This is a genomic window from Desulforamulus profundi (assembly GCF_002607855.1).
On record NZ_AWQQ01000017.1, the window covers coordinates 114,567 to 171,225 of the forward strand.

The following is a 56,659-nucleotide window of genomic DNA, read 5'->3' on the forward strand; positions in this document are numbered from 1 at the left end:
ATATGGGGAAAAACCCGTTCAGCTTGGATTCCAAAGAACCCACAGCCGACTTTAAGGAATTCCTCATGGGCGAAGTGCGTTATTCCTCGCTCAAGCAACAATTCCCTGACCAGGCCGAAGCGCTGTTTGACAAAACGGCCCAAGATGCGGCTGAAAGGTTAACGGTTCGCAAAATTATATGGGGAAGCACTGTCCGAAGCGGCTGCCGCTAAAGAATAATAAAAAAACTACCGATATCAGTTGAAGTGGCAACCATGCTTGTAAAAGCGTGGGTGCCGTTCTTGTTACAGGTAGATTCTATAATACAATTATTTTGGGGGTTTGGGTATGATCGGATCAAGTCTGGATATGGTACTATTTATTACAACTTTATCCTTCTTTCTATTTGGTACTTTCGCTGCTGTCGTTGTAAGCCAAAATCCGCGAACAGCCAATCTGATTTCTCACGTATCTTCCTTCCTGGGAGGAATGACAGGAGCTGTTACCGCATTACGCGTATTACTTGAGCAGCAAACTATTTCTTTATCGGCCTGGCATATTGTCTCCGATATTTCGTTATCTTTTCGAATCGACACCTTATCCGCGTTTTTTCTGCTAATTATCTGTGTGTTAGCGTCGGCCGTATCCATTTATTCCATTGGTTACGTCACCGAATACTATCATAAAAAAATGTTGGTTTACTTGGAGGCGGCCTCAATTTGTTTTTGCTTTCCATGGTAGGAGTTGTAACGGTAGATAACGGGTTTGCCTTCTTGGTCGCTTGGGAGCTTATGTCCCTTGTCTCCTTTTTTCTCGTGATGTACGAGCATGAACGATCGGAAGTTCGCCGGGCGGGATATGTTTATGTCGTAATGACTCATATCGGAACAGTTTTTATTATTCTTTCGTTTTTAGCTCTGTTTTTATTTACGGGAAGTTTCAGTTTTGTTACCTTTCAGAATATGGCTTCCCAGATTCCTAACTGGCTTAGGAATCTTATATTTCTCATGGCCTTTTTAGGATTTGGCACAAAGGCAGGCATTGTGCCGCTGCATATTTGGCTTCCCAGAGCTCATCCAGCAGCGCCAAGCCATATTTCGGCTCTCATGTCAGCTGTTATGATTAAAACGGCTGCGTATGGATTATTGCGGGTAAGTTTTGACTTTTTAGGCGGCGGGCCTGTTTGGTGGGGGGCAATTGTACTAGCAGCCGGAGTACTATCTGCTTTTATTGGGATTTTGTATGGCTTGGCCGAAAATGATATAAAACGGTTCCTTGCTTACAGTAGCGCCGAAAATATGGGTATTATCTTTATGGGAATCGGGGCGTCTATCATTTTTAGTGCATACCAGCAGCCGTTTCTTGCAGCATTAGCTTTGACAGCGGCTCTGTACCACACTTTGAATCACGCCATGTTTAAAGGGACCTTATTTATGGGGGCTGGCGCTGTTCTCTTTGCAACCCACACCAGGAATATCAATGAATTGGGCGGATTAATCAAACGCATGCCGGTGACGGCCGTGCTATTTCTGGTTGGGGGGCTAGCACTATCTGCTTTACCGCCGTTTAACGGTTTTATCAGTGAATGGGCTACTTTTCAATCGCTGTTGCATCTTTCCTTTGACATCCAAAGTCCTTGGTGGAAAATTGCTGGCGGCCTTTCGGCGGCGGCTCTCGGATTGACTGGAGCTTTTGCAGCAGGTGGGGTTGTTAAACACTTTGGAACCGCATTTCTGGCGATGCCCCGCAGCGAACATGCAGAGCATGCGGAGGAAGTTCCCGTAGCCATGCGCATCGGGATGGCGATATTGGCGTTATTCTCTTTAGTCTTGGGTATTTGGCCGGGATTTGTTCTTACGATTACTAAAAATATAAATGAAAAGGTTTTTCATACACACCTGGCAGGTAATGCAATTTGGTATGTGCCGTTTGCCGGGCATTCAACGGAAACTTTATTTCCAGGTGTAATGCTGCTTGCCTTGCTGGGTGTATTGACTCTTAGTATTGTTTTGTTGCGTTTTTGGGTCGGAACGAGTAAAGTTCAGATCGATGAGACATGGAATTGTGGTACACCGCTACAATCTTCTATGGAATACACCGGCACATCTTTTTCCCATCCTGTCTTGATGATTTTGCAGCGATTAACCGGTACTCATAGAAAAGTGGAAGTGTATGAACAGTATACATATTATCCTCGGAAAATTAGTCATCGTTTGCAGAATTATCATTCCATAGAGGATGCGGTATATAAGCCTGTCATTGCATTTACAGTCAAATTGTCACAGGGAATTAGGATGATACAGAATGGAAATCTGCAAAGTTACCTGGCATATATGGTCATTACACTCATCGTGGCACTACTTTGGATTAGGCAGGTGTAAGTTTACATGATAGAACAAATGATTCAGACAGTAGGGTGGACATTGTTGCAGGCGGCTATTTTGATGCTGCTTGCTCCTTTTATCCAGGGATTAATCAAAAAATTGAAGGCCGGGTTACAAAGCCGTATTGGGCCGCGTATCTTTCAGTCTTACTATGATATTATAAAAAGCTTAAAAAAGGATGCCGTTATTTCTGAGCAAGTATCCTGGTTGACGAAAGTGACTCCGTATATTACGTTTACTTCGGTTATAACAGCCGGCCTGCTTGTTCCAACCTTTATCGCCAATGCGCCATTGAGCTTTGCCGGAGATGTAATCATGGTTGTTTATCTGTTGGGATTAGCTCGGTTCTTTACGGCGCTTACGGCGCTTGATGCCGGCAGTTCGTTCGGCGGCATGGGGTCCAGCAGGGAGATGGCGCTTGGAGCCATCATAGAGCCTGCTCTGCTGTTGGCTTTATTTACGGTATGTCTCTCCAGCGGTACAACGAAACTAGGACAAATCGTACAGATCATTGCCGAAAAACAATGGAATTTGATTGATCCGTCTTACGGGTTGGCCTTGTTGGCTATGTTAACTGTAGTAATAGCAGAAATAGGTCGAATTCCGGTTGATAATCCTGATACCCACTTAGAATTGACGATGATTCATGAGGGGATGCTGCTTGAGTATTCCGGAAGATATCTGGGGTTGATGATGTGGGCGGCACAAATAAAACAGTTAGTAATGTTAAATCTCTTCATCAGTACGTTTTTTCCTTGGGGAATCGCATTTAATTGGAGTGGGAAGGGGTTGACTGCAGCAATTTTTATTTATTTACTAAAATTGGTTGCTTTGGGGATTGTGTTGGCCTTTATCGAGACGGCGTATGCCAAAATCCGGCTTTTTAAGGTGCCGAAGTTATTGGCTTCTTCTATGGCGCTGTCAGTATTGGCCGTTATTATGCGGGTTGTCATGTAAAAGGAGTAGCATAAATGGATCTATTAATTGGTTTGGGATTACTCATTAGCACCATCATGTTGTTTCAAATCCGAAAAATCAGTGATTCGATCGGTATCTTGGCGCTTCAATCCGTGTTGCTTTCACTTACAGCAGGTGTAATGTGGTTTAAAACAGGTATTTCGCATTTATTGGTTGCCGCTATTTTTACGCTGCTGGTGAAAGCGCTGCTGATACCCTATATTCTTTATTACACCATCAGAAAAATTGACATTAAACGAGAAGTGGAACGGTTTACTACTCAATATACTTCCTTGCTAATTGCGCTGGTGTTGTCGGCTATGGGGTATTATATAGCCTCCGATCTAAATTTGCCGAGTAAAGAGTATGGGGAAACGTATCTACCAGTTTCCGTAATTTTAATTTTTCTAGGTACTTTCATTATGATTGACCATAAAAAGCTATGATGCAGGGTGTTGGATTAATCACCATTGAAAATGGAATTTTTCTCATCGCAGAATCCATTGCTTATGGAATGCCGCTTGTGGTTGAGTTTGGAATATTTTTTGATTTGCTGGTGAGTGTGATTGTGATTGGCATACTACTATTTCGCATCCATTCCACTTTTGATAGCTTAAACACGGAAAATATGCAAAAATTGAAGGGATGACATAAATGGATTGGCTTTGGATACTCTTGTTAACTCCTATCATTACGGGGCTCATCGCGTGGCGGATAAAAACACAAGTATGTGCATGGTTTCAGGTAGTGGGCGCAGTCTTAACGCTAACGGCTGGTCTGGCCGTTGCCTACCAAGTAATGACCGGAAGTTCGATAACTGCCTGGGATGAATTTATTTATATCGATGCCCTAGGCGCGTTTAATATAGGGTTGATTGTTTTTGTCGGATTTACGGCATCACTGTATTCGGTCGGCTATATGAAGTATGAACTGTCGGAAGGGATGATTACCGAACGGCAATTTCACCATTATTTTTTATTATTTCACCTGTTTCTATTTACGATGGTAGCGGTGAGTGTTGTAAACAGCATTGGCTTAATGTGGGTAGGAATTGAGATAACTACCATCGTTTCCGCGTTATTGGTTGGTATGTATCAAAAAGAAACGGCCCTAGAGGCCGCTTGGAAGTATTTGATTATGGGCAGCGTTGGAATTTCCTTCGCTCTGATAGGGATTATTTTCATCTATCTTTCAGGAGTTCATGTATCTGGAGAAAGCCCGTCTGCCCTCAATTGGACAGTATTAAGGCAGGTGTCTCAAGATTTAAATCCCAAATGGATGCTAACTGCATTTGTTTTTGTGCTAATTGGCTTTGGCACAAAAGCGGGCTTAGCACCGATGCATTTCTGGCTACCGGATGCGCACAGCCAGGCCCCTTCTCCAGTGAGTGCGGTTTTATCCGGTGTACTGCTAAATACCGCTCTTTACGGCATATTGCGAATATATGCAATTGCGAATAGTACGCTTAATGGACAAGTAGCTCAATACATGATTTTTTTGGCATTTTTTCGATTGCCATTACGGTTCCGTTTATTTTAGTGCAGCATGATCTAAAGCGGATGCTGGCTTATTCCAGTGTGGAACATATCGGAATTATCACCCTTAGTGTTGGGATTGGCGGGACATTGGGTCTTTACGGAGCGCTACTCCATATGTTCAATCACTCGATGGCGAAATCTCTCCTATTCTTGGCAGCAGGGAACATTAACCAAAAATACCGTTCGAAGCAAATGGAACGTATTTCAGGCGTGCTTAAATCGATGCCGATAACAGGAATTGTTTTCTTGGTTGCTACGTTTGCCATTACGGGGACGCCACCTTTTAATATTTTTATTAGTGAGTTTACCATTATGATGGCCGGTTTTAAAGCGGGCTATATAGGGGTTACCGTTTCATTTCTGGTATTGGTTGTCTTGATTTTCGCAGGGATGGTACAGTATGTTACCAAAATGACTTTTGGAGAAGCGCCGACAAAACTGGTATCAAAGGAAATCAGTTTTTGTTCGACGGCTGCTTTGTTCATTCCATTGGTGATGGTTGTGACCTGCGGCTTATATGTTTCGCCTTTCCTGAGTGAGGTAATTCATAAAGTGTCTGCCATTTTGCAGGGGGTACAGTAATTATGGAAAAAATAAGAAATTATTCATTACCCGCATCAAGCAGCAGTTAGGTGAAAAAGTACTATCGATTACTGCACGCGGACCCCATGAGACTGAAATTATTATAGAGAAAGGCTATTTGGCGGAGGTTTGTCATTTTCTCTGCAAAGAAAAAAAGGGGCGTTTATTTACCATGGTTGGCAGTGACGAACGCAATTCAGCCGGTTCGTTTGCGCTGTACTATGTGTTTTTATTTGATAAAACGAAGCAATTTATTATTGTAAAAACGCTAGTTGATGATGCGGAGCCAACCTTTCCATCCTTAGCAGTTGAAATGCCGGCCTTAAATTGGTATGAAAGAGAAGTGAAAGACTTGCTAGGGCTTAGGCCGCAGGGGCATCCCGATCTCCGGCCGCTTACGCTGCATGGCGACTGGCCGGAAGAAATACATCCTTTGCGCAAAGATTTTGCAGTCAGAGAGACTGTGCCAAGGGTAGAAAGCCGCGAGACGTTCATGCGGTATGAAGGACAAGATGTTACAGAAATACCGGTAGGGCCGATTCACGCGGGAATTATTGAACCAGGTCATTTTCGCTTCGGAGCTGTTGGTGATACCATTTTGCATTTAGATGCGAGACTGTTTTATACACATCGTGGTTTAGAGAAGGCTAGTGAAGGAAAGCCTCTAAGGAAGGCGTTGTTCATAGCAGAAAGGATTTGTGGTGTATGTGCCTTATCTCACGCGGTATCGTTTGCGCAGGCAATTGAAAGTACCGGACAGGTAGAGATTCCGTTGCGGGCGAAATATCTTCGCACATTATTTCTTGAGTTGGAGCGGTTGTATAACCATATTGGCGATGTTGGGAATGTGTGCGCGGGGTTTGGGTTTGCAGTGGGAGTCAGTCAAGGGGCGCGTTTACGCGAAGAACTATTGCAACTTAATGAACGAATTGCTGGGCATCGCTATTTACGTGGAATTGTAGATCTTGGCGGAGTGCGGTTTGATGTCACAACTGCCGAGTATTCAGATATTCTTTCAACCTTAGATAAAGTGGAAACTGAATTTAAAGAACTGGTTAACATACTGCTTTCCCATGACATTGCTCTGGATCGTATGAAGAATACTGGTATACTTACACTGCAGCAGGCAAAAGATTTAGAGGTTGTAGGTGTTGCGGCAAGGGCTTCCGGCAGAGATATTGATATCCGTCGTGACCAGCCATATGCTGCCTATGATCGCGTGACGTTTTCTGTACCTATCTATCAGGAAGGTGACGTTCTTGCTAGAATTCGTGTGCGGATTGACGAGGTATTTCAGTCTATATCAATTATCCGCCAAGTATTTGATCAGATTCCGGCAGGGGATATCATTACTGCACTCCCGAAGATTCCGGCCTATCAATGGGGGATGGGATGGACCGAATCTTCTAAAGGAGAAACCGTACATTGGGTAATGGTTGGGCCGGAAGAAACGGTTGATCGGTATCGGGTGCGTTCAGCGACGTATAGTAATTGGCCTGCGGTTCCTTTGACTGTTCCCGGCAATATAATACCTGATTTTCCATTGATTAATAAAAGCTTTGAATTGTGCTATGCCTGCTGTGACCGTTAAAGCATGATTTATTAGGCTGTAGAAGGAGAAGAAAAAGCGGATGTTTGAAGTAATTCGTAAAATTTGGAAGACGGGGATTGTAACACGCAAGTTGCCATCGGAGGAGGCGCCTCGCCGCTATCGCGGGAAATTGGATATACAGCCTCATAAATGCAAGAATTGCGGAGCCTGTGTTGCAGCATGTCCAACAGGAGCCATCGAAGTTCTTTCGAATGACGAATGCTGCGAACTGGTTGTGTCTTATGGCAAATGTATCTTTTGCGGGATTTGCGCAGAAGTCTGTGAAACCCAGATAATGCGAATGACGAATGGTTATCATCTGGCGACTAAAAACAAAAAGGATTTAATACAAGTTGTCCGAATACCCCAATAATATTATAATAACTTGCCGTTTATCTAGAGGAGGTTGATGGTGTGAGCGCTAACAAGGACTCAGAAATGGAGTCGGGAATAAAATTACAGCAGAGAATTAAGGAAGTGCTTGGAAAATCTTTACACATACGGCATGTTGATTCAGGATCGTGCAATGCTTGCGATTTTGAAATAAATACACTGACTAACCCTATTTATGATATACAACGGTTTGGAATTGATTTTGTCGCTTCTCCGCGGCATGCGGACATGCTAATGGTAACGGGTGGCGTAACCCGGCACCTGGAAGAGGCGGTACGAAAAACATTCAATGCAACTGCAAATCCTAAGATGGTCGTGGCGGTAGGAACTTGCGCCTGCGGGGGTGGGATTGTTGGCCAAACCTATGCCGGCAATGGAGGGGTGGACAAAATTGTGCCGGTATTTGTGTATATACCTGGTTGTCCACCTAGGCCACAAGCTCTAATTGAAGGAATTCTTATAGCATTGGATCAATACGAAGACCTAGTATCTGGCAATGGGGGGTGAACTTTAATTGAGTCTTGAATTGCAACAATTTAAAGCTGATTTTTTTAAAGCCCTTAGTCATCCTCTACGTATTCGTATCCTCGAACTATTGTCCGAAGGGGACAAAAATGTCAATGAACTGCAGACACTGATTGGTAGCGAAGGGTCAGCAGTTTCGCAACAATTGGCTGTTTTACGCAGTAAAAATATTGTGGATGGAAAAAAAGATGGGACTAAGGTTATGTATTCATTAAGAGATCCTGCGATTATTGAACTTTTAGATGTTGCCCGACGAATTTTTAACAACCACTTAATTAATACGATCACCATGTTAAATAAGTTCAGTGAAGAAGAACAGTGAAGTAATGATGTGACAGTTAGGAATTCATTAGTATGTGTAGTGAAGTTTTCCGTTACTTTCTAGGGTTTTGTGATATCGTATTTAGGTACTAATAGGTACAGGCTGTTATTTTTTTAGCAGCCTGTTTTTGTTTGTTGCCCCGCTCCGCGTCCCTGCGGGCGACGCTGCAGCCGCTGCCGCGTCTTCCGCCTGCCGTCCTCGGGCCGCTCCGCTGTGTGGCTTGTCAGGGATAGCAGGCCAGGGCGCTTCTTTCACTCGCACCCAGACCTGCCGAAGAGCGGTCGTCATGCGGAATGTCGAATTACTGTGCAATCATAACAGCGACGTGGGGGGAATGAACGATGTTACTTACCGAGCGTTACAAAGACAAGATTGACGGAGTACTGGCATGCTACGATCGGATCGTGATCCATGGCAATATTCCGGTGCTTTGTTTCGACGGCGGTATGACATCGTACTTATATCAAATCAACATCAAAATCTTCGACTACCCGGATTGGGCCAACGCGCTGCACGAAGAACTTCGCGAGCATGCCGAACGGATAGCCAAGGAAAACGGACTCCGGAAAATGCCTGCACTACTACTTTTACTTCATTGATCCGGACTTCGGACTCTGTTATCTTCGTGTCCCCATGTGGTGTCCGTTTCGCCTTCAGTTTTACATGAACGGGCACAATTGGCTTGCATCCCGGCTATCCAAAAGGCATCAACTACCAAATGCGGGATAATGCTTTCCTTAGCATCAGTGACTGGGAAAAAGCGCAGCAGCTATCCGACCATATTCGGGTGGAAGACCTTCATCAAGTCTTGGACATTCTGGCTAACCGGTACTGCCCGATGATCAAGAAGCTGCACGTTACCTACCGTTGGAGCATTATGCAAGTGGAATATGCGACGGACATCGTCTTCCGGGACCCGGAGGACCTGAAGTTTCTTATGATGCCATCGTGCATACCGCCATCCATTCTGTGAAACCGGAGAACATCGCCACGTTCCTGGGACAAAAACTGCACGGGAACTACGAGGGCGAAATGGGCAACCGATTCAACAAGCGTATTCTCGGTACGAGAATTAAGCACCAGATGGGTGCAGTCAGCATCAAGATGTATGACAAATTTGGCTACGTGCTCCGGATTGAAACGACCGTGAATGATGTCTCACAGTTCAAGCATTCTCGGGAAGTCCAGCAGCGGGATGGAACCGTCACACAGAAAATCGCGCCGATGAAGAAGAATATTTACAGCCTGTATCCGCTCAGCCGACTGCTGAAAGCTGCCAATCGCCGCTATCTGGAGTTTGTATCTTCTTTGGATGACCCCAGTGACGGCGTGAAGAAATTAGAGGAACTTTCGGAAAGCAAGAAGGCCAACGACAGAAGTTTTAAAGGCTTTAACTTCTTCAGCCGGGAAGATCAGAAATTGTTCGAAGTACTGGCGCACGGTGAATTCAACATCAACGGTTTGCAGAACAAATCGGTCCGACGATTGCTGCCGGAACTGAGTCCGGCTTCCGTCTTCCGCATACTCAAACTTCTACGTGTTCATGGGATCATCAAGAAGGTATCCGGTACCCGGAAATATTACCTGACCAAGCTGGGTAAAGCTGTTATCGCACTGGGGCTCAAAACGAAAGAACTCTTCATCGTCCCCCAGTTAGCTCAGGCAGAAGCAGCCACAAACTGATTAGCCCTCAGATACCTCTTTAAAGAATGGCTGTCATTGGCAGCCTCTGGTTTCATGCTGTCTTTTCATGGGTTTGCTTAGTTTTTTTCCATTTTGCAAAGATACCTGTGGACTTAAGAGACTAATTATGGTAGGACACAAGTGGTTAAACCATATCATTTGGCCGTTGTAAAGAGAAATTTAATTGCTAATGGAATAGCTGATCTGGGTAGTTTTGATAGGGTAATTTTAGATGCTTCGCTAGGTGTTAAAAAACATCGTACATTTAGAGGGCAAAGAGGAAGATTAGGGAAAGAGAGGCATAGTAAACAGATAAGGGCATAACGATAAAAGCACCAATCATCTAATACTTGGTGCTTTTCATATTAGGAAAAACAATGGGGACTAGCTCATATTATTTGTAAAATTTTGTTTACTGGGGAACCTATTACACATTTGAGTGGGTAGCAGACCGGAGAACAAACTATGTTTTGAAAGATTATTTCTAATAGTTGGAATCAGTCAAACCCATAGTAATTAGAATCAACTTGACACTATATTCCCGTTCTTAACTACTGCTGCTTTTATGCCAGGTCCGGTAGGCGTCAATATTATCTTCTGATTGGTCATCATGGTCTACGCTCTTCAAATAACGGGCAGAATAGATATGTTCACCGGAATTATCATTATTATCAGTGTTAATTCGGAGATAGACTTCCCATGTTCGTTTTTTGCAAACAGATTGTCCCGCTGGAAAAGAAAACCCTACTTCTCTCTTTTGAGACAGTGGGGTTTTTATTATGTCTCTAAAAAGCAGGATTGGCTGGTTAATAAATCGCTCCAATTGGTGGTTGTATTTTCGTTAAAACCTGTTAGTATGAAAATTGGATCGAACTATTGGATACCAATGTTGGAGCCATTTACAGTTCAAAGGAGCATTGACATCTATGCTTATCCATGTGGATCGTGAAAGCAGGACACCTCTTTATCTGCAGATTAAAAACCAGATACGGGACATGATTTTTTCCGGTGTATTGTCTCCGGGCTTCCGGCTGCCCCCGGAACGAAAGCTTGCGGAGACCTTAAATGTGAATCGCAGTACGGTGCTCAATGCCTATCATGAACTGAAGGCTGACCGCCTGATTGAATCGCGGGTCGGATGCGGAACAGTGGTTTTAGAACCTCATTCTGCAGCCCGTGGTCAAAACGCTCCTTTTGCCTGTCCCGAGCCGATTCACTGGCGCCAGTTTTTTAGTGTAACTTCATCCAGGCAGCAAAATCCCCTGTTACAAGATCTTATGCAACTGCTTCACCGTCGCGAGGATGTCATTTCATTTTCTTTAGGCATCCCTGCAGTGGAACTATATCCCATTTCCGTTTTTCAAGACATACAGTCAGAGATCCTGAAGAAACACGGTCAAGCCACTCTGTCATTTCTCCCCACAGAGGGTTATTATCCCCTGAGAGAAAGTATCAGCCGGTTCATGAGGAAAAGCGGGGCTGCAGTTTCACCCGAGGAGATTCTTGTCCTATCCGGCTCCCAGCAGGGAATCGACCTTGCGGCACGGACATTGATTGATCCCGGCGACGTGATTCTGGCTGAAGAACCCTCATTTTTCTGTGCTGTGCAAGTGTTCCGTTCAGCAGGAGCCAGGGTAATCGGGGTGCCAATTGATGAGAACGGCATGAGAACTGATTTATTGGAGTCTTTTCTGGCCCGGTATAAACCAAAGTTTATCTATACCATACCGAACTTCCAGAATCCATCCGGGACGGTCATGAGTCCGGAGCGCCGGCGGCAAATGTTGAATCTGGCATACAGCTATCGTACTCCCATTTTGGAAGATGACGCGTACGGTGAGCTGCGCTATGAGGGTCAGCCGGTAACGTCATTAAAAGCTCTTGACCAGCACGGTTATGTCATATACCTGAGCACCTTTTCCAAAACCTTATCGCCTGGAGTAAGGATAGGCTGGCTGGCCGCTGCCCGTCCGGTCATTCGTCAAATTGTCATGGCAAAGCAACTCAACGACATTCATACCAATAGTCTGGCCCAATTTGTTTTGGATGGTTTTCTGCGCAGGGGTTTGTTTGAACAGCACCTGCAGATGATTCGCCAGGAATACGTAAAACGCCGCAATATGATGATGGATGCCCTGCAGAAAAGCATGCTGCCCGGTGTCTGTTGGAACGTTCCTGAAGGGGGGCTGTACCTGTGGTGCCGCCTGCCGGAAAGGATTGATAAGTCAACTGTTCTTCTAATGAGAGCCATTGATCAAGGGGTGACTTTTGTGCCGGGAGAAGCTTTTTATCTGGAAGAGCAGGGGTGTAATCATATAAGGTTAAACTTTGCATTACAGCCAAAGGGTGTTATCGAAGAAGGCGTGAAACGGTTGGTAAAAGCTTTGAGGGAGACGCTGGTCAGCACTGAGAGCCTGGAAAAAGAAATAAAAGCGCAGACAAATCCGTTGTTCTGATTGTTTTTCGGGGGAGCGCAAGTATTGGTAGGGTGGCCTGTATAATTCGATGAGGGGGTATCATGATGGCGGTCACATTAGCCAGGCGTATGGACGATTTGAAAGCATCCGAAATACGTGAGATATTAAAGATTACGGAAAATCCTGAGGTGATTTCTTTTGCCGGAGGCTGCCGGCTCCGGAGTTATTTCCCGTCCAAGAAATGAAAATTGTTTCTGCGCAGGTTTTGGAAGAAAACGGCAGCCAGGTGCTGCAGTATTCTACCACCGAAGGATTTGTGCCCCTTCGCAAACAAATTGCCGAAAGAATGAACAGGAAGTTCAAGACCCGTGTTACCTACGAGAACATCCAAATCATCAGCGGGTCACAACAGGGACTGGACTTTTCGGGTAAGCTGTTTATTGATGAAGGCGATGTTGTGCTGTGTGAAAGCCCGACCTACCTGGCTGCCATAAGTGCTTTTAAAGCATATAGGCCGGTTTTTCTGGAAGTTCCCACCGATGATAACGGGATGATTATTGAAGAACTGGAAAAAATCCTGGAGACCACAACAAGGATTAAGTTTATCTATGTTATTCCTGATTTTCAGAACCCTTCAGGCAGAACCTGGTCCCTTGAGAGACGACAAAGGTTCATGGAACTTGTAAACCGATACGAAATACCAGTTATTGAAGATAACCCTTACGGTGAACTAAGATTTGAAGGGGAAATGCTGCCTGCTCTAAAATCCTTTGACACAAAGGGACTGGTCATTTTTATCAGTACCTTTTCCAAGGTCTTTTGCCCGGGATTGAGAATAGGCTGGATCGCCGCTGACGCTAACTTCCTGAAAAAATACATCCTGATCAAACAAGGGGCAGATTTGCATACTTCGTCTATCAGCCAGGGTGAAATTGCCAAATTCATAGAACTCTATAATCTGGATGCAAATATTGAAAAAATTAAAAAAGTATACCGGCGTCGCAGGGACATTATGCTCAAAACCATGGAAGAAGAATTTCCTGAAAACGTGAATTTCACTTACCCCCAGGGGGGCTTATTCACCTGGGTGGTCTTACCACCCCATATTAAAGCTGCAGATTTACTGGTGCGATGCCTGAAACATAATGTGGCCTTTGTGCCGGGAGATTCGTTTTTTCCCAACGGAGGCGTAACCAATACAATGAGATTGAATTACTCCAATATGCCTGAGGAAAGAATCGTTGAAGGAATCAAGCGTCTGGCCAAGGCGATCAAAGAATATTAACAACGCAGCCTCTTAGTGGATACGGCAGAACGGTTATATTTTTACCCACGAAGATTGACAGGCTATTTCTGCCAGTGTTACTATAAAATTATGATAAAGAACTAAAGGAGAATTACCATGTGCAAGCCCGTGAGAAAATACCTAACAAGATATTATTGTATAGGTTAAGAATTGCGGCTTGCCATATTTTATTCATTTACAGAATGACTAACTGCCGTGCTCTTAGCACAAGGCAGTTTTTTATTTTATAAGCAGTTATCAAGGTAACCTTCCAAAAACAAACCGGGACCACACCGCAAACACGGATTTACCCGGATGCGAGCATGGACAACACCCTGGCTGTTATAGCGGCGCTGCTCGGAACATTGGCTCTTGTCCTTCTAACACTGCCGGATATGGTTACGCTGGATTGGGGGGCAGTAAGCCTGACCGCCTGGGGGTCTGTCCTATACATCCCATCCCGGTTACCGCTCTTTCTCTGGTAATTTGGTATCGCGGCATCGAAACCCTGGGCGCCAATCAGGTGATGATTTACATGTATATGGTTATCCCTGTGGCGATGGTAATTGCCGCTCTCTTTATCGGCGAGGTGCCAAATCCTATGCAAATCTTTGGCGCGGCTCTCACCTTGTTTGGCGTTGCGTTGGCGAGTTGTTAATTGTTTCTGCCCCCCGGGTCTTGCCTAAAGAAATGTTTTCTGGTATCATAACTCCTACAAAGATGACCCGGATAATGAAGGAAAAACAATCTGGTGTGGGTCGTCCCGACCCGCCTGGCATCCTGCTTTGTGCGTTGCTTGATGATTTTTAAACCCACAGTGTTTTTGAGGGAGCTGGACTTAGATTGCGTATACCAGGCCGCTCGGCTAAGGCGGAAGGTAGAAACCATCTAGCTGGCACCCACCTGCGAGAGGCGGGTATTTAAAAACACCAAGTGGACGGCTAAGTGGGTAATATTTAAAAAATCCTCAGAGTTGCTCTGAGGATTTTATTTGTTTATGTCTCAGTTTAAAAAGCAAACGCCAGGGTGGCAAGGAAAATACCGTAAAGTACCCCGTTGTAAGCCAGGTCCTTGGTTTAATCTGACCGGTTGTCTTCAGGCAGTACAATACAAACCCGGCCGCGGCAACGGCCAGCAGGGCGCTGGTCAAAGCCAGGGGTGTTAATTTCCAGGGAGTCAAAGCAATGCCGATGGCAGGAATGACGGTGCTCTGAAAGACCATCGCCCCTGTAATGTTGCCCAGGGCCAGGGTGGACAGTACAAAGGGCGCCCCCGAGTGACCTTGCAGGTGAAAGAGAAATTTAAAGAATTTGTTCATGTGCATGTGAGCGTTATCAGTGATAACAAGAAGAGAGATTGGGTTTGCCAGGCACCGGTAACCGGCTCATAAACAAACGGCCAGCGGCTTTTGCCTGGCTGTTTTTTATTTGGAAGGCAAAGAGAAGAGCATAGGAACCTCCGGTAAGGTTTAAGCTAATGATAGTAACCATACGGAGGGATTCTATGCGGAAAAGAAGAGTGGAACGGCCGGTGGTGGCCGTTACCAGAGATCCATTGGAAGGACAGGCGGTCTGCCGGGCCATTGAAATGCTGCCGGCGGATGAAATCTTTAAGCCCGGGGATACCGTTGTCATTACGCCCAACTGGGTAAACACTAATTTCCTTTACCCAAATAAAACACCACGAGGAAGCTACAGTTTCGCTGGGCATTAAAAACATCGCCCTGTCCTGGCCACCGGCGGAAATCCACGGTTGGCCCAAAACACAAAGGGGCATTCATGAGCGGCTGCACGGGTTTATTGCCGCCATGGCGGAAAAAATCCCCATTGACCTGACCATCCTCAGCGGGGACAAGGCCATGGTGGGCACTGGTCCCTCCAAGGGCAAACCCGTCAATTCGGACCTTGTGGTTGCCGGAACGGACCCGGTATCCACAGACGTGGTGGGAGCCAGGCTGCTGGGATTTATGCCCCAGGCAGTGCAGTATCTCTATGAGCTGGCCCTGGGAGGTGTGGGAGAAGGAGATCTGAAAAAGGTGGAATTAAAGGGCATCCCCCTTAATGAAGCGGAAGAAGCTTTTGGCCTGGCGGCCTACGGGTACCCGGTGGTGGTGGACCAGGGCAGGTTAAAGCCACTGCAGTTAAAATAAGTGTTAAATATGTGCAGCCCCCTGTGGTAAGATGAGAAGGAAAGAAGGAGGGGGTACCATGATTCTGGTCAGTGCCTGCCTGGCGGGGATTCCTTGCAAGTACCATGGAGGAGATAACCTGATTCAGCCTGTGGCTGAACTGATAGCAAAGGGTTTGGCTATTCCTGTTTGCCCGGAGGTATTGGGGGGTCTGGCGACACCCAGAGAACCGGTGGATATCGAACAAGGGGATGGCTTCGATGCCCTGGCAGGCCGGGCAAGACTGCTTAATGAAAGCGGCCAAGAGGTGACCGCCGAATTTCTGGCAGGGGCGGCCAGGGTGCTGCAAATTGCCCGGCGGCATGATGTTAAGGCTGCCATTCTCAAAGAGCGCAGCCCGTCCTGCGGCAGTTCCTGGATTTATAACAGGCTGCCGGGGACAACTGCTGTCCGGCGAAAGTTGGTGGACGGCATGGGTGTCACTGCAGCCCTTTTAACCAAAAACAACATTCAAGTGTTTTCTGAAGAACAGGTAACGGAAGAACTTCTGAACAAACTAAATCGAAAAATATAAAAAGGAACCGTTTTTTGACTGATAGCTCTCTCCATTGGGGGAATAATAGCAATAAACCCTGAAGGAGATGAGAGAATGCATTCGAATCACGATAAGGAATTGCAGGCGCAAGTCCAGGCTCTTATAGACAAAACCAACGGACTGAAGGACTATGGAATTAAAGCTAAGGTGCAAAACGGGGAAGTGCACCTGATGGGTTTGGTGGATACTCTCCGCGAAAGAAGACAGCTGCATGAACTGGTTTCCAGGGTACCCGGCATCAGGAGCATTGAAAACGGCGTCACCATCAGTACCGACGGCCAGATTAATGACGGTGAAGTTACCGCAGAAGTATACGAAGAATTAGAAAACAGCGGCATCAATTTAAAAAATATCGGCGCCGAAAGCATCGGCGGCACGGTTTACCTGCGGGGCCGCTCGGACAGCCAGGAGGAGATTCAAAACGCCATTGAGGCGGCCACCAGGGCCAGGGGAGTCAGGGATGTCATCAGCCAGGTATCTTTCAGCACCGGTTTTCGAGATGTGGACGACATCACCCTGAAAGAACTGTTCCACAGCCAGGTCAATAACGACCGCGAGGACCCTGATTTTAAGGACGGGTTGTTCGAATAGCGATAAGATGCAGGGAAGGAGCCTTTTCAAGGGCTCCCTTTCAACTTTGGGGGGTGATGAAAATCCAAATAATGCTATAATTTTAGTAGTAATCATTCCTAACAGGAGGTCCCTGAAATTGAAAGTGGATTATTATATAAACAAACTTCAGGCTAAAGGGTTAAAAATCACCTCCCAGCGGCAGGAGATTCTCAGAGTTTTTTTAGAAAGCAGCAATCACCATTTAAGTGCTGAAGAAGTTCACGGCAAGATAACGGAAAAGTATCCCGGTATGAGCCTGGACACGGTTTACCGAAACCTCAGCCTTTTATTGAATCTTGGTATTTTAACCGAACTGAACTTTGGTGATAGGAAAAGTTTGTTCGAGTTGAACAACACCGAGCACCATCACCATCTTATCTGCACCAAATGCGGCAGTTCCCAGGAAATAAATTTTTGTCCATTGAAATTTATGGACAGCCAGCAGGTAGAAAATTTTAAAATAGAAAAACATAGTTTTGAAATTTTTGGTATCTGTGCAAACTGTATGAAGTAAGGGGGTCTGTCCTTGAAAAAACACCGTTTGCTCCATATCTTCGTACTGTTTCTGCTGATGGTGAATCCATTGACTTTATAAGTTATCTTTTTGGCAGTATTGTGGCCATCAATGAGACTGATTTGAAAATTATCGCTTCCACCGGGCTGGCCATTTTTGCTCTGGTGATGTTGTTAAGGAAAGAACTGTTCTTCATTTCCTTTGATGAGGAAGGGGCCCGTTTGAAAGGGAGGACAGTAGCGTGTAAAAGAGAACAGGATGGCAAATACCCCGTCCTGTTTGTGTTTTCTCAGGCGGCTTTCTCATATGGATACCTTTCACTCATGAAAACCCCCACCGGAGGGTGGGGGCGGAATTTAGTCGCGGTTGATGTTGTGCTTCATATCTCTGACGCCGGTTTTATAGGCCATACCCATTTTAACGCTTTTCTGGGTGCCGTGCCGGTGGACACTGTTTAACTGGGCCTTTTGCGATTTGATTTCCCGGGGTTGGGTGTGGCCGACCGGGCGGTGCAGGTAATGCTCGATTTCCGGCAGTTCATGCTGCATTCCTTTGCGATATTCATCTATGATTGACATTTTTTCACCTCCCTCAAGTATAAATATATTTTGCCCAAATCTGTTCTGCCAATGAAATTATTTTCTGTTGGCTATATCAAGGGGAAATGCTAAGATGGTTACAAAACTAATTAGTTAGACAAGGTGAATTATGATCAACAAATTTAAAAACCAGCTGATGATTTTAATCGGTGTTCTGCTGCTGCTCCCTGTTTTAATCATTGGGGCTATGTTATACATGGTTAATCACACCAAACCGGTGGTATTGGAGGAACAGAGGGAAGCCCTGACCCTGGCTGTGGAAGAACTGTCAAAGACAGTGCCGCCGGACGTGTCCGGTCTGATAAATAAACAAACCATTGCCAATAAACCCCGTCCTGAACAAATTAAAGCGTTGAACAGGGAATTGGCCGGGGTCGTGATGAAAGTATTCCAAAAACACCACGGCATCGAGTTGGGTTACTATTCACCGGATATGAAAGCAGTGCTGGTCCAAATGGGCCAGGACAGTCACCTTCCTTATATGGATTTTAAGGACCTTTTTCTGGATGTATCCGAAGATACCCAGTGGTCTGAACAGGCCCAGTGGAAAGATGCCTTTGACAGGGTGATCTGGTCCAAAAAGCCCATGGAGATTGTCCTGGGGCCGCCGGGTAACCAGAAACTAATCATTTTTTGGCCCATGATGTCCGGCCAGCAGGTTGAAGCGGTGGTATGGGCCGGGGAAAGACTGGGCGGCATTAATAAAGAAATCCTGCAAGCCGAAAGTTTTGCCTACACGGTTATTTTCTTTGGCTTTATGCTGGGACTATGCAGCACCTTCTTCCTGTTAAAAAATTACCTGGACACAGTGGCCAATATTAAAGCAGGCCTGCAGAAAATGCAGGTTGACCTGACCTACGTCATTCCCCCCTCCATGGGAGAACTGGGCGATATCTCAAAGGCTATTAACGACCTGGCCTCAAGGTTGGCCAGCGCCCAGAATTATAATGAAATTATCATGGCGAACATCGATGCCGGCATTGTAGGGGTCGATATGAAAGGCAGGATCGTCAGTGTCAGCTCCACCGCCCGTAAATTTTTCGATTTACCTGAAGATGTCCTGGGTTATCATTTGGCCAAAGCTTTTCCGCCGGGTTCCGAAATTATAAAAATACTGTCGGATTGCTTACAGGGGCAGGAAACCAAGGACGTTTTAATGAAACTACCGGGTATTCAAGAACGACAGCTGCTGGCCAATACGTCCATCCTGTATGATGCCGGCAAACAGGTGGTAGGCGCAGTTTTAAGCTGCCGGGATGTCACCCACAGGAGGCGCCTGGAAGAACAGATAAGAAGACAGGAAAGACTGGCTTCCCTGGGCAAGCTGGTGGCCGGTGTTGCCCACGAAATTAAAAATCCTTTAACTTCCATCAGCGGTTATATCCAATTCTGGCTGAAAAGCAAAACGCCCACGGTGAAATCCCTTAATACCATTTACCGGGAGGTCAAGCGGCTGGATTCCATCGTAAACAAACTGCTGCTTTTTGCCAAACCAACCAGCACCGTTATGACGCAGGTCAATGTCAACGGTTTTGTCAGCAGGCTCCTGAACTTTTTTACAGAAACCCACGCCGAGACGGTTCAATTTACCTTTATCCCCGGGGAAGGGCTGCCGGAAGTCAATATGGACCCGGACCAGGTGGAGCAGGTTCTCATGAACATTATCTATAACGCCGTTCAGGCCATGCCTGGCGGCGGTGAGGTAAGGATAAGCACCGGGCACGACGTAGAGGAAAAAATGGTTACCATTGATATCAAAGATACCGGGTGCGGGGTGCCCGAAGAACTACTGGATAAATTGTTTGACCCATTCTTTTCCACCCGGGCCAAAGGAACCGGACTGGGGCTGACCATTGCGGATGAGATCATCCGGGCCCACGGCGGCAGCATTGAAATAAAGAGTCAAGAGGGGTTGGGCACAACCGTGCGGATTCTGTTACCGGCGGGGTAATTCGAAATTTTGGCAGCAGACGTATCCGGAGGTGTTAGAGATGGCCAAAAAACTGGTACTGGTTGTAGATGATGAAGAGAGTGTAAGACAGTTCCTCTATGATGTATTAACCGATGAAAATTACCGGGTGGAAACCGCGGTGGACGGGCGGGAATGCCTGGAGAAACTCATGAAATTAAAACCGGATGTTCTTGTTACCGATATTCGCATGCCTGAAAAGGACGGCTTTTCTTTGCTGGAACAAATCAAGTCTGCGGGACTCAATACGCCGGTTATTTTAATGACCGCCTTCGGCACCACCGAGGTGGCCATCCGGGCTACGAAATTAGGGGCCTTTGACTATATTGTGAAGCCCTTTGACCTGGATGAGTTTTTAAGCCTGGTGCAAAGGGCAGCGGCCCAAACCGAGACGGTGGCAACCTTTCAACCGCAGGATCAAATTGACGAACCAGGCGGCATCAATATGATCGGCAGTTCTCCTGCCATGCAGGCCGTTTACAAGGACATCGGACGGGTGGCAGACAGCAATGCCACGGTTTTAATTCAGGGAGAAAGCGGCACCGGCAAAGAACTGGTGGCCAGAGCCATTCACTATAACAGTTCCCGTCGCAATAAGCCCTTTATTAAAATCAACTGTGCCAACCTGCCGGACAGTCTTTTAGAGAGTGAATTGTTTGGCTACGAAAAGGGGGCCTTTACCGGAGCCAGCAGTTCCAAGGTAGGTAAGTTTGAAGTGGCCCATGAGGGAACCATTTTTTTCGATGAGATCGGGGAAATCAGTCTGGCGACCCAGGCCAAACTTTTGCGGGCCATTCAAGAAAAGGAATTTGATCGTGTGGGAGGGACCACCACCATCAAGGTGGATGTGAGAATCCTGGCAGCCACCAACAGAAAGCTTAAACAAAGTGTGATGGAAGGCGGTTTTCGGGAAGATTTGTTTTTTAGGCTCAATGTAATCAATATCGTCATCCCGCCTTTGAGGGAAAGAAGAGAAGATATCCCCCTGCTGGTTGCTCATTTCCTGGCCAAGTACAATAAGGAATTCAACCGGCAGGTAAGGGGATTTTCCGAAGGGGCCACCAAATTATTAATGAGTTACGACTGGCCGGGGAATGTGCGGGAGCTGGAAAATGTGGTGGAAAGGGCCATTATTATGGCCAGGGGATCCATCATTGTGCCGGAGGATATCGAAATCGCCACAGCGGAGAAAAAACAACTTTTTGATCCTGGCAGCCCGGGTGAGCAGAATTTGCCCCTTAAGCAAATTGTCGCCGATGTTGAACGGCAGGTGATTTTACGGGCCCTGGAAGAAAACAATTGGTGCCGGACCACCGCGGCCAAGGCCCTGGGTATCAACAGAAGGTCCCTATATGCCAAGATAAAGGAGCTGGGCATTGAGTAATGGGCAAAAATTGCCCGGTGGTGGGTAGTTTTACCCCGTTTTTGTCATTACAAAATTGCTTACGAAGCGAATATATTAAACGGCTGCTAAGGCCGTTTTTTATTTATCCTTTAGGAATAGTGCAAAATCAGGGTCCCGTGTTTTTACAGAGAAATCCGGCCGGCCCTTTTCTCATCTGGCACCCATTTTGCAATATAGGACGACAATGAAGTGTTAAGGATTGGGGGACTGCCAAATGGAAAATATCCTCTTCTCAGGCGCCATGACCTTTATGTTCATTGGTATCTTTGTGGGCATGTTGTTCCCGATTTTGGGGAACGCAGGATCCTTTATGGTCGTGCCCCTGTTAATCATTCTTACAGGACTGCCGCCCGAGATTGCAATCCCCATTGGTTTGGCTCACCTGGCCGCCCTGATTGTGCCGACGGCTGTCAGCCAGTGGCAGGTGGGAAATGTGGACGGCAAACTGCTGCTGCTGTTACTGCTGGGCGTACTGCCCGGCATGTTCCTGGCCGGCAAAGTAAGCTGGATGATGGAAAGCTGGGGAGATTATTACAAAGCCCTTTTGATCCCCTACCTGCTTCTGCTGGTGGGAGCCGTGCTGCACCGTATCCGGTCGTTCCCGCTGCTGCCTAGGCCCAACAACCGGTACAGAAAAATGGTCATAAAAGCCCTGAGGAGGCTGCCGGGGAAGACCTTTTTACCTGCCAGCATGATACAGGTACCTTGGGTCATTCCCGTTACCCTGGGACTGGTGCTTGCTTTTGCCGGTAAATTACTGGGCCCGGTGGTCGCCCTTCTGGTGAGCCCCTTCCTGATCGTTTGCTTGGATATTCCGGTCATGATGGCTGTAGGGACCGCAATGGCAGCAAACTTTATCGGGATGTTGGCCATCTCTCTGGGCAGTGATTTTCTGGCTCTCCCCATCAACTTACAGATTTTGCTGTGGTTATTCCTCGGTTCATCCATCACCGTGTTGGTGATCTCTACGATTATGAAAAAGAGGCCCTACCCGGTACCCGTTGCTGCGGTTTTGGTCCTGATTACTTCAATAACCCTCTGGGTTCTCACAAGCAGCCAACCCAATCTTAACTTATTGATCCAGCATTTTAGTTTTCCCATCAACCTGCTTGGTTGGTTTGGGGGTGTTCAGGGATGAGGGTGGCGGCTGTAGTTTGTTTGACACTGATCCTGTTATTTCCCGTTACAGTCTGGGCAGAGGATTTGACCTGCCAGCTGTCTAAACAGGAAATCGAAGTGGGGTTGGACCCTACCCGGGAAACCGTTACGGTTTTTGGTCAGGCGCCGAAAAACGTCCCTGTTTTCATAAAGGTGGAAGGACCTGACCGGCCGGTGCTGGTGACACTCTATGAAAACGATTCTTTTATGAAGTTTAACGAAGCGGAAGTTCAGGGTTTGCCTGGTTTTTATCAGGTTTTAACTTCTGTTCCGGTGGACCGGATTAAAAAAAGCCATTGGCAAGAGTTGGGGATTGACCCTGCGTACCGGCAGTTGGTTTCCGGCGCCTGGGTAAGAATGCGGCAGGCCATCAATGAGGCGTACCGGAAAAACCAGCAGGATTATATTGACCTGGCACTTAAGATCAAAGATGAAAAACACCTGTTTTCCGTGCGCCAGGGGGTGGTAAACAGGAATGGCCGCAATTATTGGGCAGAAATTCCATTAGTACAAGGAATGCCCCTGGGACAGATCGAAGTTACCGCCATGGCGCTGGTGAACGAACAGCTCATTGTCTCAGAGCTACAAAGCCTTCACCTGAAGCCCTCTTCACTTCTCTCATTGGGTTCCCAGGAATTATCGCTCTCCCCGGTGATGGTTATTTCTTTATTTATGGTACCAATTTTTCTCTTAACGGTGGCACAAATACTGGAGATCATCGAATACCGGAGGGAAGAGGAGAGAAGGGCACGATTGTTAAGGGAGATTTGTCAAAGATAAAGCCGTGATGCAACGCATCACGGCTTTATCTGGTTAAACCAAACTTTTTGGCTGCTTCAGAGAGCCCATCCCGGTGGTCCGGATGAGCGATGGCAATGAGGGATTCCGCCCGCTGGCGGTAGGTTTTACCCCTTAACTTGGCAATGCCATACTCGGTAACAACGTAATCTACATCATTTTTACTGAGGCTAACCACAGAACCGCTTTCCAGCATAGGAACAATTTTTGTTCTGCCTTGTGGGTGGAATGCAGGATGACGATACTCTTGCCGTTTTGGGCATTCATGGCGCCACGGGCAAAGTCGACCTGTTCCCCGGTGCCGGAATAAAGCTTGGGGCCGATGGGTTCTGAGGCACACTGGCCTAACAGGTCAATTTCATCAACTGAATTAATGGCAACCATATTATTGTTTTTGGATATAACCATCGGATCGTTGGTATAGGAAACAGCATGCATTTCAAACAACGGGTTGTTATTCATAAATTGGTACAAACGCCTGCTTCCGACGGCTGAACTGCAAATGATTTTGCCCTGATGAAGGTTTTTACGCCGGTTTGTTACCGCGCCGCACTCCACCAGATCCACGATCACATCGGTTATGAAATGGGTATGAATACCAAGCCCTTTTTTAACACTCAGGCACTGGGCCGCCGCATTGGCCACCGAACCCAGGCCCAACTGAAGGGTCGAACCGTCCTCAACAAGTTCGCAAACATAGTCACCGATCTTCAAGTCAATCTTGTTTAAAGTTGGCTTGGGCATTTCCAGCAGAGGAGATTGATCCTCTACGATCAAGTCCGCCTGGGAGATATGGATGAAACTGTAGCCCATGGTCCGGGGCATATTGGGGTTAACCACCAGAATGACCTTTTTTGCGCAGCCGGCCGCGGCAATGGTATAATCAACCGATACTCCAAAACTGAAGTACCCGTGCTCGTCCATGGGGGAAACCGTTCCCATAAAGACATCGACATCGATATCCCGGATGAATGTGGGGTATTCGTACAGGTAACCGGGCATCACACCCGCCCGTCCTTCTTTAACGCCCCTTTTCACGACACTGCTGGTCAACCAGGAAACATGGCGGAAGTGACGTTCCATACCCGGTTTGAGATAGCTGGCCTCCCGTAAAGGCAGCATTTGATGTATTCTTACGTCCTTCAGCTCACCTCGACGTTCCGCCAGAACTTCCATCAGAATCTCCGGTTCAGCGGCGCCAGGGGGAACGACAATGTTATCGCAGGAAGAAATAACGGAAACAGCCTCGGCTGCGGAAACTCTTTTTTCCCTGTACATCGTAGATAATTTTTCAGAGTCCTCAAACAGAGGACCTGCTTTAAACCAAACCAAATGCTTCACCTCCGAATCTATATTGCTAAGTGAATTATATCACTTTACACTAACCAATGGAAGAATGTGTTGTCACACTAATAGAGGGTTTTTTATGCAAAAACTTAAAATTAAATTATGAACGTGATTTGCAATATTAATTCTACGTTGCATGGTTGTTTTTGAGAGTGAACTGTTTATAACACTTGAAAACAATAAACAAATATGCTAGCATGGCGGTGAAAAAAGCAAACAGCAAGCGCTTTAAAACAAAGTAATTCATTGCTCAAAAGCCAAGTGAACAGATTCACAAATTTGTCACTACAAACAATTAATCAAGACCTTTAAAAATAAGATTCAGGATTAATAATTGTCACTACAACGTTAAGGATAACTTGTGGTTCAATGAGGTGAAGAAAATGATTGATTCCTTAAACGAATACATTGTCGCTATTTATAATCTTAATAAAGCCCAGTATGGATTAATTGTGGTGGCCTTAATGTCGGTGGTGGGCGTGTCTGTGGGGTTGTTTACAGAAATTGTATTAAGGCTGTTCGGGATCAAAGGGGAACAATAAAGGGAGAGGAGGGAACGGCCTTGTTGCATTTGCCCATTGCCAATGCAGATGTAAATGGTTTGGCTTTGTTAATGCTTGGCTTTTTTGTGGGGATCCTGGGGGGTTTTTTGGGATCGGAGGGGCCTTTATTGTCACTCCGGCCTTGAATATATTTGGTTTTCCCATGGCCTTTGCCATTGGTACGGATATCGCTCATATTTTTGGCAAATCCATTGTCGCCACCTTTAAACATGCCCTGCTCCGCCACGTGGATTTCAAATTGGGCTTAATTATGGGCCTGCTGGGGATGTACGGCGTTTCTCTGGGCAAGCAATCCATTCTGTATCTTGAGAAAATCGGGCAGGTGGGACCCACCGTAAGAATCGTCTATATTATTCTCCTGTTTGCCCTGGGGATTTTTATGATCAAAGACTATTACCATTACTCCCGGTTAAATGAAGAGCAAAAAATAAATGCGGAAAGAAATAAGTCCAAACTGGTCCAGTGGGTACAGGGATTAAGGTTCGGGCCTTATATCGGCTTTCCCACCTCAAATGTTAAAGCCATTTCCATTTGGGTGATTGTGTTTTTAAGTGTTTTCAGCGGGTTTATCTCCGGCTTTCTGGGAGTAGGCGGCGGTTTTGTGCGGGTTCCCATTTTAATTTATTTTCTGGGGCTTCCCACCGTGATGGCAGTGGGCACCGATTTGTTTGCCATACTGATTACCAATTCCTGGGGTGCCTATATTTATGCCCTCTCGGGCAAAGTAGAAATCATCGGCGCTCTGGTTATGCTGGTGGGCGCAGCTGTAGGAGCCAAATAGGGTCGGTGGCTACAGCCTATATCAAGGGGATGAAAATACGTCTTTATTTTGGCATAACGTTACTGCTGGCCGGCGCGGCGGTTCTCCTGAAGCAGATGCTGTTACCCACCCTGGCGGGGTATTTGATGCTCAGTTCTGCGGCAGTTCTCAGTGGAATCATTATTTATATGCTCATCAAGTCCGCATACGCCCAGGCCGGGTTGACCAACCCATCAGATCATAAAGAATTCAGTAAGCAAAAGCTGCCTCAACGAATTGAAAAAGGCTGAACAGTAAAGCCAGGGCAGCCCACCAACCCGTAATCGTTTTTGTAAAAACAAGGGCCAACAGCAAAAGGGCCAGGAGAAATCGGATCAGCCGGTCCGTGTTGCCTAAATTTTTCTCCCAATCTAAATGCACAACCTCATCCCCCGCGATAAAAGAAGTTTGAGGATTAGTATACCGAAAACACAGGGGGATATACAAAAAAACCACCCGCAGGTGGTTTTTTTGTATGAAGAATATTTAGTGTCCGCTGGTCTCGTTGCTCAGGTTGGCATTTTCCAGCAGACGGAAAAAGATGCTCAGGATAATGGCTACCACGGTTGCCAATCCCATACCCTTCAGGCTGACGGCCCCCAGCTGAATTTGGGCGCCGCTGACGCCAATGATCAGGACAACCGAGGTAAGAATCAGGTTGGAAGCCTTGCTGTAATCCACCTTGGCCTCTACCAGCATGCGAATACCGGAAGCAGCAATTACACCGAACAGCAGCAGGGAAACGCCGCCCATCACCGGTGTGGGAATACTTTGAATGGCCGCGGAGAGTTTACCCACAAAGGAGAGGATAATGGCGATGATGGCGGCTCCGCCGATCACCCAGGTGCTGTAAACCTTGGTGATGGCCATGACACCGATGTTTTCGCCATAGGTGGTGTTGGGGGTGGAACCGAAGAAGCCGGACAGCAAAGTGGACAAGCCGTTGCCCAGCAGGGAGCGGTGCAAGCCAGGGTCTTTGGCCAAATCCCGGCCCACGATGTTTGTTGCTGGTCACAAACAGGTGCCCCACGTGTTCTGCAATGACCACCAGTGCTGCCGGCACAATAATCATAATGGCGTTTAAATCAAAGGTCGGGCTGTAAAATGTCGGTTTGGCAAACCAACTGGCCTTGGCAATGGATTCTGTGCTGACAAGGCCCATAAAGATGGAGAGAATATAACCGGAAACGACACCCACCAGGATCGGAATAATGGCGAGAAATCCACGGAAGATCACCGAGCCAAGGATGGTGACACCCAGGGTAAACATGGAGACTGTAATGACCTTTGGATCGGCAACATATTTGGCAGGATCAGCTGCTGCCAGACCGGCCATCTGGGCGGCGATAGGGGCCAGTTCCAGACCGATCACCGCTACAATGGCGCCCATAGCAGCCGGCGGGAAGACCACATCAATCCATTTTGTTCCCACGGCGCCGATGATCAAAGCAACAATTGAGAAGATCAAGCCTACTACAATAAAACCTCCCAGGGCCGCGCTGTAGTCGTACTTGCCCAGGACAACAAAAACAGGAGAAAGGAAGGCGAAGCTGGAACCCAGATAGGCGGGTATGCGGCCTTTACAAATAAACAGGTACAGTAAAGTGCCAATACCGTTAAACAACAGAACGGTAGCCGGGTCCACCTTAAATAAAATCGGTACCAGTACAGTGGCCCCAAACATGGCAAATAAGTGCTGCAAACTGAGGGGCAGGGTTTGCAACAGGGGCAGCTTTTCTTCTACTTGGATCTCTCGCTTAACCATCATTCCATTCCTCCCAGAAAATATTAGCATAGAATGTAAAAAACTCCTTACAGAGTTCTGTAAGGAGCGCATTACCATAAAGATACAGGTATCCCATCGCCGCTACCTTATTAGTCTCTCTGTACTAATTTAAAGGTGCCTAAAATTGTGCAAAATTATCCTTTTGTCTTAGAGTAAGTATAACCTGTCCCCTGCATCTCCGCAACCCGGGGAAATATATCCAATATTGTTAAGAACTGGATCAACCACTGCGGTGATTACTTTTACCCGGGGGAACTTGCCGGCAATTTGCCCCAGACCTTCTTTCACGGCAAAGGCGCAAATCACTTTAATCTTAGCGGGGTCGGCCCCGGCATCCGCTAACACTTCCAGTGACTTAACACAACTGTTGCCGGTGGCCAGCATGGGGTCTAAGATACAAATTTGCTCAAAGTCCGCCAAATTTTTGGGGAGACTGTTGACATAAAGCCTGGCCTCCAGGGTTTCATGATCCCGGGACATACCGATATGCGCCACTTTTGCCTTAGGTAAAAAGGTAAGGAAACTTTCCACCAGGCCCAGGCCGGCCCGCAGGATGGGGACCAACAAAATTTTATCATCCTGCAGAACGCTAACGGGAGTTTCTACTTCCATCGGTGTGGTTACGCTGGCTTCCGATACGGGTGCGTCTTTGGTGGCTTCAACAGCCAGTAAATATCCCAAACGGGTCATGGCGGCCCGGAATGCGGTAATATCGCTTTCTTTGTTTCTGATTACTTGAAGCTGCTCATCCGCCAAGGGATGACGAAGAACGGTTACTGATTCCATTCGTTAAGACTGCCTCCTTTATAATTCCGGCAGTACCGTACGCAGTGTGTTTGACTCGATAGATATGCCAGATGATTTTCCCAAATGTCAACAATTCGATGCAATATAACAAATTCCTCTTTTTTTCTACTCAGAAATTTCTCAGGGAAAATCTATAGAATATTAAAAAATGTTAAAGGGACTCCATGATTCGTTTACCCTAAAACTGTCCGTATGAGACAAGAAAAACAAGGCACTAAAAAGTAAAGAGGTAAGAATTGGCGGGAACCAATTTCCCGCCTCCAACCTTTCACTTCTCATTTCTCATGTAAGTTCCAGCGGTTCTTCGCTTAACAAGTGGTCCCACTTGTTGGGCAGAAAACCTACAACAATATGCCCGTTTACATCAATGGTAGGAGTGTCCAGTCCACCGGTCTTGTTGATTAATTCTCCCCGGGCGCCGTGATCCTGGGTGTTTTTTACCTCATAGTTGATTCCCCTGTTCTCAAGATAGTTTTTCGCTTCATCGCACGCAGACTTGTTCCACGGCGATACGAAAAGCGCCACATGATAGTCGCCCATAATCATAACCTCCTTTATGCTGGAATTAGTGTACCCACTTAGATAGGAAAAACCTCACTTGTAAATAGGACTTTAGCCCTATAGCAAAATAGAAAAATTTTCCGCATAATAAAAATAAAGTCTGAATTTGCAGGTTGTGGCAGAATTTTCTGGCTGAGCCGAAAGGAGAGTTTAGGTTGTCTAAAGGATTTATGGACAAGTTCCTTAGTTTTATTGGTTTTGAAGAAGTGGAAGAAGATGGAGAAAAGGCACCTGAACTGTCTTCGCCCAGGGAGTTTAAAAATCAAAGCAAAAATCAACATCGTGCGGAGCTATCAGCAGTGCCTGCAGCCCGGCAGACAAAAATCGTTTCCACCCAGCCCAGGACATTTACTGATGTACAGGTTGTGGCAGAACATTTAAAGGGCGGCCAGCCGGTTATCGTGAATCTCTCGCAGGTTCATCCGGAAGAGGCCCAGCGTATCTTGGATTACGCCAGTGGTGTATCCTTTGCCCTCAACGGTTCTGCCAAAAAAGTGAACGGAGAGATTTTTCTGTTTGTTCCCAGTGGAGTAGACATTGTTGGCGCAGGGGATATGAGAACCTTTAGTCAGGATGTTGAACCGGTGGAAGAAAAGGTAAGCGCCCGGTGGTTTAAATCCGAGACCGCTTAATCCAACAAGTTTTCCTGCAAACAAAAAGGGTCGAAGGGACTATCCCCAACGACCCTTTTTGTTTTCCTTAACAGGCCAGAGGTTGCTCGCGTCAAAGTTGTGCAGCGAAGTTAAAAATTTCTGGCGGATGTCCGGATACTGTTGAGACAGGTTGTCGATCAGGACCTTAATCTCTTCCCGTTTGGTCTTTTTGTTAACCGGGCAGGGGTTTTGGATGACTGGAATGTCTTCCAATGTCAACAACTGCTGCACCTGATCTTCTGTGACATAGACAAAGGGCCTGATTAAGGTAAGGTTTGTGCGGTCCAGATAGGTCTTGGGAGAGAAAGTTTTCATCATGCCGTTGAAAAGCAAGCTCATAAAGAAGGTTTCCACGGCGTCATCCAGATGGTGCGCCAGGGCCACCTTGTTGAAGCCCAGTTCCAGGACGGTATTGTGAAGGGCGCCCCTGCGCAAGGTGGCGCACAGGGCACAGGGATTGGTCTCCTTTCTCACATCAAAAAGAATGGCCCCAATGTCCGTAGGTTTAACCGTTAAAGGGATCTCCAGCCGCTGGCAGAGTTCCTTTAACGGGTCCAAATTTGCTCCCAGCCCCATATCCAGGTGAACGGCATGCAGTTCAAAGGGAACCTTTTTTAAATACCTGCGGCGGTACATGTTGAGGCAAAACAATAAAGAATTGCTGTCTTTCCCGCCAGATACCCCTACCACAACCTTATCACCGGGTTCGATCATCGCAAAATGAGTGATGGCTCTGGTAACCTGGGTTAACATCGTCCTTTGCAATGTTTTGCTCATTTGGCATGTCTCCTGCTGTAAGATTTGTTAAATGATAAGGAGATGAGTTTCGTTGACCCTGTTTCGAATAAGCACATACATAATCAATTATTTATATTTACCCGTTAAATGTCCAGTGAAACTTTTTACTTGGTATAGGTAAAGTTTTTTTCGGTCAAATTATGTTTCAAGGGGGGGAAAAACATGGCTAAATATATGAGTGATGCCCTGAAGTATGAGTTTGCCCGGGAAATGGGCGCAGCGGACCGTATCCAAGGCAACGACTATGGTAACCTGACCTCGCGAGAGTGCGGTAACTTTGTTAAGCTGGCGATACAGAGGGCGGAACGCAGCATGTTGTAACTTCCCCGGCGACTGGTCCACGTTTGTGGACCAGTTTTCTGTTGTTATTGAAATTATGCTTTTTGTAAACTGTGGATACTTTTAGAACGAAATGTGTTTTTCTATCCGTATAAAATAACTTAATATCTTAGGTACCTTATGTGTCAGAATAGTTGTCGTAGGAACCCGAGGAATATATAGAGAATTAATTACGCACCCTTTTAGGCAAGTTTGCAGCAGATCAACCTCCCCTTCCTTAAAGAAATCCTCTCATTTCAGAAGAAAGCTCATCCATCATCTTTACATCCCGGACCTATAAATATCTTTATAAAAAACAATCAATGCCCATTCATAACATGTTTTGTTTTTCACAGTTATACTATTGTCCTGTAGACGACGGCTTTGGATTTCGCCAGCGAAATTAGTTTTAGCGAAAAACGTTGCCTTTTTCACCCGGGGCGAAAGGGAGAGGGTTCCCAAGGGTTTCCTCGGGACCACTGTGAAAGCCTTGTAAATCAAGGGGTGAGGAATTTGTCGATTATTCTGAATTAAGCTAAACAAAGTAAAAGCGAGAAAAATATTGAGCGACAGCGAATGACAATAAAAAACAGACTAAAACCCATATTTTAGAAGAATACAGGTTCTAGTCCATGCCAGCGAGGGTTTGTTACAACTATAGCCTATGATAAACTAAACTAAAGTAAAATCGTAAATGAGGGGGGTGGACCTGTGTATATTATAACCGAAGGAGGTCCGAAGGCGCTAGACCTAAATTTCACAAAAGTGGTCAGCGATCGCAGTGGACAGGAAATTGAGGCCTGCTACCAGTGCCAGAAATGTGCCTCCGGGTGCCCCATTGCTGAATACGGAGAAATGGATACCAACCAGGTGCTCCGGATGATTCAGTTTGGTTTAAAGGACGAAATTCTCAAGAGCAAAGCCATCTGGGTCTGTGTAGGTTGCGAAACCTGCGGTGCCCGCTGCCCCAATGGCATACGTATCGCTGCCGTCATGGATGCTTTGAGAGAAATGGCCATTGAAGAAGGAGTTGCCCCGGGAGAAAAAGACATCTACTTATTCCACCAGTGCTTCCTGGATTCTGTGAAATCTTACGGCAGGGTTCATGAGGGCACCATGCTGATGAAGTACAAACTGAAGAGCGGTCACTTGATGGACGACGTAGGTGTAGGTTTAAAAATGTTCCTGAAAGGAAAGCTTGCCCTGTTCCCGCACAGTGTTCCCAGTAAGACGGAAGTCCGGCGCATCTTTGACTGGGCCAAGAAAAACAGAGCGGAAAAATAGGAAATGGGTTTCTGTGGAAGGTAGGGGATAAACAGATGAAACTGGCTTATTATCCGGGGTGTTCCCTGGAGGCGACGGCCAAAGAGTTTGACAGTTCGGTACGAGCTGTCAGTAAAGCATTGGATGTGGAACTGGTAGAAATCCCAGAGTGGACCTGCTGTGGAGCCACCTCCGCCCACGCCACCAATCACAGCCTATCAGTGGGTCTGCCCGCACTGACCATCAAACAAATACAAAACATGGGCCTTGACTGTGTGGTACCCTGTTCGGCCTGTTTTAACCGCTTAAAAACAGCCGAGTATACCATGATCCATGACGCCGGGAACCGGCAGGAAATGGAAAAATTATTGAATTTTAAGTTTGACGGGCAGCCCAGGGTCTACGACCTGTTGGCCTATTTTGTAGAAAAAATCGGGCTACAGACCATTGGCAAAAAGGTTCAGAAGCCTCTGAAAAATCTAAAGATTGCTTGTTACTATGGTTGTTTATCCGTTCGCCCCGGTGAAATCACCGGCATCGACAGCACCGAAAATCCCATGCAGCTGGATAAATTGATGAAAGCTTTGGGAGCCGTGCCGGTCAGTTGGTCCTATAAAGTGGACTGCTGTGGGGCCGGTCATTCGGTGGCAAAGGCGGCCATGGTCACCAACCTGTCGGGAAAAATCCTGGCCAAAGCCCGTGAAGCCGGCGCCGATGCGGTGGTAAACTCCTGCCCGCTGTGCCAGACCAACCTGGAAATGCGTCGTCCCCCGGATGAGGACCTGCCGGTCTTTTATTTTACAGAGTTACTGGGGTTGGCCCTTGGGATTCCGGAAACTCGCGAATGGTGGAGCAAGCACCTTGTGGATCCCAGCAAGCTGGCAGATTCTGTAAAAGCTGGGGCAACTTCGTAAAGGGATGGAGGTTAAACGTAAATGAGCAACGTCCAAACCGATAAGAAACTAACCGGTGCGGCGATGGTTGTGGGCGGCGGCATCTCCGGCATGCAATCCGCCTTGGACCTGGCTGAATCCGGTTTTAAAGTTTATTTATTGGATGAAAAGCCCGCCATTGGTGGCACCATGGCCCGGTTGGACAAAACCTTTCCTACCAACGACTGTGCCATGTGTATTATGTCCCCCAAGCTGGTAGACACCGGCCGTCATAATAATATTGAAATTATTACCGGCGCCAAGGTCAAAGCAGTCGCCGGCGAACCGGGCAACTTCAAAGTAACGGTACAGCAAAAGGCCCGCTATGTGGATATAGCCAAATGTACCGGTTGCGGTGACTGTGCCCGGGTTTGCCCCGTTGAATTGCCCAACGAGTTTAATGGTGAGATTGACACCCGCAAAGCAACCTACAAACTGTATGCCCAGGCAACCCCCAACGCCTTTGCCATTGACAAGCGGGGCGTCGCCCCCTGTAAAGCCACCTGCCCCGCCGGTATTAACGTACAGGGGTATGTGCAGTTAATCAAATCCGGCAAATTTATTGACGCCTGGAAAATGATTTATGAAGAAATGCCCTTCCCGGCCATCTGCGGTCGGATTTGTGCCCATCCCTGCCAGACAGCCTGCAACCGGGCCAAGGTGGATGAGCCCATCCAAATTGCCACCCTGAAGAGAATGGCTGCCGATGTCGCCTACCAGCAGGACATCAACGAACTTCCTTTGCCACAAAAAGAAGCCGAGCGGGATGAAAAAGTGGCCGTTATCGGTTCCGGGCCGGCCGGTCTGTCTGCCGCTCATTTCCTGGCTCTCAAGGGATATAAAGTCACGATTTTTGAGGCGCTGCCCGTTACCGGCGGTATGATGCGGATCGGCATTCCCGAGTACCGCCTGCCCAAGAAGTGGGTAGACCTGGAAATCGATCTGATTAAGCGCCTGGGCGTGGAAATTAAAGTAAATACTGCCCTGGGTAAAGACATTACCATTGACGGTTTATTTAAAGACGGTTACAAGGCCATCTTCCTGGGTGTCGGTTGCCAGAAGGGCACCAGTATGAGGACCCCCGGTGAAGACATGGAAGGCGTTATTTCCGCCGTCGATATGCTGCGCAGAATCGGCTTGGGCGAAAAGGTAGAGGTTGGTAAGAAGGTCCTGGTGGTAGGCGGTGGTAACGTGGCCATGGACGCTGCCCGCAGTGCCCGCCGCACGGGCGCCGAAGTGCATGTCCTGTACCGCCGTACCCGGGGTGAGATGCCCGCTGCCCAGGAGGAAGTGGAAGAGGCCATGGAAGAAGGCGTACAATTCCACTTCAGAACTCTAATTAAAGAAATTAAAGGCAGCAATGGAAAAGTAACCGGGTGTTCCTCCATGGAAGTTATCCGTATGGAAAGGAACGAAAAGGGTAAATGGGTGCCCGTATACGGTGACACCGTAACCGAATGGACGGACGTCGATACCATTATCTCTGCCATCGGCCAGACCGCCGACCTGTCCTTCGCCGGTGACAAACCCCTGACCAACGAGTGGGGCGACCGCATTGTGGCAGATCCGGACACCCTGGCCACCAACGTTCCCGGCATCTTCACCGGTGGTGACGTATGCACCGGCCCGGCCCTGTTAATCGATGCAGTGGGCGCCGGCAAGCGTGCCGCCGAAAGTATCCACCGCTACATCCAAGGGGAAGATTTAAGGGCCGGTCGTGAATTTAAAATTCCCGAAGAGAAAATTTCTCCCATTCCCCGGAAAGCGGAGTCCTATGCCAAGCAGCCCCGTGTGAAGCAGGGCCATGCGCCCGCCGAGCGCAGGGCTACCAACACCGAAGAGGTGTGTTTGGGCTACACGCCGGAACAGGCCCAGGAAGAGGCAGCCCGCTGCCTGAACTGTGCCATCTGTTCCGAATGCATGCAGTGCGTGGACGCCTGCCTGCCCAAAGCCATCGACCACAGTATGCAAGACCGGGAGCTTGAAATTGAAGTGGGCGCCCTGGTTATGAACCCCGGCTTTAAGCCCTATGATCCGGAAGAATTGAAACTCTACGGCTACGGCAAATTGCCCAACGTGGTCACCAGCATCCAGTTTGAACGGATTCTGTCCGCCAGCGGCCCCTATGCCGGACATATGGTGCGTCCCTCCGACCATAAAGAACCCACCAGAATCGCCTGGATCCAGTGTGTCGGTTCCCGTAACGAAAGGATCGGCAAAGGCTACTGCTCCTCGGTATGCTGCATGTATGCCATCAAGCAGGCCATTATCGCCAAGGAACACAGCCACGATCCCCTGGAAGCAAAGCTCTTCTATATGGATATGCGGACCCCCGGCAAGGACTTTGAACGTTATCTGAACCGTGCCAAGGAAGAGCATGGCGTCCAGTTCATTCGTTCCCGTATTTATGGCATTGACCCGGCTCCGGACGGCGGTGATGACGTGTTGATCCGTTACGCCGACGAAGACGGCAATGTTTATCACGAGACCTTTGATATGGTGGTGCTGTCCATCGGCCTATCCGCTCCCGAAGGCGCCAAAGAACTGGGTGAAGCCTGCGGCATTGAACTGGATAAGTACGGTTTTTGCCGTGCCGCTACCTTCAGCCCGGGCTGCAGCTCCCGGGAAGGCATCTATGTCAGCGGCGCCTTTGGTGAACCCAAGGATATTCCTGAAACAGCGGTGGATGCCAGTGCAGCGGCCGCCATGGTTTCCCGTTTGCTGGCGCCGGCCCGCGGCACCATGACCGCTGTGCCGGAATTCCCGCCGGAAAAAGATGTTACCAACCTGTTACCCAGGGTCGGGGTGTTTGTCTGCAACTGCGGCATTAACATCGGCAGCGTCGTCCGAGTGCCGGAGGTAGCCGAGTTTGCCAAAACCCTGCCGGGGGTTGTTCATACCGAAGAATTCCTGTTCAGTTGTTCCCAGGACAACATTATCAAGATTAAAGAGCGCATTCAAGAACACGATCTTAACCGGGTGGTTGTGGCCTCCTGTACCCCCAGGACCCACGCCCCGCTGTTCCAGAGCAGCATGAAGGAAGCTGGGTTGAACCCCTACCTTTATGAACACGCCAACATCCGGGAGCAGTCCTCCTGGGTGCACAGAGAAAAACCGGAAGATGCCACCGAAAAGGCCAAGGACCTGGTAAAAATGGCTGTGGCCAAAGTAAGGCTGCTGAAACCGGTACAAACCGCCTTTATTGATGTAAACCAGCGGGCCCTGGTGGTGGGCGGCGGCGTGGCCGGCATGACCAACGCCCTGTCCCTGGCCGAGCAGGGGTATGCCGTCACCCTGGTGGAAAAAGCCGGCAGCCTGGGCGGTCGGGCCACCGAACTGCGCTACAGCCTGCAGGGTGAAGACATTCCGGCCTTTGTGGATAAGCTGAAAGCTGATGTGGAAGCCAACCCGTTAATTGATATTGTCCTTAACGCCCAGGTGGCAGAGGTGTCCGGTTATCTGGGCAACTACCGGACCACCCTGGCGAAGGAGAACGGCGAGAGGATTGAAGTGGAGCACGGTGCCGTTGTCATCGCCACCGGCGCCGATGAAATTGTACCGGACAGCTACCTCTACGGCAGCAGCCCGGCCGTCATGACCCAGACCCAGCTGGAGCAAAAACTGGCTGACCAGGGGCTGGGGGATGCCAGGACCGTTGTCATGATTAACTGCGTGGGCTCCCGGGAGCCCGAAAGACCTTACTGCAGCAGGGTTTGCTGCACCCATGCCATTAAGAACGCGCTGAAGGTGAAAGAACTGAATCCCGATGCCAATGTGGTTGTCCTGTACCGTGACATTCGTACGTACGGCTTCAAGGAGGAGTACTATACCGAGGCAAGACGCAAGGGCGTCATCTTTATCCGCTACAGCGTTGACGATAAACCGCAAGTGGTGGCCAACGGCGACAAGGTAACCGTTACCGTTACCGATCATGTGCTGAAACAGCCCATCAAAATTGATGCCGACATTTTGGCCCTGGCCAACGGTATCAAGCCAAGGCCGGATACAGAAGCCCTGAGCCAGCTGTTCAAGGTCCCCTTAAACGCCGACGGCTTCTATCTGGAAGCTCACATGAAGTTAAGACCGGTTGACTTTGCGGCGGATGGACTTTATCTCTGCGGTCTGGCCCACGGGCCTAAGACCATCAGTGAAACCATCGCCCAGGCCAACGCTGCCTCAGTGCGGGCGGTAACCCTGCTGTCCAAGGGAAGATTGGAGTCCCTGGGCATTACTGCAGAAGTGGATCTGGAACTCTGCAAGGGTTGCGGCATTTGTGTAAGCGCCTGTGCCTATGGGGCCAGGGTGTTAGACGAGCGCAGGGGAGTCGCCTATGTGCGGGAAGTGCTCTGTCAGGGCTGCGGCGCCTGCGTAGCAGCTTGCCCAAGCGGTGCTACCCAGCAGAAAGGCTTCGAAAAAGAACAGCTGCTGGCCATGATGGATGCGGCTCTGGGATAGGAGGTTGGAGAAACCTATGACGGATAAAAAACAAATCGGTGCGGTTCTGGTTGTGGGCGGCGGCATCTCCGGGATGCAGTCCGCCCTGGACCTGGCCGAATCCGGCTACCGGGTGTATCTGGTGGAGAAGAAACCCGCCATCGGTGGTACCATGGCCAGACTGGACAAAACTTTCCCCACCAACGACTGTGCCATGTGCACCATGTCTCCCAAGCTGGTAGACGTGGGACGTCACCTGAACATTGAAATCATCACCGGCGCCGAACTGGTGGGCCTGGAGGGGGAACCGGGCAATTTTAAGGCCAAAGTGCTGCAACAGGCCCGCTGTGTCAGCCTGGAAAAATGCATTGGCTGCGGCGCCTGCGCCGAGGAATGCCCGGTGAAGGTGGATGATGATTTTGACGGCGGTTTGGGCAAACGCAAGGCCATCTACAAGCTGTATGCCCAGGCCACACCCAACGCCTACGCGGTAGATAAAAGCAAGTGCTTGAAGATTAAAAACCCCAAGGCCTGCGGTAAATGCCTGAAGGCTTGCCCCGCCGGTGCCATTGACCACGGCATGGCCGACACCACCCTGGAACTGGAAGTGGGCGCAGTGGTCTTAAGTCCCGGCTTTGACCCCATGGACGGTGATCTCAGGGCGGAATTCGGCTGGGGACTTTACCCGAACGTGCTGACCAGCCTGCAGTTTGAGCGTCTGCTTTCCGCCAGCGGTCCCACCATGGGTCACCTGGTGCGTCCTACGGATCATGTGGAGCCCAAGAAAATAGCCTTTATCCAGTGTGCCGGCTCCCGTGACAGCGCCAAGGGCAACCATTATTGTTCCGCCGTCTGCTGCATGTATGCCACCAAACATGCCATCATCGCCCAGGAGCACGAACCGGGACTGGAGACCAAGATTTTCTACATGGATGTCCGGGCTTACGGGAAGGACTTCGAGAAGTATTACGATCGGGCCAGAATCCAGCACGGCGTGAAATATGAAAAAGCCATGATTTCTTCGGTAAAAGAAGACCCCAGCACCAAGAACCTGCTTGTCAAGTACAGAAATGCTGACGGTTCCTTTACCGAGGAAGAATTTGATATGGTGGTTCTCTCGGTGGGCTTGAAGCCCTCCGCCGGCAATGCTAATCTGTCTAAAGCCTGCGGTATTGAACTGGACGAATACGGTTTCTGCAAGACTTCCGAGTTTATCCCTGGCCAGACCACCCGGGAAGGGGTCTTTGCCGGCGGCGCCTTCTGCGCCCCCAAGGACATTCCGGAAACCGTGGTGGACGCCAGTGCCGCTGCGGCCAATGCGTCCCGCTTTCTCAGCGCCGTCCGGGGGACCCTGAGCAAGGTGAAGGAGTACCCGCCGGAAAGGGATATTACCCAGGAAGAACCCAGAGTGGGTGTGTTTGTCTGCAACTGCGGCATTAACATCGGCAGCGTGGTCCGGGTGCCGGAGGTAGCCGAGTTTGTCAGGATCATCCCCGGCGTGGTGCACAGCGAAGAATTCCTCTTCAGTTGTTCCCAGGACAGCATTGAAAAAATTAAGGAACGGATTAACGAGCATAAACTGAACCGGGTGGTGGTGGCCTCTTGTACACCCAGAACCCACGCCCCCCTGTTTATGAGCAGCCTGAAGGAAGCCGGCCTGAACTCTTACCTGTTCGAGCTGGCCAACATCCGGGAGCATTCCTCCTGGGTGCACCGGGATAACCCGGATGCCGCCACCGAAAAGGCCAAGGACCTGGTAAAAATGGCCGTGGCCAAGGTGAAGCTGCTGAAACCGGTCTACACTTCCTTTATGGATATCAACCGCCAGGCCCTGGTGATCGGCGGCGGCATCGCCGGCATGACCAATGCCTTGAACCTGGCCGGTCAGGGACTTAAAGTGATCCTGGTGGAACGGGCCGACAAACTGGGCGGCAATGCCCTGGAAGTGAAATATACCATGAAGGGCAACAACCCCGCCCAGTTATTGGATCAACTGATTAACGATGTCACGAACCACCCGAATATTGAGCTGAACCTCAATTCCACCGTAAAAGAAGTGTCCGGTTATTTAGGCAACTACAAGACCACACTGGCCACTCCCGGCGGTGACAAGCAAGTGGAGCACGGCGTGGTCATTATCGCCACCGGTGCCGAGGCAGCCAAAACCACAGAATATCTCTACGGCCAGCACAGCGCGGTGTTAACCCAGCGGGAACTGGAACACCGGTTGGCCGGTCCCGGCCTCGGCAATGCCAAAAACATCGTCATGATCCAGTGCGTGGGTTCCCGCAATAGCGAGCGACCCTACTGCAGCCGTATCTGCTGTTACAGTGCCGTGAAAAATGCTCTGAAAATTAAAGAACAAAACCCCGAGGCCAATGTATTTATCCTCTACCGGGATGTCCGCACTTACGGCTTCTATGAAAAGTATTACGCCGAGGCCAGGAAGAAAGGGGTTGTCTTCGTGCGCTACACCCTGGAGGAGAAACCCGAGGTGGAGGCAAACGGAGGTAAGTTGAAGATATCGATCACAGATCCCATTCTTAAGAGGAAACTTCTGCTGGATACCGACCTGTTGGTATTAAGCACCGGCATTATTCCTGCGGAAGGAACCGATGCCCTGAGCCAGACCTTCAAAGTATCCCTGAACGCAGATGGCTACTTCCTGGAAGCACACATGAAACTGCGTCCGGTGGACTTTGCCGCTGACGGTTTATATCTCTGCGGGCTGGCCCACTCACCGAAACTGATTGAAGAATCCATTGCCCAGGCCAACGCCGCCGCTGTCCGGGCGGTCACCCTGTTGTCCAAGGATAAACTGGAGTCCCTCGGCAATGTGGCGATGGTCAATCCCAAGTGGTGCAAGGGCTGCGGCCTGTGCGTAGAGGCCTGCGCCTACGGGGCAAGGGTTCTCAATGAACAGACCAGAGTGGCAGAAGTACTGGATGTACTTTGCCAGGGCTGCGGCGCTGCGTAGCTTCTTGTCCCAGCGGCGCCTGCCAGCAAAAGGGCTTCGAGAAAGCGCAAATCTTGGCCATGTTGGATGCCAGTAACAGTTAGGCTGAAAAGGAGGGTTATGTAATGAGTGTTCCTGAACAAAAAATTCAATCGGAGTTCGAACCCAAGATTATCGCCATACTCTGTAACTGGTGTTCCTACACCGGTGCGGATTTGGCCGGTACCGCCCGTATCCAGTACCCCCCAATGTGCGGATTATTCGGGTCATGTGCAGCGGTTCCGTGGATCCCCTGTATATGATTAAACCCATCCTGGACGGTGGCGATGCCGTCCTGGTGGGTGGCTGACACGAGGGTGACTGCCACTATGGTAGTGGCAATTACAAGGCCCGTCGTAAGGTGGCCATTGCTAGAAACGTGCTCCAGCAGTTAGGTATACCCGAAGAGCGGCTGTGGTTGCGGTTCATCAGTGCTTCCCAAGGTGCCTACTTTGGTGAAGTCATCACCGAAATGACCCAAAAACTCAAGCAAATAGGACCTAACCCGCTGCGCAAGAACTGGGAAATCTAAGGTGGGAGGCGTTATAGCATGAAAACTTACACGTTAAAATCAAGTGGGGGCGACACCCTCGGTGCCGTCCAGGAATTTTTAAAGTCATTGATCACCTCGGGGACGGTCAGTGCCGTTGTGGTGCCCCAGGAGGTTGCAGCCAAAACCAACGTAGTTCCCGCCCTGATCAGGGATCCGGAGATGTTCGGCGCCGCCAACCCCTTCGCTCCGGTAAACGGCCTCAATGCCGCCAGACTGGTGGCCAATCTGTCCCGCAACCTGCCTGAAAAGGTGGCCGTGGTGCTGCGTTCCTGTGAATTGCGCGCACTGTACGAACTGGTGAAATTGCAGCAGGCGAAATTGGATAACCTGATCATTATCGGCGTAGACTGTGCAGGCACCTTTGCGGCCAAGGATTACGCGAGATGGTGAAGGAAAATAAAGTGGATGCCAGGAAGTGGGTCAGCCAGGCCGCCGACGGCAAGAACCCCACCGGGGTCGACCTGCGCCGGGCCTGCACCGTATGTGCTTACCCCGAAGCCGGCAATGCGGACATTGTCCTGGGCTGGCTGGGCATGGGCGGCAGCCTGCTGGTAGCTGCCAAAGACAGTGTTGACCTGTCCGGCGTGGCCGGTTTGGAATCTGCCTCGGTGCCGGACGCCCGGGTCAAACTGCTGGAGAATCTGACTCAGGAAAAGGCCCAGGCGAAAGCCAAAGCCGTGGCTGAATTCAACAGTTCCGTCAGCAGCATGGATAACCTGGCCGAAGTGCTGGCCACCTGCATCAAGTGCCAGAACTGCCGGCAGGCCTGCCCCATCTGCTTCTGCCGTGAATGCGTCTCCGCCGGTCCCATTTTCGACCACAACGGCGATAAGTACATGGAGTATGCCAAAAGAAAGGGCGCCATCGAGCTGCCCACCGACACCGCTTTATTCCACCTGACCCGGGTGAACCACATGGGCCTCTCCTGTGTGGGCTGCGGCCAGTGCGAAAACGCCTGCCCCATGGACATTCCCGTAGGGCTGATGTTCCAGGCCCTGTCCCAACCCAATCAGGACCGTTTTGAATACGAACCCGGGCGTTCCCTGGAGGAACCCATTCCCATCACCGTTTATAAAGAGCATGAGCTGGAAGAACTCAATACCGGTAAACACTAACCTATGTGAGCCACCCCGTGCGGGGTGGCTTTTTCACCATCTTTATCAAATTCAAGTGGGGACGGTTCCTGCTTGAATTTGAGGTCTGCATTTTTGAATAAATCCGAGTATAAAAGCCAAATTCAAACAGAGACGGTTCTTAGGCACTATGAAAAATCGACAAAGGACATCTTCTTTACACGATTAAACAGCCAATGCTGTTGTGAGCAGGACCTTTTTGTAAACAGTTGAACGACATTGACCATATTGTGTTTTTATCAGTCAAGAAAACCCTTGACAGGAAAGAATAACATAAATAACATAAAATTATCAGACAACTTGGTGAAAAACCTCTCTTTTGCCGACAGGGTACGGGGCTAAAAACATGATGAAATAAAAAGGCTGGACAAAGAAATTAAGGACCGAATGCTCCCTTTTGGGCCCGGTTTCACACAAGCACCTTCCGCTAATGCTTTCTCAGGCCGAAAACCTTTCTTGTTGTTGAAACAAACCACTCCCAGTGCAAATATATGTGAATAAGAACAAGTAAAGAAAAAATTATTGCCAGCAAATGGTGAATATCCGTCCAGGTATGCCTCGTGAATATGAAAAAAGGCTCCAGGCCACGTATGCCGCCACGACCCGGGCTGGGCAGTATCAACCACCTCACGAACCCTGAAAAAGCCAGTCCAAAAACTGTCAGAAAAAGGAGCCAGCCCATCACGTAGTTTATTATTGATTTATTTGACATTGGTACTCCGCCCTTTAAAAGAATGTTTCAATTCCTGTTATTAGTATTCCCACCACTATTATGAAATTTTCTTTTGAAAATATCAAGTCGTACAGTGAAAATATGGTAAAAACAACCTGTAACCAGCAACCCGGTCTTTAAAAGCCGGGTTTTATTTTGTGGTGGGTAGTTTACCAACGACAATAGGTGTATATCTTAGAATAGCCAGGTGGAAAATATGTAATTTTTTGAAAGTAACCTTTTATAAACTAGCGTTTTGTTGTATTATAAAAATATATACTATTAAAGGTGGTGTTTCTAATGGATATGTTTAATGTGACTGAAATACGACAAAACGCCAGTAAAATAATATCCCATGTAATTAAAACCAAAGAGCCGGTGATGGTGCTGCAAAGATCTAAGCCCGTGGTCTACATTATTGAAGCCAATGCGTTTGAAGAATTACAGAAAAAGGTCATGAAGGCCGAACAATATGAAAAAATGGAGGCTACCAAAAAGGCATTAAATCAATTATCCCGGCTAAGGAGTCAAATGAAACTGCAGCCGGACTCTACTCCCCTTATAAGGCAATTAAGGGAGGGAGATGGAGAAAATGAGTAGTTTTATTTGCCTGGACAGCAGTGTTTTAATTAAGCTGCTGGTTTTGGAAGAAGATAGCGATAAAGCAGATGCCTTAATGGAAAAAATTTTGGAAAAAAGGCAATCAGTTGTTTTGCCAGGTTTTGCATGGGCCGAAGTGGGAAGTGTTCTACGGAAAAAGGTCAATAAAAAAATGATTACACCCGACCAGGCAGAGATTGCCTGGGAAGCATTCAATAACCTGGGGATTTTAAATTACCTTAATGATTCAGTTGTCATAAGGGCTGCCTGGCATATTGCGGTAAAGGAAAAGCTACCTACCTTATATGATACCACATACCTGGCAGTAGCCGAGATCATTTCCAGGCAGTCAAACGAGGTTTGCCAATTTTGGACAGCAGATGAAACGTTGATCAGGTCTATTAAGGATAAAAACTATGTATACAGCCTAAAAACTTTTGGTGGAATTTGAAAGGAGATGAGAATATATAAAAAAATCATAACAGGTATTCTGACCGGTTATCTGTCTCTTGCCCTGGCCACCGGAGCGTTAGCGGAACAGAAGGTTAATGTAGGCTTATTATTCGTGTTGGCCTTTAAATAATCTTCCGGCGCAATGAACTCATCCAGCGTACCCGTAGGTTCACCGAATCCCTCGGTAACTTCCAGCTCTACCAGGTACTTGCCTACATGGTTGGTGCGTATTACCGGCGAAGGATTGTTAGCCGCATCAAAAACGATAAAGTTTCATCGTCAAAACTGCCGTCATTGTCGCTGTCAAACTTATATTTCCATACTCGCTTGGTAATTGCCATAGCTTTTTCTGCTATTTCTTCCTGTTCAAAGGGAAGAATTTCCGGGGTTTGTTTTATCAGGTTTATAAGGCTGGTATGCCAGCTGTTGTTTGCGTTCTTCTTCTAACTGTTCCCAGTCCACAAAAACACCTACTGAAAAAGCAAAAACCCCGGCAAGGGGGTTAGCCAGAAATACCACCCGATGGGAAACTGCATGAAAAAGGTATGCACCTGGCGGGCAGGGTTTTAGCACAAAGGCGGTGTCTTTTGGCATTTCAGACCGCCCTGGAAGTCCTCTAAGACGCGTGAAAAAGGTGTTGGCTATGATTTGATTACCTTATCCAGGCAATTTGACTGCTTGTAGAAGAAATTTGAGACATTTTCTTCACTCTCCTTAAAAAATATATAACCCGGAACAACGTCCGGGCATTTCTCTTAATCTACTCTCTTTTTAATCCCTTAAAAACTTCTGCCAGGCTTATTTCCAGCCCCGGTAAAAGGTCTGTGGTTAAAACATCTTCCTGGTCAAATACACCAACCCACCGCCATTCCTTTTCACCGGCTACGAACACTTCCGCCAACTGCTGGTCCGGGTCCACCAGCCAGTATTCCTTTACGCCGTGTTTAAAGTATAGCTGGCTTTTTTTCTTTTTGTCATAGGCGGCTGTGGCCGGGGACAAAATCTCGATCACCAGGTCCGGTGCACCCTGGATGTTCAGTTCTCCGATAATATCCAACCGGTCTTGAGAGATAAATAATATGTCCGGTTGAACGATATATTCTCCTAAAACAACGTCAATGGGAGCATCGTAAACCTCTCCTAATTGAGTTCCTTTTAAAAAATTTTCAATTTGGTTAAAAATCTTACCACTTATCCTTTGGTGTTTTGGCCTTGGACTTGGTACCACAATTAACTCCCCCCCGATCAACTCATACCGTTTGCCGTCATCCAGTTTCATGTAATCCTCAACGGTGTAAACCCTGTCCGATAAAACCATTGACATATCAGACCACCCCTTAAAGGTTCTTTACTTTATTATAAACTTTTCTATAAACCGTAGTCCAGCCACCGACCGGGCTTTTTAACCTCTTACCCTGCTTCTGCCTTCTTGTTTAGCTTGGTAAGATAGCCGTCCGCCCTCTGGATGAGGCTTTCTGCTGTATCTTCCGGCCTTCTCTGAGACACACCCAGGCTAGCTGTGATATTAATAGTACCCGCACATGTTGTTAGGGGGCTAAAGAGCTCTGCACCTCCCAAAAGCCGCCGTGGTTTCAATTCCTCATAGACCCCCATGCCGCTGACGCAGCACCAGCAGAAGGATGAAAATGGTGCTGTGAAGAATCTTTATTCTACGGCTGGCGAAGGTAAGAAGAACGTAGTGGCCTGTGTCATCACTCCTGAAGGTAAAGAGATTCGCACATTTTCAACGATGACCGATGACCTTATTTCTATGGTGGACTGGCTTAAAACCAAAGGTTGCACCCATGTGGCGATGGAAAGCACCGGTTCGTATTGGAAACCCATCTATAACTTGCTGGAACTGGAAGACATCCAGCCAATGGTGGTAAATGCTAAACACATCAAAAATGTCCCCGGGCGTAAAACCGATGTAAAAGATGCAGAATGGATTGCCGGTTTGCTCCGCCATGGCCTCTTGCAAGGCAGTTATATTCCTTCCCGCGAACAAAGGGAATTGCGGGAGCTCATCCGTTACCGCCGGAGCCTTATCGAAGAACGGGCACGGGAAATCAACCGTATCCAAAAGGTCCTTGAAGGTGCCAACATCAAGTTGTCTTCCGTGGCCAGCGGAGTCAAGGTCATTGTTGAATCAGTAGCCTAATTTCAATTGGTTAACATATTATCCTTCTGCTATCCGGAACCGTGTTTTTAAAAAAGGTTAGTCCGGGTTTGCTTGTTATTGCCTTTTTCATGGCCATGTTTCTTCAATTTTCAGGATAGGTAGGCTAAAAACGTATGTCGTTGCGGAAACTCTGTCCGAATTGGTCGGGTTTCAATTCCTTATAGGTAGGCTAAAAACCGGTGACTTCGGTTTAATGGATTCCTTCGTCAGGGTAATGAGAGGAGAAACCACTCCCCATGAAGCGGGCGCCGATGCGGCAAACGCCCTGGAAGCCCACTACATGGCCTTTGCCGCCGAAGATGCCAGGATAACTCATCAGAAGCTTGATATGGGGGAATATAGGTGATGGTTTGCCCCTTTGATTCAGTCATTGTTATTGTTTATTAACAACTTTACCTATATTTTTGACCTTACCGCGATTTTATGGACACATAGAACGTGTGATACAATAAAATCACGGAGGTGTCCTAAATGAGAACATTTGATAAAGAATACAAAATTATGGCAGTCAATCGTGTGAAGGCGGGGGAAAAGTCTGCCGCTGAGGTAGCCAGGGAACTAGATTTAAGTCCCACCACGCTATATGGGTGGATAAGGAAGTTCGGTAAACACGGCGAAAATGCCTTTCCCGGAAGCGGTCACCTGCACAAGGCTGACGATGAGTTGYGTAGGCTTCGTAAAGAAATTATGGATCTGAAAGAGGAAAACGCCATCTTAAAAAAGGCGGCAGCCTACTTCGCCAAAAACCAGAAATAGAACGCTTTCGTTTCATGGAGGCACACCGCTCCGAATTTCGGGTTGCGAAGATGGCTGAGGTGCTCCAGGTATCAAGGAGCGGTTTTTACGCATATTTAAGGCGACCCAAAAGCAATCGAGAAATAGAAAATGAGTTGCTGCTCGAAAAGATAAAGGCTATCTACAAGAAGAACCACGCTATATACGGATATCYTCGCATAACCAACGAACTAAAGAACGACGGCGCACCTAGCAAAAATCGTGTATACAGGCTGATGAGAAAAAACGGCATCAAATCAAAGACCGTAAAAAAATATAAGGCAACGACTAACTCAAATCATAACCTCCAGGTTGCTGAAAATCTGCTTAACCGCGAATTTACAGCAAATAAGCCAAATCAAAAGTGGGTAAGTGATATCACCTATGTTGCAACCGATGAAGGGTGGCTGTACCTCGCCGGTGTTATGGATTTGTGCGGCAGGCCAATCGTTGGCTTTGCCATGGCCGAGCACATGAGAAAGTCACTTGTCATAGAAGCCCTAAACCAGGCCATAGGCAGAACTGGTGCGAAAGAAGGGCTATTGGTACATTCCGATCGCGGTGTCCAATATGCCAGCAGAGAATATCAGGCCATACTAAATGAAAATAAATTTATATGTAGCATGAGCGCAAAGGGAACTGCTATGACAACGCTCCTATGGAATCATTCTGGGGCAAGCTCAAACAAGAGTGGTTGTACGGTAAGCGGTTTAAGACGCGGGCCGAAGCCAAGGCAGCCATATTTGAATATATCGAAGTCTTTTACAACCGACGGCGCATACATTCTAGCAACTGTTACAAAACACCGATGGAAGTTATAAAGGCAGCGTGATCGCTAAATGTTGGTGCATAAACTAACCCTTGGTCGCCCTTGACATGGAGCCTCGCACCCGTGTTTCCAAGGGCCAAGGGCAACCCAGCTTCGCTTAGTGCCCCTTGCCATGAAAGGCTAACACGGGCATTCTCCATGTCAAGGGTCTCCGCTATCGCTCCGATAAACGACCATGATCATATATCAAGGGGTGGTACTCCGGCGAATTAAAAAGCCACCTTCACCTTAACATAACATACTAAATATTATATAATTAAGCAATTTTGTGAGACAGTTAGATATTGTACGTTTTTAGTGTCTATTGATTCGGGGTAGGTTCAACCCTTCCTTTGCGCCAGTCCTACCGATGGCCTGGTTCAGGGCTTCTATGACAAGGGACTTTCTCATGTGCTCGGCCATGGCAAAGCCAACGATTGCCCTGCCGCACAAATCCATAACGCCGGCAAGGTACAGCCATCCTTCATCGGTTGCGACATAGGTGATATCGCTCACCCATTTCTGGTTCGGCTTGTCTGCTGTAAATTCCCGGTTTAGCAGATTTTCAGCAACCGGGAGATTATGATTTGAGTTAGTTGTTGCCTTATATTTTTTTACGGTCTTTGATCTAATGCCGTTTTTTCTCATTAGCCTATATACGCGGTTTTTGCTAGGCGCACCGTCACATTTTAGCTCACTTGTTATACGTGGGTATCCGTATATTCCGTGGCTGCTCCTGTGGACCGCTTTTATCTTTTCCAGCAGCAGATTATTTTCTATCTCTCGATTACTTTTAGGCCTCTTTAAATAGGCGTAAAAACCGCTCTTTGATACCTTGAGCACCTCTGCCATCTTCACAACCCGAAATTCAGAGCGGTGCGCTTCCATAAACCGGAAGCGTTCTATTTCTGGTTTTTCGCGAAGTAGGCTGCCGCCTTTTTTAAGATGGCGTTTTCCTCTTTCAAATCCATAATTTCTTTGCGGAGCTTACGCAGTTCATCGTCGGCCTCGTGCAGGTGGCCACTACCGGGAAAGGCCTTATCCCCGTGTTTGCCGAACTTGTTGATCCAGCCGTGCAGCGTGTTAGGGCTTATGTCTAGTTCCCGGGCTACCTCAGCGGCGGATTTTCCGCTCTCTTTTACGCGATTGACCGCCATCATCTTGTATTCTTTATCAAACGTTCTCATATAGGGCACCTCCATGATTTTATTGTATCACACGTTCTGTGTGTCCATAAAATCGCGGTAAGGTCAACTTTCTAATACCCTGATGGGCAAGCCGTTCATCACTTACCAAAGCATGACGCACAGGCATATCAGCAAGGCTCATAATTGCCCGTTTAATTTTGCCTAACAGCTTTTGTGCTATGACAGGTTCTTTAAGATCATTTGAGATATAACTCACAATATTTTGTAAGTCATCTGCAGCCAGTTCGGTCATGAAGATTTTATACTGTTTCATTTCCAAGTCTACTCTCAAGCCTGTTAAAAACATCATTGGCAGGTATTACCTTGTTATTTTTCATAGCTTCCATACCTGCATCCAACAGTTTATAAAGCTCAAATTTACCGACAAGCCGTTCATAGGTCTCAATGCTCATAACAGCTAAATCTCCTTGACCATTCTTTGTTATATATACAGGTTCAGAATATTTATGGCAAAACTCAGAAATCTCATTGTACTTATTTCTCAAATCAGAGCTCGGTCTTATATTTGGCATCTCTCACACCTCCAGCTTTATTATATGCATATTCTATCAAAATATTGATATTTAGTCAAGAGGCCTCGTTTTACCCACCCATTGTCCACTGTATTTCTGATACATGCCCAACCCAGCCTGTTGCAATCTTGCCTCCTTGCACTAAAAGATCTGTAAAATAGACGGTACCTGTGCAATCAGAAATATAAAGACGGATGGTGATACTATTTACCTTTTAATAACCCTATAAACGCTACAATAGGTGTAGGTGGTGAATACCACGCATTAACTCAATTTCCCGGTGCAATTGACGCTTTGCATCGCCCCGATAGAATTTTGCTTCACACCCCAGTTGCTCTAACATTCCTTTGTAAAAGTGACGAGGGGTTAGTTTGGAATCTGACAAGTACAGGACCTTAAAGTTGGCAGGATTAAGTTTTTCAGAGAATTTACGTATTGTAGTAGTTTTACCTGTGCCACAATCACCTGTTACTACAGCAAACAACTGGCGCTGTGCAGCATATTCAAGTCTTCCCAGTGTTTCCTCTAGCATAAGTGATGGGTATAGTTGGTCTGTGGGAATATCCCGGGAGAAGGGTGTATGACTTAACCCATAAAATGACTCAAACAAGTTCTTCTGCCTCCTTCCGGGTGTTTCGGTAGGAGACTGCAGGGGCCTGGTGTTCCCGGCGTTGATCATTTTTTTGTTTTGCCGCGTGAGCAATCTTGAAGAGTCCGCAGGTTGCTGTCCCAAGTGTTCAGGTAATTTAGGCCGCCTTCCTGCCCTTTCTCCGATAACAAGCTGACGAACCTTCCAAGGGGAGTGGCCCTGGTACTCAATGGTTAGTTCGGAAATATCTGCAGGGTCGTAAACAACATCCACTGTGTGGCCAATAAAGGAGAGCCCCACTTCATAACTCTTGTCCATAAAGCTGATGCAGCCTGATTTATCTACCTTGCGTGTTTCACAATGCAAGAATGCATTAGTAAGTGTGTCTGGATCTACGAACCTTAATGCCTTCCTATCACTTCTAAAGGCTGTTTCAGGACTTGTTTTTTCACCCAGTGCTGAGTGGGACTTATTCTGGTAGCATTCAGAGAGCCATACCTGAAACAATTCATTTAACCTTGCCAGTGTTTGTGGTTTTCCCAGTGCCACTTCGCTAAGAAAGCTATCAACCACTCGATTAAAGCGTTCAATTTTCCCCTTTTTATGTAGAGTTCTACATAATTGCCATTATGAAAAGTTTTCCATAACGGGAAGACCCACGTTGCCATTGGACTTGGCATAAAGGTCTGTCTGGAAGGATATAAAGTATGGTTCACAACAGTTCCCCTGCTAATTAGTCGGATCAAGGAGTGCCGAGCAGAACAGACATTGCGTGCCTTCCAAAACCGATTTGAGAAATATGACTTAGTCATTGCCGACGAGATGGGCTACATTTCGTTCGACAAGGAAGGCTCCGAGCTGTTGTTCGCCCATCTGTCGCTTAGGGCAGGTAGAAAATCTACGATTATTACTACAAATCTCTCCTTTGAGCGTTGGGGAGAAATCTTTCAAGACCCGGTCATGACCGCTGCTATGATTGATCGTTTAACTCATCAATCATACATTGTTAACATGAACGGTGGTTCCTACAGAATGAAGGAAACAAAGGAGTGGTTACAAAAGCAGCAATTGACTTAATGGATTAAGGTGGTGCCCCTTTTTTATAGGTGGGTGGGGGAATTTTTAATGGCCATATGGGGGAATTTTGAGTTGACAAATACACCTGAAAAGAATAGCTGCGGAATTAGGCTTTCAAATCCACCATAGCCGTCCCCGACAACCCCAAGGGCGCGGACGAATAGAACGTTGGTTTAGAACAGTAGCTGAAAAATTTGAGCCCCTACTACGAAGTCAAATGGAATCCGGGAAAGTTCAAAACCTAGCTGAGGTTAACCGGTTCTTAATAGCTTGGGTAGAACAACGATATCATACCTGCCGTCATGGTAGTTTAAAAATCAGTCCAGCCCAAGCAATGGAGCAGGCCGTTACCGAAGGAAAAATTTTATCTCGGCAAGTGGAACCAGAAACCGCAAGGGAAGCCTTCTTGTGGAGAGAAGGCCGCCAAGTTACCTCCCTTGCCACCATCAAAATCTACGGTAACCAGTATGAAGTGGCGGAAAACTTGATGGGCAAAAACGTGGAGGTGCGCTACAACCCCTACAACTTGAACCATATGTTAATTTACTCAGAGGGGGAATTTTGCTGTGAAGCCAAGCCCTACCTCATGAAAAACTTTACCGAAAAACGGGTGCAGGAACGTCAAGAAGTTTCTAACCAGGCTCTAAACGCAGCAATGGAAGCCATTGTGGCTGAACATACGGCACACGCCAAAGCTAAAGCTGGAGTTTCCTTTGCCAGAGTAATGGGGGTGAAGCAGAGTGAATAGTCCTTACTTCCCCTTTAACCGTGAACCTTTCTCAAGAAATCTGCCCGCTACTGAAATATTTATCTCCCGGGGGCACCAAGAGCTTTTGGCTCGTCTACGCCATGCTATCGAAACGGGCAGTTTGGCTGTAGTTACCGGTCATGTCGGCTCAGGTAAATCCACAACCCTACGGGCCACCATGCATAACCTGGATGCATCCCGGTATCGTTTCATTTATCTGGCCCACTCTGAACTGACGCCAGGGGAATTCTACAAAAACTTACTCTACCAAATCAATGTCCAACCCCGCCGAGGAATGTCAGAAAACAAGCGCCTGGTAAGCCAATCAATGCTGGAGTGGAGCCAGAAAGGGGTAAAAGACATAGTGGTCATAGACGAAGCTCAGGAGCTCTCTGTTCAAATGCTGGGTGAATTACGCTTTGTTCTGAACTACCAGGCGGACTCCTTTTCCCCCTTAACTGTGCTCCTGATTGGGCAACCTCAACTTACAGAAACCCTACGATTGCAGATTCTTGAATGTATTCGCCAGCGTATCACAGTACAATACAAACTACCGTCCCTTGGGGAAGAAGAGATCGGCCCCTATATCCTCCACCATCTGCGTGTGGCAGGGCTGGATCGGCAGATATTCACAGAAGAGGCGATCGAGTTTATTTATCAATTTTCAAAGGGGGTCCCCCGGCGCATCAACAATATTTGCCGATATGCAATCATTGCAGCCATAGAAGCTGACAGTCCCACCATTGATGCTGATATTGTGCGGAAAAGCATGGAGGATGAGCCAATTTAACCGCCATCTATGTTGGGCAGTGAGCAAGATAAAATCGATTGTTGCCATTTGAAGTGAGTAATTCATAAACAACAATGCCAATGACGGAGGAGAAGCAGTACCTTCTCACCGTCATTGGCGGTAGTTTGAAACATGGTTATTTACCGAAATTGGCAATGAACTGGTTACCGTCAAACAGCGTGGTTCGCTACAGCCATATCTCGGGTTTTATTCATTATTTTTGTTGAAGGTTAGAGCAATCGACTCCTCGGGAAACCTTTTCTCATTCTCCAGGTGAATACTTTCCAGGCCGATACTGTCCAGAATCTCATTTATTAGCTCCTTATTCATATGATCACTCCTTCAAAAGCGACTACCTTATTAATGTATGCCGGGTCGGGAGAAAATATGAATAAAAAGTGTATGGTCTGCCTATTTATTTTGCCATTTATCTAATGGCAAATTATATTAGCTAAAGAAGCCATTTTCGTCCTGTAACTGTAAGAGAAAAATAAAGGGGATTATTGATGATTACAGAAGCCGACCCGAAATATATCGCTGGTCGGCTTCTTTGTAATTACTTTTATTATTTTACTTATTACGGGTCTTAACCAAAAACTTCTCTACTTTTCCGTTTATGTCAATACAGGTCCACTCAATTTCTTTCTCCCGCATTTTAGGGATAAGCCTTGCAGGGTAATATCCCAGTTGATAAGGAATTCTTGTTTCAATGGCATCGAATTGACAAGCTTTTACACAGGCCATGCAGTCCCAGCAATCCCTGGCAGACCGACAAACTGCCTTTTTGTTTTCAGTTAATTCCATTAAATCACCGGGACATACTTCTTCGCATTTTCCACAGCCTCTGCATTTTTCCGTGTATACTACTGGCGGCATATCTTTTACCTCCTGTTCTTAGGGTTTTAGGCGGTCACCCGGGATGATTTGCTCATAGGGGCGGGTAAAGATTTCTACTTCTCCGGTTTCGGGATTGTACCGGGAGTTAACAAAGCAGTCAAACTTCTCATCGTTTTTATCCGGGAAGTCGGCACGGGTCTGCCAACCCGGCCATCTGGTTTCTTCACGGTACATGAGGTGATGCACCAGCACCTCAGCTACGTCTAATCTGTCGATAACTTCATGAGCCTCTATAAGCTCATGTAGATCGGAAGCCACCAGATATTTGACCTGATCCTTCATAATTTTGATATGGCGCAGCGCATATTCCAGGCCTTCTTTATTCATTCTAAAGAACTGGTGCACACCACCTGCATACTCATCCATCAGACGCTGCAATCTTTCTTCCATTTCTCTGGGCTTCACACCATCACCGACAATGGCCTGGCGGAAAGCGGGTGCAAAGATCCTATTTTTTTCCCGGATAATTTGGTCTTCGTTGATATTTCCAAGTTCTACGCCAGCCACATACTCAACTGCAGCCCTGGCAGCCAACAACCCTTCTGCAGCACAACCTCCTACAAATTTATTAGGTGTACCACCGGCCACATCCCCACAGGCATACAGTCCCGGCAAGGTGGTTGCTCTTTTTACGTCTACCCAATAACCACTGGCTGTGTGGCCACCAACAATGTACGGATCAGAACCATAGATTTCAATGGGTTCTTTGCTTAAATCCTGTGCCCGGCTGGCAAGGAACAACACGTAGCTGGGACGCTCGTTAAGATAATCGTACTTCATGTCATAGATTTGTTCGGGGGTCATGTGGGTGGTATCCACATAGCAGGGTCCACGACCTTCACGCCACTCTTCCATAGGTAGGTTGGCTCTAATAAAGCGGGGGGCAGCATCTCCACCCAAATGCGCGTAGCGGGTTTTTAGAATTTGTTCTCCCTTGCAGTTAATCATCGGTGTTTTATAACCAACCGAAATGGTATCAATGGGTCCATTGAAATCCTTTGTTCTTGTGGCGCACCAACGCATTTCAAAGGTGGTCATTTCTGAGCCAACCCGAATACCCATTGCAAAACCGGTACCAACATTAAAAGGGCAATACCAGAGCTGGTGGTGACTATCGTTGCCGTCATTTTGATAAGGCTTATAAAGCCCGGCTGCTCCGCCAGTGGCAATAATGGTAGCTTGGCACGGATAATATAAACTTTGCCATCCCGCACACCGAAACCAATGGCACCGATAACTTTGTTGCCATCTATTAAGTAGTTGGTGGCCACAACACGGTTAATAATTTCACAACCATACTCCCGGGTTTTTTCAGCCAGAATAACTTTCATTTCGGAACCACTAATGGTTATGTCCCATTTGCCGCGTGTCTTGTATTCCTCGCCATCCTCCTCATATTTAATGGGCATACCCCACTCTTCCCACTCTTCGATAGGCTTGTTTAAAACTTCGGCCATTGTAATGGTCAAGTCTTCCCGCAGCAAACCACCGGCCTGGGAACGGCTCCAACGCACAAATTCTTCGATGGTACGCCCTTTTTTAATATAGGTGTTAATGGCGTCCATACCACCGGCCAGGCATCCGCTACGGTCAATATGTGCTTTTTCCATTAATGTAACTTTTAAATCGGGGTTAATGCGCTTGGCTTCGATAGCGGCGAAACAGCCGGCATTCCCTGCGCCGATAATTAGGATATCTGTATCTACGCGAACCTCTTCAATTTTGTCAATGGATTTAGGTAAACTGGCTCTCGGCATTTCATCTTCCTCCTTATTCATTATTTCATGATTCATTATTTCATGGGTTCCCAGATTGGATACCCGGTTACTGCGTACCACGGCAGCATTACAAAGACCATATACAGAATAACCATCAAGGTAAGGGGAGCCCCTACTTTAACAAATTCAGCAAAGCTATACTCTTCCGTACCATAAGCAATCAAACAGGCTGTTACTGAGATGGGGAGTACAAAGGCATAACTGTCAACATTTAACACCATCATGGTAAAGGCTACGGTATTCAACCCAAGCATCGGGGCCATTGCCGCCACGTTGGGCGCTAATAGAGTAACAGCTGCTACATTACTGACTATACCCAGTCGAGTGATCTGAACAGTGATACAAATAAAGATACTTACACCAATCCAGCCCCAAGACGGTGCTAAACCCATCAGATGGGAGGCAATCCACTTATCAACGCCAGTCTTTTCAAAAGCGGTTACCAGTGAAAGGGAACCACAGAGCAACAACCATGTGCCAAAAATAGTATTGGACTGTACCTTTTTCCAGGAAAGATTGGTGAGTCCGGGAATGAATAAAACCATCTCTACACCCAGGGTAACAAGTGCCATTTTCAAACCATGAAACTGTTCAGTTGCCCAAAGTAAAATGGCTACACCAAAGCAAATCAATACAATCCATTCGGTAAACGTCATTTTTCCAAGTTCATCTTTTTGGCGCTTAATTTCCCCTATACCACCGGGCACCTCGATATTTTTCGATTTCATTACCCAGTTAACCCAGTAATACATGATAACCAAAATCCCTAACAAAGGCCAGTTCATCCAGGCCCAGGTACCCCAAGTGATCACATCTTCCTTTACCGCCAGCAGTTAGTTCCTGGGAATTAGGTACCATTGTTAAGATAGCAGCAAAAACAACCCAAGAAAGAATGAATCCAGGCAGTGCATAATTATTTTTTGTAGTTTCAGTTGATTTAGCTTTGGTCACGGTATTCTGTGCCTTTGCTTGTGGAGAAGCATCCGACATGTACAACCCTCCGTTTCTTTATTCTTTCACCTAGGAATTGACCCTGTTCGACCTGTTAACTCACCCCTTTGTCAACCGTTTTCCCTTGTTGTGAAGATTTTAGCAATGTCGTCTGCTTGATAACACCGAATGTAGGACACTTTTATGTCGTTTTTGCGATATAAA

Annotated in this window: 59 protein-coding genes, 1 other RNA gene and 12 pseudogenes (1 of these 72 running past the window's edge); 49 read left to right on the plus strand and 23 right to left on the minus strand. The window is 47.6% G+C overall.

Annotated features, from left to right (window positions below):
- The 11 genes and pseudogenes from P378_RS02250 to P378_RS02290 form a co-directional block, all read left to right on the plus strand.
- Positions 1-212: pseudogene (locus tag P378_RS02250) on the plus strand (hypothetical protein) (its annotated part extends 67 nt beyond the left edge of the window); the annotation flags it as partial.
- Between the two features lie 115 nt (positions 213-327).
- Positions 328-720, plus strand: a complete 393-nt coding sequence (locus P378_RS19970) for a hypothetical protein (RefSeq protein ID WP_207653972.1) — start codon at positions 328-330, stop codon at positions 718-720.
- Complete coding sequence (locus tag P378_RS02255) at positions 699-2,360, plus strand: proton-conducting transporter transmembrane domain-containing protein (RefSeq protein ID WP_207653973.1); 1,662 nt, start codon at positions 699-701, stop codon at positions 2,358-2,360. The genes P378_RS19970 and P378_RS02255 overlap by 22 nt, the downstream gene beginning before the upstream one ends.
- A 6-nt stretch (positions 2,361-2,366) precedes the next feature.
- Entirely contained in the window at positions 2,367-3,320 is a 954-nt protein-coding gene (locus P378_RS02260) for a respiratory chain complex I subunit 1 family protein (RefSeq protein WP_238472775.1), read from the plus strand.
- Between the two features lie 14 nt (positions 3,321-3,334).
- On the plus strand, positions 3,335-3,766 hold the full coding sequence (locus P378_RS02265) for a hypothetical protein (RefSeq protein ID WP_207653974.1): 432 nt from the start codon (positions 3,335-3,337) through the stop codon (positions 3,764-3,766).
- Positions 3,763-3,969, plus strand: coding sequence for a hypothetical protein (locus tag P378_RS19975; protein WP_207653975.1), 207 nt, complete (start codon positions 3,763-3,765; stop codon positions 3,967-3,969). Before P378_RS02265 ends, P378_RS19975 begins: the two co-directional genes overlap by 4 nt.
- A 440-nt stretch (positions 3,970-4,409) precedes the next feature.
- A pseudogene (locus tag P378_RS20640) lies at positions 4,410-5,440 on the plus strand (proton-conducting transporter transmembrane domain-containing protein).
- Positions 5,441-5,474: 34 nt separating this feature from the next.
- Positions 5,475-7,031, plus strand: coding sequence for a hydrogenase large subunit (locus tag P378_RS02275; protein ID WP_420795962.1), 1,557 nt, complete (start codon positions 5,475-5,477; stop codon positions 7,029-7,031).
- 40 nt (positions 7,032-7,071) lie between these two features.
- Entirely contained in the window at positions 7,072-7,404 is a 333-nt protein-coding gene (locus tag P378_RS02280) for a 4Fe-4S binding protein (RefSeq protein ID WP_099082125.1), read from the plus strand.
- A gap of 41 nt (positions 7,405-7,445) precedes the next feature.
- A complete protein-coding gene (locus P378_RS02285; RefSeq protein WP_420795957.1) occupies positions 7,446-7,931 on the plus strand; it encodes an NADH-quinone oxidoreductase subunit B family protein in 486 nt (161 codons plus the stop codon).
- Positions 7,932-7,938: 7 nt separating this feature from the next.
- On the plus strand, positions 7,939-8,271 hold the full coding sequence (locus P378_RS02290; RefSeq protein ID WP_099082126.1) for an ArsR/SmtB family transcription factor: 333 nt from the start codon (positions 7,939-7,941) through the stop codon (positions 8,269-8,271).
- 105 nt (positions 8,272-8,376) lie between these two features.
- Here the strand turns inward: P378_RS02290 and P378_RS19280 are convergent, their stop codons facing one another.
- Positions 8,377-8,532, minus strand: a complete 156-nt coding sequence (locus P378_RS19280) for a hypothetical protein (protein WP_180260936.1) — start codon at positions 8,530-8,532, stop codon at positions 8,377-8,379.
- 80 nt (positions 8,533-8,612) lie between these two features.
- Here P378_RS19280 and P378_RS20645 point away from each other — a divergent pair, with 80 nt between their 5' ends.
- The 7 genes and pseudogenes from P378_RS20645 (at position 8,613) to ssrS (ending at position 14,612) form a co-directional block, all read left to right on the plus strand.
- Entirely contained in the window at positions 8,613-8,870 is a 258-nt protein-coding gene (locus P378_RS20645; protein WP_238472776.1) for a hypothetical protein, read from the plus strand.
- Positions 8,871-8,953: 83 nt separating this feature from the next.
- A complete protein-coding gene (locus P378_RS20650) occupies positions 8,954-9,244 on the plus strand; it encodes a hypothetical protein (protein ID WP_238472777.1) in 291 nt (96 codons plus the stop codon).
- A complete protein-coding gene (locus P378_RS20655; RefSeq protein WP_238472778.1) occupies positions 9,220-9,954 on the plus strand; it encodes an IclR family transcriptional regulator in 735 nt (244 codons plus the stop codon). The genes P378_RS20650 and P378_RS20655 overlap by 25 nt, the downstream gene beginning before the upstream one ends.
- A 926-nt stretch (positions 9,955-10,880) precedes the next feature.
- Entirely contained in the window at positions 10,881-12,410 is a 1,530-nt protein-coding gene (pdxR, locus tag P378_RS02300; RefSeq protein WP_099082127.1) for a MocR-like pyridoxine biosynthesis transcription factor PdxR, read from the plus strand.
- 65 nt (positions 12,411-12,475) lie between these two features.
- Positions 12,476-13,656 (plus strand): annotated as a pseudogene (locus P378_RS02305) (aminotransferase-like domain-containing protein).
- A 409-nt stretch (positions 13,657-14,065) separates the two neighbouring features.
- Positions 14,066-14,314, plus strand: a complete 249-nt coding sequence (locus P378_RS19285) for an EamA family transporter (RefSeq protein WP_180260937.1) — start codon at positions 14,066-14,068, stop codon at positions 14,312-14,314.
- A gap of 116 nt (positions 14,315-14,430) precedes the next feature.
- Positions 14,431-14,612, plus strand: a non-coding RNA gene (ssrS, locus tag P378_RS02315) — 6S RNA.
- Positions 14,613-14,623: 11 nt separating this feature from the next.
- On the opposite strand, the gene P378_RS23915 is transcribed toward ssrS, so the two are convergent.
- On the minus strand, positions 14,624-14,980 hold the full coding sequence (locus tag P378_RS23915; protein WP_420795958.1) for a hypothetical protein: 357 nt from the start codon (positions 14,978-14,980) through the stop codon (positions 14,624-14,626).
- A gap of 179 nt (positions 14,981-15,159) precedes the next feature.
- Between P378_RS23915 and P378_RS23315 the strand changes: the two genes are divergently transcribed.
- From P378_RS23315 to P378_RS20665, 6 genes are all read left to right on the plus strand, one after another.
- Positions 15,160-15,369, plus strand: a complete 210-nt coding sequence (locus P378_RS23315; protein WP_338013803.1) for a hypothetical protein — start codon at positions 15,160-15,162, stop codon at positions 15,367-15,369.
- Positions 15,365-15,805 (plus strand): DUF362 domain-containing protein, encoded by a 441-nt coding sequence (locus P378_RS02325; RefSeq protein ID WP_338013806.1) that lies wholly within the window; start codon positions 15,365-15,367, stop codon positions 15,803-15,805. Before P378_RS23315 ends, P378_RS02325 begins: the two co-directional genes overlap by 5 nt.
- Positions 15,806-15,863: 58 nt before the next feature.
- Positions 15,864-16,358 (plus strand): 2-thiouracil desulfurase family protein, encoded by a 495-nt coding sequence (locus P378_RS02330; protein ID WP_099082129.1) that lies wholly within the window; start codon positions 15,864-15,866, stop codon positions 16,356-16,358.
- Positions 16,359-16,433: 75 nt separating this feature from the next.
- Complete coding sequence (locus P378_RS02335; RefSeq protein WP_099082130.1) at positions 16,434-16,970, plus strand: BON domain-containing protein; 537 nt, start codon at positions 16,434-16,436, stop codon at positions 16,968-16,970.
- A gap of 124 nt (positions 16,971-17,094) precedes the next feature.
- Positions 17,095-17,505, plus strand: coding sequence for a Fur family transcriptional regulator (locus P378_RS02340; protein ID WP_238472794.1), 411 nt, complete (start codon positions 17,095-17,097; stop codon positions 17,503-17,505).
- Between the two features lie 68 nt (positions 17,506-17,573).
- Entirely contained in the window at positions 17,574-17,963 is a 390-nt protein-coding gene (locus tag P378_RS20665; protein ID WP_274378629.1) for a metal ABC transporter permease, read from the plus strand.
- On the opposite strand, the gene P378_RS02350 is transcribed toward P378_RS20665, so the two are convergent.
- Positions 17,862-18,083, minus strand: coding sequence for a hypothetical protein (locus tag P378_RS02350; RefSeq protein WP_099082132.1), 222 nt, complete (start codon positions 18,081-18,083; stop codon positions 17,862-17,864). The two genes, P378_RS20665 and P378_RS02350, sit on opposite strands and share 102 nt — an antisense overlap.
- Positions 18,084-18,213: 130 nt before the next feature.
- On the opposite strand from P378_RS02350, the gene atoS reads away from it, so the two are divergent.
- The 4 genes from atoS to P378_RS02370 all read left to right on the plus strand — a co-directional run bounded on the left by atoS (position 18,214) and on the right by P378_RS02370 (position 23,416).
- Complete coding sequence (gene atoS, locus P378_RS02355; protein ID WP_099082133.1) at positions 18,214-20,055, plus strand: two-component system sensor histidine kinase AtoS; 1,842 nt, start codon at positions 18,214-18,216, stop codon at positions 20,053-20,055.
- Positions 20,056-20,095: 40 nt separating this feature from the next.
- Entirely contained in the window at positions 20,096-21,457 is a 1,362-nt protein-coding gene (locus tag P378_RS02360; protein WP_099082134.1) for a sigma-54-dependent transcriptional regulator, read from the plus strand.
- A 235-nt stretch (positions 21,458-21,692) separates the two neighbouring features.
- Positions 21,693-22,616 (plus strand): sulfite exporter TauE/SafE family protein, encoded by a 924-nt coding sequence (locus P378_RS02365; RefSeq protein WP_099082135.1) that lies wholly within the window; start codon positions 21,693-21,695, stop codon positions 22,614-22,616.
- Positions 22,613-23,416, plus strand: a complete 804-nt coding sequence (locus tag P378_RS02370) for a TIGR02186 family protein (protein WP_099082136.1) — start codon at positions 22,613-22,615, stop codon at positions 23,414-23,416. The genes P378_RS02365 and P378_RS02370 overlap by 4 nt, the downstream gene beginning before the upstream one ends.
- Positions 23,417-23,441: 25 nt before the next feature.
- On the opposite strand, the pseudogene P378_RS02375 reads toward P378_RS02370, so the two are convergent.
- Positions 23,442-24,766: pseudogene (locus P378_RS02375) on the minus strand (acetyl-CoA hydrolase/transferase family protein).
- Between the two features lie 398 nt (positions 24,767-25,164).
- Between P378_RS02375 and P378_RS02380 the strand changes: the two are divergent.
- The 3 genes from P378_RS02380 (at position 25,165) to P378_RS20680 (ending at position 26,394) form a co-directional block, all read left to right on the plus strand.
- Complete coding sequence (locus tag P378_RS02380; RefSeq protein WP_099082137.1) at positions 25,165-25,323, plus strand: MFS transporter; 159 nt, start codon at positions 25,165-25,167, stop codon at positions 25,321-25,323.
- 127 nt (positions 25,324-25,450) lie between these two features.
- A complete protein-coding gene (locus tag P378_RS20675; protein ID WP_238472795.1) occupies positions 25,451-26,125 on the plus strand; it encodes a sulfite exporter TauE/SafE family protein in 675 nt (224 codons plus the stop codon).
- 5 nt (positions 26,126-26,130) lie between these two features.
- On the plus strand, positions 26,131-26,394 hold the full coding sequence (locus P378_RS20680) for a hypothetical protein (protein WP_238472782.1): 264 nt from the start codon (positions 26,131-26,133) through the stop codon (positions 26,392-26,394).
- Here the strand turns inward: P378_RS20680 and P378_RS23920 are convergent.
- The 4 genes and pseudogenes from P378_RS23920 to P378_RS02405 all read right to left on the minus strand — a co-directional run bounded on the left by P378_RS23920 (position 26,354) and on the right by P378_RS02405 (position 29,276).
- Positions 26,354-26,599 (minus strand): YgaP-like transmembrane domain, encoded by a 246-nt coding sequence (locus P378_RS23920; protein ID WP_420795959.1) that lies wholly within the window; start codon positions 26,597-26,599, stop codon positions 26,354-26,356. The two genes, P378_RS20680 and P378_RS23920, sit on opposite strands and share 41 nt — an antisense overlap.
- A gap of 30 nt (positions 26,600-26,629) precedes the next feature.
- Positions 26,630-27,908, minus strand: a pseudogene (gene uraA, locus P378_RS02395) (uracil permease).
- Between the two features lie 168 nt (positions 27,909-28,076).
- Positions 28,077-28,715, minus strand: a complete 639-nt coding sequence (gene upp / locus P378_RS02400; protein WP_099082139.1) for a uracil phosphoribosyltransferase — start codon at positions 28,713-28,715, stop codon at positions 28,077-28,079.
- A gap of 303 nt (positions 28,716-29,018) precedes the next feature.
- Complete coding sequence (locus P378_RS02405) at positions 29,019-29,276, minus strand: glutaredoxin domain-containing protein (protein ID WP_099082140.1); 258 nt, start codon at positions 29,274-29,276, stop codon at positions 29,019-29,021.
- Between the two features lie 176 nt (positions 29,277-29,452).
- Between P378_RS02405 and P378_RS02410 the strand changes: the two genes are divergently transcribed.
- Positions 29,453-29,929, plus strand: a complete 477-nt coding sequence (locus tag P378_RS02410; RefSeq protein ID WP_099082141.1) for a cell division protein SepF — start codon at positions 29,453-29,455, stop codon at positions 29,927-29,929.
- Between the two features lie 39 nt (positions 29,930-29,968).
- Here P378_RS02410 and P378_RS02415 read toward each other — a convergent pair whose 3' ends face one another.
- Entirely contained in the window at positions 29,969-30,727 is a 759-nt protein-coding gene (locus P378_RS02415; RefSeq protein ID WP_099082142.1) for a tRNA lysidine(34) synthetase, read from the minus strand.
- Between the two features lie 183 nt (positions 30,728-30,910).
- Between P378_RS02415 and P378_RS02420 the strand changes: the two genes are divergently transcribed.
- From P378_RS02420 to P378_RS02450, 8 genes and pseudogenes are all read left to right on the plus strand, one after another.
- A complete protein-coding gene (locus tag P378_RS02420; RefSeq protein ID WP_099082143.1) occupies positions 30,911-31,069 on the plus strand; it encodes a small, acid-soluble spore protein, alpha/beta type in 159 nt (52 codons plus the stop codon).
- A 708-nt stretch (positions 31,070-31,777) separates the two neighbouring features.
- Positions 31,778-32,350 carry a 4Fe-4S dicluster domain-containing protein gene (locus P378_RS02425; RefSeq protein ID WP_099082144.1) on the plus strand — a complete coding sequence of 191 codons (573 nt, stop codon included), beginning with the start codon at positions 31,778-31,780 and terminating at the stop codon, positions 32,348-32,350.
- 35 nt (positions 32,351-32,385) lie between these two features.
- Positions 32,386-33,243 carry a CoB--CoM heterodisulfide reductase iron-sulfur subunit B family protein gene (locus tag P378_RS02430; protein ID WP_099082145.1) on the plus strand — a complete coding sequence of 286 codons (858 nt, stop codon included), beginning with the start codon at positions 32,386-32,388 and terminating at the stop codon, positions 33,241-33,243.
- Between the two features lie 21 nt (positions 33,244-33,264).
- Positions 33,265-37,716: an FAD-dependent oxidoreductase gene (locus P378_RS02435; RefSeq protein WP_099082146.1), complete on the plus strand. Its 4,452-nt coding sequence runs from the start codon at positions 33,265-33,267 to the stop codon at positions 37,714-37,716.
- Between the two features lie 16 nt (positions 37,717-37,732).
- Positions 37,733-40,755 (plus strand): annotated as a pseudogene (locus P378_RS02440) (FAD-dependent oxidoreductase).
- Between the two features lie 21 nt (positions 40,756-40,776).
- Positions 40,777-41,222 (plus strand): annotated as a pseudogene (locus P378_RS02445) (hydrogenase iron-sulfur subunit).
- A gap of 18 nt (positions 41,223-41,240) precedes the next feature.
- Positions 41,241-41,633 (plus strand): hypothetical protein, encoded by a 393-nt coding sequence (locus tag P378_RS20685; RefSeq protein WP_238472783.1) that lies wholly within the window; start codon positions 41,241-41,243, stop codon positions 41,631-41,633.
- On the plus strand, positions 41,627-42,358 hold the full coding sequence (locus tag P378_RS02450; protein WP_238472784.1) for a 4Fe-4S dicluster domain-containing protein: 732 nt from the start codon (positions 41,627-41,629) through the stop codon (positions 42,356-42,358). Before P378_RS20685 ends, P378_RS02450 begins: the two co-directional genes overlap by 7 nt.
- A 445-nt stretch (positions 42,359-42,803) precedes the next feature.
- On the opposite strand, the gene P378_RS02455 is transcribed toward P378_RS02450, so the two are convergent.
- Positions 42,804-43,088 carry a DUF4405 domain-containing protein gene (locus tag P378_RS02455; protein WP_099082147.1) on the minus strand — a complete coding sequence of 95 codons (285 nt, stop codon included), beginning with the start codon at positions 43,086-43,088 and terminating at the stop codon, positions 42,804-42,806.
- A gap of 300 nt (positions 43,089-43,388) precedes the next feature.
- On the opposite strand from P378_RS02455, the gene P378_RS02460 reads away from it, so the two are divergent.
- Genes P378_RS02460 through P378_RS22710 form a run of 3 tightly spaced genes read left to right on the plus strand, consistent with a single transcriptional unit; the run spans position 43,389 to position 44,271 of the window.
- Positions 43,389-43,688 carry a type II toxin-antitoxin system Phd/YefM family antitoxin gene (locus tag P378_RS02460; RefSeq protein WP_099082148.1) on the plus strand — a complete coding sequence of 100 codons (300 nt, stop codon included), beginning with the start codon at positions 43,389-43,391 and terminating at the stop codon, positions 43,686-43,688.
- The gene (locus P378_RS02465) at positions 43,681-44,139 is read left to right on the plus strand and encodes a type II toxin-antitoxin system VapC family toxin (RefSeq protein ID WP_099082149.1); all 459 of its coding nucleotides are present in this window, start codon (positions 43,681-43,683) and stop codon (positions 44,137-44,139) included. The genes P378_RS02460 and P378_RS02465 overlap by 8 nt, the downstream gene beginning before the upstream one ends.
- 6 nt (positions 44,140-44,145) lie before the next feature.
- Positions 44,146-44,271, plus strand: coding sequence for a hypothetical protein (locus P378_RS22710; RefSeq protein WP_274378623.1), 126 nt, complete (start codon positions 44,146-44,148; stop codon positions 44,269-44,271).
- Between the two features lie 630 nt (positions 44,272-44,901).
- Here the strand turns inward: P378_RS22710 and P378_RS02475 are convergent.
- Entirely contained in the window at positions 44,902-45,465 is a 564-nt protein-coding gene (locus P378_RS02475; RefSeq protein ID WP_099082151.1) for a Uma2 family endonuclease, read from the minus strand.
- Between the two features lie 330 nt (positions 45,466-45,795).
- Between P378_RS02475 and P378_RS02485 the strand changes: the two are divergent.
- The 3 genes and pseudogenes from P378_RS02485 to P378_RS02490 form a co-directional block, all read left to right on the plus strand.
- A pseudogene (locus tag P378_RS02485) lies at positions 45,796-46,275 on the plus strand (IS110 family transposase); the annotation flags it as partial.
- Between the two features lie 241 nt (positions 46,276-46,516).
- On the plus strand, positions 46,517-46,669 hold the full coding sequence (locus P378_RS19295) for a hypothetical protein (RefSeq protein WP_180260940.1): 153 nt from the start codon (positions 46,517-46,519) through the stop codon (positions 46,667-46,669).
- 125 nt (positions 46,670-46,794) lie between these two features.
- A pseudogene (locus P378_RS02490) lies at positions 46,795-47,929 on the plus strand (IS3 family transposase).
- 291 nt (positions 47,930-48,220) lie between these two features.
- Here P378_RS02490 and P378_RS02495 read toward each other — a convergent pair.
- From P378_RS02495 to P378_RS23930, 6 genes and pseudogenes are all read right to left on the minus strand, one after another.
- Entirely contained in the window at positions 48,221-48,811 is a 591-nt protein-coding gene (locus tag P378_RS02495; RefSeq protein ID WP_238472796.1) for an IS3 family transposase, read from the minus strand.
- The gene (locus P378_RS02500) at positions 48,808-49,092 is read right to left on the minus strand and encodes a transposase (RefSeq protein WP_180260941.1); all 285 of its coding nucleotides are present in this window, start codon (positions 49,090-49,092) and stop codon (positions 48,808-48,810) included. Before P378_RS02500 ends, P378_RS02495 begins: the two co-directional genes overlap by 4 nt.
- A 19-nt stretch (positions 49,093-49,111) precedes the next feature.
- The gene (locus P378_RS02505) at positions 49,112-49,366 is read right to left on the minus strand and encodes a type II toxin-antitoxin system RelE/ParE family toxin (RefSeq protein WP_099082155.1); all 255 of its coding nucleotides are present in this window, start codon (positions 49,364-49,366) and stop codon (positions 49,112-49,114) included.
- Positions 49,353-49,625: a type II toxin-antitoxin system Phd/YefM family antitoxin gene (locus tag P378_RS02510; protein WP_099082156.1), complete on the minus strand. Its 273-nt coding sequence runs from the start codon at positions 49,623-49,625 to the stop codon at positions 49,353-49,355. The genes P378_RS02505 and P378_RS02510 overlap by 14 nt, the downstream gene beginning before the upstream one ends.
- Positions 49,626-49,857: 232 nt before the next feature.
- Complete coding sequence (locus tag P378_RS23925; RefSeq protein WP_420795963.1) at positions 49,858-50,304, minus strand: AAA family ATPase; 447 nt, start codon at positions 50,302-50,304, stop codon at positions 49,858-49,860.
- Positions 50,228-50,814, minus strand: a pseudogene (locus P378_RS23930) (Mu transposase C-terminal domain-containing protein); the annotation flags it as partial. The gene P378_RS23925 and the pseudogene P378_RS23930, both read right to left, overlap by 77 nt.
- Before the next feature lie 60 nt (positions 50,815-50,874).
- On the opposite strand from P378_RS23930, the pseudogene P378_RS02525 reads away from it, so the two are divergent.
- From P378_RS02525 to P378_RS02535, 3 genes and pseudogenes are all read left to right on the plus strand, one after another.
- Positions 50,875-51,291, plus strand: a pseudogene (locus tag P378_RS02525) (ATP-binding protein); the annotation flags it as partial.
- Positions 51,292-51,508: 217 nt separating this feature from the next.
- Complete coding sequence (locus P378_RS02530) at positions 51,509-52,039, plus strand: Mu transposase C-terminal domain-containing protein (protein WP_099082158.1); 531 nt, start codon at positions 51,509-51,511, stop codon at positions 52,037-52,039.
- The gene (locus P378_RS02535; RefSeq protein ID WP_099082159.1) at positions 52,032-52,829 is read left to right on the plus strand and encodes an ExeA family protein; all 798 of its coding nucleotides are present in this window, start codon (positions 52,032-52,034) and stop codon (positions 52,827-52,829) included. Before P378_RS02530 ends, P378_RS02535 begins: the two co-directional genes overlap by 8 nt.
- A 207-nt stretch (positions 52,830-53,036) precedes the next feature.
- Here the strand turns inward: P378_RS02535 and P378_RS22715 are convergent, their stop codons facing one another.
- The 6 genes and pseudogenes from P378_RS22715 to P378_RS18850 form a co-directional block, all read right to left on the minus strand.
- Entirely contained in the window at positions 53,037-53,159 is a 123-nt protein-coding gene (locus P378_RS22715; RefSeq protein ID WP_274378624.1) for a hypothetical protein, read from the minus strand.
- Between the two features lie 240 nt (positions 53,160-53,399).
- Positions 53,400-53,705: a 4Fe-4S binding protein gene (locus P378_RS02540; RefSeq protein WP_099082160.1), complete on the minus strand. Its 306-nt coding sequence runs from the start codon at positions 53,703-53,705 to the stop codon at positions 53,400-53,402.
- 18 nt (positions 53,706-53,723) lie between these two features.
- Positions 53,724-54,116: a hypothetical protein gene (locus tag P378_RS23935; protein ID WP_420795964.1), complete on the minus strand. Its 393-nt coding sequence runs from the start codon at positions 54,114-54,116 to the stop codon at positions 53,724-53,726.
- Positions 54,117-54,362: 246 nt separating this feature from the next.
- Positions 54,363-55,519 (minus strand): annotated as a pseudogene (locus tag P378_RS23940) (FAD-binding protein); the annotation flags it as partial.
- Positions 55,519-56,289 (minus strand): SLC13 family permease, encoded by a 771-nt coding sequence (locus tag P378_RS02550; RefSeq protein WP_238472786.1) that lies wholly within the window; start codon positions 56,287-56,289, stop codon positions 55,519-55,521. The pseudogene P378_RS23940 and the gene P378_RS02550, both read right to left, overlap by 1 nt.
- Complete coding sequence (locus tag P378_RS18850) at positions 56,240-56,494, minus strand: hypothetical protein (RefSeq protein WP_143338392.1); 255 nt, start codon at positions 56,492-56,494, stop codon at positions 56,240-56,242. Before P378_RS18850 ends, P378_RS02550 begins: the two co-directional genes overlap by 50 nt.
- Positions 56,495-56,659: the final 165 nt, after the last annotated feature.

Coding starts and splice junctions, on each gene's coding strand:
- P378_RS19970 (WP_207653972.1), top strand. CDS start 328: ATGATCGGATCAAGTCTGGATATGGTACTATTTATTACAACTTTATCC.
- P378_RS02260 (WP_238472775.1), top strand. CDS start 2,367: ATGATAGAACAAATGATTCAGACAGTAGGGTGGACATTGTTGCAGGCG.
- P378_RS02265 (WP_207653974.1), top strand. CDS start 3,335: ATGGATCTATTAATTGGTTTGGGATTACTCATTAGCACCATCATGTTG.
- P378_RS19975 (WP_207653975.1), top strand. CDS start 3,763: ATGATGCAGGGTGTTGGATTAATCACCATTGAAAATGGAATTTTTCTC.
- P378_RS02280 (WP_099082125.1), top strand. CDS start 7,072: ATGTTTGAAGTAATTCGTAAAATTTGGAAGACGGGGATTGTAACACGC.
- P378_RS20645 (WP_238472776.1), top strand. CDS start 8,613: ATGTTACTTACCGAGCGTTACAAAGACAAGATTGACGGAGTACTGGCA.
- pdxR (WP_099082127.1), top strand. CDS start 10,881: ATGCTTATCCATGTGGATCGTGAAAGCAGGACACCTCTTTATCTGCAG.
- P378_RS23915 (WP_420795958.1), bottom strand. CDS start 14,980: ATGCACATGAACAAATTCTTTAAATTTCTCTTTCACCTGCAAGGTCAC.
- P378_RS23315 (WP_338013803.1), top strand. CDS start 15,160: ATGCGGAAAAGAAGAGTGGAACGGCCGGTGGTGGCCGTTACCAGAGAT.
- P378_RS02330 (WP_099082129.1), top strand. CDS start 15,864: ATGATTCTGGTCAGTGCCTGCCTGGCGGGGATTCCTTGCAAGTACCAT.
- P378_RS02335 (WP_099082130.1), top strand. CDS start 16,434: ATGCATTCGAATCACGATAAGGAATTGCAGGCGCAAGTCCAGGCTCTT.
- P378_RS02350 (WP_099082132.1), bottom strand. CDS start 18,083: ATGTCAATCATAGATGAATATCGCAAAGGAATGCAGCATGAACTGCCG.
- atoS (WP_099082133.1), top strand. CDS start 18,214: ATGATCAACAAATTTAAAAACCAGCTGATGATTTTAATCGGTGTTCTG.
- P378_RS02360 (WP_099082134.1), top strand. CDS start 20,096: ATGGCCAAAAAACTGGTACTGGTTGTAGATGATGAAGAGAGTGTAAGA.
- P378_RS02365 (WP_099082135.1), top strand. CDS start 21,693: ATGGAAAATATCCTCTTCTCAGGCGCCATGACCTTTATGTTCATTGGT.
- P378_RS02370 (WP_099082136.1), top strand. CDS start 22,613: ATGAGGGTGGCGGCTGTAGTTTGTTTGACACTGATCCTGTTATTTCCC.
- P378_RS02380 (WP_099082137.1), top strand. CDS start 25,165: ATGATTGATTCCTTAAACGAATACATTGTCGCTATTTATAATCTTAAT.
- upp (WP_099082139.1), bottom strand. CDS start 28,715: ATGGAATCAGTAACCGTTCTTCGTCATCCCTTGGCGGATGAGCAGCTT.
- P378_RS02405 (WP_099082140.1), bottom strand. CDS start 29,276: ATGGGCGACTATCATGTGGCGCTTTTCGTATCGCCGTGGAACAAGTCT.
- P378_RS02415 (WP_099082142.1), bottom strand. CDS start 30,727: ATGAGCAAAACATTGCAAAGGACGATGTTAACCCAGGTTACCAGAGCC.
- P378_RS02420 (WP_099082143.1), top strand. CDS start 30,911: ATGGCTAAATATATGAGTGATGCCCTGAAGTATGAGTTTGCCCGGGAA.
- P378_RS02430 (WP_099082145.1), top strand. CDS start 32,386: ATGAAACTGGCTTATTATCCGGGGTGTTCCCTGGAGGCGACGGCCAAA.
- P378_RS02435 (WP_099082146.1), top strand. CDS start 33,265: ATGAGCAACGTCCAAACCGATAAGAAACTAACCGGTGCGGCGATGGTT.
- P378_RS20685 (WP_238472783.1), top strand. CDS start 41,241: ATGAAAACTTACACGTTAAAATCAAGTGGGGGCGACACCCTCGGTGCC.
- P378_RS02450 (WP_238472784.1), top strand. CDS start 41,627: ATGGTGAAGGAAAATAAAGTGGATGCCAGGAAGTGGGTCAGCCAGGCC.
- P378_RS02455 (WP_099082147.1), bottom strand. CDS start 43,088: ATGTCAAATAAATCAATAATAAACTACGTGATGGGCTGGCTCCTTTTT.
- P378_RS02460 (WP_099082148.1), top strand. CDS start 43,389: ATGGATATGTTTAATGTGACTGAAATACGACAAAACGCCAGTAAAATA.
- P378_RS02465 (WP_099082149.1), top strand. CDS start 43,681: ATGAGTAGTTTTATTTGCCTGGACAGCAGTGTTTTAATTAAGCTGCTG.
- P378_RS22710 (WP_274378623.1), top strand. CDS start 44,146: ATGAGAATATATAAAAAAATCATAACAGGTATTCTGACCGGTTATCTG.
- P378_RS02475 (WP_099082151.1), bottom strand. CDS start 45,465: ATGTCAATGGTTTTATCGGACAGGGTTTACACCGTTGAGGATTACATG.
- P378_RS19295 (WP_180260940.1), top strand. CDS start 46,517: ATGGATTCCTTCGTCAGGGTAATGAGAGGAGAAACCACTCCCCATGAA.
- P378_RS02500 (WP_180260941.1), bottom strand. CDS start 49,092: ATGAGAACGTTTGATAAAGAATACAAGATGATGGCGGTCAATCGCGTA.
- P378_RS02505 (WP_099082155.1), bottom strand. CDS start 49,366: ATGAAACAGTATAAAATCTTCATGACCGAACTGGCTGCAGATGACTTA.
- P378_RS02510 (WP_099082156.1), bottom strand. CDS start 49,625: ATGCCAAATATAAGACCGAGCTCTGATTTGAGAAATAAGTACAATGAG.
- P378_RS23925 (WP_420795963.1), bottom strand. CDS start 50,304: ATGATCAACGCCGGGAACACCAGGCCCCTGCAGTCTCCTACCGAAACA.
- P378_RS02530 (WP_099082158.1), top strand. CDS start 51,509: ATGGAATCCGGGAAAGTTCAAAACCTAGCTGAGGTTAACCGGTTCTTA.
- P378_RS22715 (WP_274378624.1), bottom strand. CDS start 53,159: ATGAATAAGGAGCTAATAAATGAGATTCTGGACAGTATCGGCCTGGAA.
- P378_RS02540 (WP_099082160.1), bottom strand. CDS start 53,705: ATGCCGCCAGTAGTATACACGGAAAAATGCAGAGGCTGTGGAAAATGC.
- P378_RS23935 (WP_420795964.1), bottom strand. CDS start 54,116: ATGGAAGAAAGATTGCAGCGTCTGATGGATGAGTATGCAGGTGGTGTG.
- P378_RS02550 (WP_238472786.1), bottom strand. CDS start 56,289: ATGAACTGGCCTTTGTTAGGGATTTTGGTTATCATGTATTACTGGGTT.
- P378_RS18850 (WP_143338392.1), bottom strand. CDS start 56,494: ATGTCGGATGCTTCTCCACAAGCAAAGGCACAGAATACCGTGACCAAA.